Source organism: Caballeronia sp. LZ016, assembly GCF_031450805.1.
Classification (GTDB): Bacteria; Pseudomonadota; Gammaproteobacteria; order Burkholderiales; family Burkholderiaceae; genus Caballeronia.
Window position 1 is genome coordinate 1 of record NZ_JARTVY010000001.1, and the last position, 56,652, is coordinate 56,652.

The following is a 56,652-nucleotide window of genomic DNA, read 5'->3' on the forward strand; positions in this document are numbered from 1 at the left end:
GTCCATCGTCGACAACATGGCGCAGATCATCGCGAGCGACCTGGCGATGTCCCGCGCCATTCCGGCCACGCTCGCGCAGATGGATCTGATGCAGCGCGCCCTCGCGGAATCGCGGCATTATGCCTTGAACCTGGATGCCACGGAAACCGCGCGCCGCGCGCAATGGATGACCTTGCCGAGCCTCGTCAAGGTCGACGCCTTTCTCCACGATGCACAGGGCTTCTCGGGGCTCGACTCGATCTGGCTCGTCAACGACCGGGGATACTGCATTGCGTCGAGCAATGCGGCCGATCCGAACAGCTTCATCGGCTATGACATGAGCGCGCGCGCCTACGTCGGACGCGCACTGCTCGGCGGTTTCGCCGAAATGTACGGCGTCGGCAGGCTGTCGGGCGAGCCGGGCATTTTCATCGCAGCGCCGGTGTACGAGGACGGACTGCTCGTCGGCGCGGTGATCGCGAAAGTGAGCATCGACCGGTTGCGGCACTGGGTGTCGCGCGCGGGGACCTTCGTGACCGATGAGAACGGCGTCGTCGTCATGGCCCACGACGGACGTCTCGAGTATCAGGCGATGCCCGATGCGCCCGTTGCCCGCATGACGCCCGGCGAGCGCTTCGAGCATTACCGCCGCGACGCGTTTCCGCCGTTGCGCGTCGCGCCGGTCGGCGATCAGATGCGCGAGACCGCGCCGTGGCTCGCCCCGCAACTCGCGGAGGGCTTCTATACCGCCAACGGCGACGCGTCACCTTCGCTCTACGACGAGCGCACCGGGCTCAATTCGGGGCTGTCAGCGCATATCATGCATCCGCTCACGAGCTGGCCGGAAATCAGCCGCAACCACAATCGCGACCGCCTGCTCGTGTTCCTGACGATGCTCGGCGTGGTGACGCTCGCGGTGGTGATCGCGACGTCGTACTCGCGCGAGCGCCGGCTGCATCGCGCGACACGCGATCTCGCCGAGCAGTTGCAGGCCGCGAACACGCTGCTGTCCGCCGAGGCCCGCCACGACGCGCTGACGGGCGCGCTGTCGCGCCGCTATTTCCTCGATACGCTGCGTCACGAAGTGGAGCTGGCGCGTTCGGCGGGCGCGCCGCTATCGGTGGCGATCGCCGATCTCGATCACTTCAAGCAGATCAACGACCGCTACGGTCATGCTTCCGGCGACCGCGCGCTGGAGCACTTCGCGGAAGTGTGCCGCACGCAGCTTCGTCCGAGCGACGCCATCGGCCGGCTCGGCGGCGAGGAGTTCGGCATCATCCTGCCGCAGACTTCGCTCGCGGATGCGCAAGCCGTGCTCGAGCGGCTGCGCAAGCGCTTCCGTCACGAGCACTGCGCGCATCTGCCCGACGACGCGGAGCTGTCGGTGAGCATCGGCATCACCGAACTGGCGGGCGGCGACGCGCTCGAATGGATTCTTTCGCGCGCCGACCTCGCGCTCTACGAAGCGAAGTCGCGCGGGCGCGACCGCAGCGAAGTGCGCCCCGCCGATCCCGTCCCGCCGGCGCGCCATCCCGAGAATTCGCTCGCCGGCAAATAGGCGCTTCTCCTCGCCGATGAACCCGGCGCATGCGCGCAGGGGCAGGTATGATGGCCTCGGACATCGAATGCCGTTGCCGTCACCGGGAGGATTGCATGAAGGGAAATCTGGTCATCGTGTGCCGCGATCAGGACGCTGAAACGTTCGACCAACTGCTCGCCGAGTACGGGTCGTTCCAGACGCGGCTCTCGTCCACCGCGTGGTACCTGAAGATCGACATCGCGCCCGAAGTCATTCAGGAAGAGATTCTCTCGCGGCTCGGCAAGTACACGACGCACTACATCTTCGAGGCATCCACGGTCACGTACAACACGGTCGACAGCGAGGCGGCCTCGGCGCTCGAAACGCTGTTCGACTGACACGCCTTTCGCTACAGCGCACGCTCCTCGTGCTGAGGTCCGGCGCGGCGTTCCGTGACCGGCCGCGTCGCGACATCGAACGGAAAGGTCATCACGACCTGCAAGCCGCCCTCCGCATGATTGCCGATCTCGCATTCGCCGCCCGCGCGCCGCGCGAGCCGCTCGACGATGGCGAGGCCCAGACCGCTATGCCCGCTGCCGCCGCGCGCGGGATCGAGCCGCACGAACGGCCGGGCCGCCTTGATGAGATCGGCGGGCGCAATGCCGTTGCCGTGATCCGAGACGCTCAACGTCCAGCCAATCGCCCCGCGCCGCGTCTCGATGACAATCGGCGGCGCGCCATACGCATGCGCGTTGTCGAGCAGATTCGATAACAGGCGATCCAGCGTCGCCGCCGGCAGCACGAAGCTCGGCCCCGCTTCGAGCACGAGGCGAATGCACTCGGTGCCCGGCGGGAGCGCCGCAAGCGGCCGATACGCCCGATACGCCCGCGCGATGCGCTCGCAGTGCTCGTCCACCGGCGCCGGCTCGCTGCCGTCCGGGCGGTCATGCGCAAACACCAGAAATTGATCGACGATATGCGCCATCGAATCGACATCGCGCACGACGCCGTCGCGCGCTTTTTCGTCGTCCATCATCTCGGCGCGCAGACGCAGGCGGGCGAGCGGCGTCTTCAGATCGTGCGCGACGCCCGCGAGCATCACGGCGCGGTCGTTCTCGGTCTGCGAGACTTCTCGCACCATCTGGTTGAAGCCGTGCGTCAACTGACGCAGTTCGCGCGGACCGCGTTCAGGCACGGGCGGCGTCGGCTGGCCGCGCGCGAAGCGGCCGACCGCATGCGCGAGCGAGCGCAACGGCCGTTGCAGTTGCCACGCGGCTAAAAGCGCGGCAAGCACCGCCGTCGAGAAGATGATCGCGAGCCAGACCAGCATCCGGTCGCGCGAGCGCGGGGGCCGCAACGGCTGCACCGGCACGACGATCCAGCCTGCGTCCTTCACGCCATGTACCCACACGCTCGGCGGCGCGCCGGGTTCTCCGGGGCGCACGTCGGTGTCGTCGGGCAAACGGTCCTTCATGTCTTCGAGAAAGCGCGACAGCGGCCGCGGAATGTCCTCGGCCGCACGCTGAGGCACGTCGGGCGCGTTCAGCGGCACGACGCGCACGCGCGAAGGCAGCGGTTGATCCGGATTGTTCGCGATGTGCTGCCGCACGGCCTCGACGAGAAACGCGGCCTCTTCGACCGCATATCGCGTTTGGGAGTTGTCGCGCTCGACGCGGATGACCGCGAACCACGCGAGGTGCGACAGCACCAGCACGCCGATCACGAGGACGACGAGACGCCCGAACAGCGAATCAATGGGCCGGCGCATTGTGCTCGCCGTCGGGAACGAAGACGTAGCCGCGCCCCCGAACCGTCTGGATGAAGCGCGGCGCGGAAGGATCGGTCTCCAGGATGCGACGCAGACGCCACACCTGCACGTCGATGCCGCGGTCGGTGCCGTCGTATTCGGGGCCGTGCAGCAATTCGAGCAGGCGTTCGCGCGTGAGCGTGCGCATCGGGTTGTTCACGAAAATCTTCAGGAGCGCGAATTCGCTGCCCGAGAGCGTGAGCGGCTTTTCGTCGTGCTGAAGCGTGCGCGACTGGAAGTCCAGCCGGAAACGGCCGAACGAATAAGGCTCGCGCTGCTCGGGCGCGGCGGACGGAATCGTGCGGCGGCGGCGCAGCACCGCCTGCACCCGGGCGAGCAGCTCGCGCGGGTTGAACGGCTTGCCGAGGTAATCGTCCGCGCCGAGTTCCAGGCCGACGATACGGTCGACGTCGTCGGCGCGCGCGGTCAGCATGATGACGGGGATGTCGTCGCCGGATGCGCGCAGCTTCCTGAGCGCGGTAAGGCCGTCGACGCCCGGCATCATCAGATCGAGCACGATGAGATCGGGGCGTTCGCGCTCCAGGCGGCGTTCGAGCGAACCGGCGTCATGCAGCACCGACACTTCAATGCCCTGCCGGACCAGATAGTCGCGCAGAAGGTCGCGCAGTTCGGCGTCGTCGTCGACGACAAGGATTTGTGTAGTCATGTGAAGGAGTTTAGCGCGTGAGCCAGGACGGTTTGACGGTGTACGCGCCCCAAAGGGTTACGGGGTGTTACCGCGAAAGCCGCGCGTAAACCAGCGTAATACGAAACGTCATCGCGGTAACACGGCACGCGCCGCGAGCCTCTACGCTGTGTCTCACCGGAAGCGCAAGACCTCGACGAGGCCTCGCAATTCGGCTCCGACAATCAAGAAAGGGAGTCTCACGATGGGCAAGCAATATCGCATCCTCACCGCCGCCGCCACCGCGCTCGCTCTGACCTTCGGCTCGGCCTACGCCGCCACGAACGAAGCGCCCAGCGCGCCGCCGCCCGGCGGCCCGGCCATGATGGGTGGCCCCGGCGGTCCTGGCGGCCATCGCATGGAAATGCGCATGCAGAAGCAACTGGACCAGTTGCACGGACAGTTGAAGCTCAGCGCGGAGCAGGAAAAGCTCTGGCAAACCGCGCTCGACACGATGAAGCACAACCGCGACACGATGCGCGACAGTCATCGTCAGATGCATCAGCAGTTCGAGTCGATGGCCAACCAGCCGATTCTCGACCTGAACGCCATGCACGCGGCGCATCAGAAGCTGGAGCAGCAGCAGGCGCAACTGCGCGAAGAGACCGCGACCGCGTGGCTCAACTTCTATAACTCGCTCAACGATCAGCAGAAGACGACCGTCAGCACCGCGCTCAAGAAGCACTTCGCGAAGATGCGCGAGCACGAGCACAAGATGCACGAACGCTCGGGCAAGCATCGCGGCGCTCAGGACGGCGCTCGCGAAGCCGCGCCGGGCGCGGGGGCGGCTGCCGGCGCGTCGGCTGTGGCGAAGCCGTAAGCGCGTTGCCGGCCGCCAGGCGCGACCGGTTCCATTGCGCAAAAAAAAGCCGCGGGCGCTTGCGCTCCGCGGCTTCCGCATTGGCTGCGGCAACGACTCGCGCAATGTCACGCGAGGTCGAACAGCAGCACTTCGGCGTTATCGCCGGCGTCGAGCGTGACCTTCGCCACGTCTTCGATCTTCGCGGCATCGCCCGCACGGAGCGGCTCGCCGTTCACCGAGACGTTGCCGCGAGCGACATGCACATACACACGACGCCCCGCCGGCACGTCGAAGTCCGCCCGCTCCTCACCGTTGAAGAGTCCCGCGAAGATGCGGGCGTCCGCGCCGATCTTCACCGACCCGTCCACGCCTTCCGGCGATGCGATCACGCGCAGCCGGCCGCGTTTTTCATCGTCGCTGAAGCGCTTTTCCTCGTAGCCCGGCGCGCCGCCCGGCGCATCCGGAATGATCCAGATTTGCAGGAAGTGGGCCGTCTCGCTCGGCGAACCGTTGAACTCGCTATGACGCACGCCCGTGCCGGCGCTCATGCGCTGCACGTCGCCTGGACGGATCGTCGATCCGTTGCCCATGCTGTCGCGGTGGGCGAGCGCGCCTTCGAGCACATAGCTCACGATCTCCATGTCACGATGACCGTGCGTGCCGAAGCCCTGCCCGCCCGCGACGCGGTCTTCGTTGATGACGCGCAGCGCGCCGAAGTGGACATGCTCCGGATCGTGATAATCGGCGAACGAGAAGCTGTGATACGAGTCGAGCCAGCCGTGGTTTGCGTGACCTCGTTCGTTGCTGCGGCGAATCTCGAACATGATGATGGCTCCCGGTAAAGACGTTGAATTGCGATGGAGAGAATGTAAGGGCGGCGGCCGCCCGGAACAACGAGCGCGCCGGCACTACACCGTCCTGCCGGTGGATGTAATCGGACATGTCCTGACATCGCCCGCGCCCGATCCGTGTTCGGGTAAAATACCGCGCTTTTCGGCCAGCGACGTCGCTTTGGAGCTGCGGAAAGCCTGCGGGCGGTCATCGTTCACGGCTCAGCGCACAGTGAACGGGAGCGGGACGGGACGCTCGCCAATTTTGGCCACCTAGAATACGCACCGCCGGCGCTCGAGCCTGAACACGGCGGCCTCGGCGCACGGCGCTTGCGAAACGGATGCCGGCCCGGCGCGGCCCAATGCGCGCCGGTCATATGTGGCGCACCTTACGAAGGAATCACCATGTTGCAAGGCTACGGTCCGCTGATCCTCGCGGGCACCTGGCAGACCGTCAAGCTGGCGGTGCTGTCGCTCGGGTTCGCCTTCGTGATCGGTCTGATCGGCGCGGCGGCGAAGCTCTCGAAGAGCCGGATCGCCTCGGGCATCGGCACCGTCTACACGACGCTGATCCGCGGCGTGCCCGATCTGGTGCTGATGCTGCTGCTCTTCTACAGCATTCAGATCTGGCTGAATCTGCTGACCGATCAGCTCGGCTGGGATCAGATCGACATCGATCCGTTCCTGGCGGGCATTCTCGTGCTCGGCTTCATCTACGGCGCATATTTCACCGAGACGTTCCGCGGCGCGTTTCTCTCGGTGCCGCGCGGCCAGCTCGAAGCGGGCGCGGCCTACGGCATGACACCGTGGCAAACCTTCTCGCGCATCATGTTTCCGCAGATGATGCGTTTCGCGCTGCCGGGCATCGGCAATAACTGGCAGGTGATGGTGAAGGCGACGGCGCTGGTGTCGATCATCGGCCTCGCGGATGTCGTGAAGGCCGCGCAGGACGCGGGCAAGGGCACGCAGCGGTTCTTCTTCTTCACGCTGCTCGCGGGCGTGATCTATCTCGCGATCACGACGATCTCGAACTTCGTGCTGATCTGGCTCGAGCGGCGCTACTCCATCGGCGTGCGCAAAGCCGATCTTTAACCAGCCATCCCCAGCGAACACGAGCGGCGGACTTCATGATCGAAATCATCCAGGAATTCTGGAAGAACTACCTTTTCACCGACGGCTATCGCATCACCGGTCTCGCGATCACGATGTGGCTGCTGGTCGTCTCCATCGGCTTCGGCTTTTGCCTGTCGGTGCCGCTCGCCGTGGCGCGCGTCTCGAAGAACAAGCTGCTGTCACGCTCGGTGTGGCTTTATACGTACGTGTTTCGCGGCACGCCGCTCTACGTGCAGTTGCTGCTTTGCTATACCGGCCTCTACAGCCTGCAGGTCGTGCGCGATCATCAGGTGCTCGGCGAATTCTTCCGCAGCGGAATGAACTGCACGCTGCTCGCGTTCACGCTCAACACATGTGCCTATACGACGGAAATCTTCGCCGGCGCGATCAAGGCGACGCCCTACGGCGAAATCGAAGCCGCGCGCGCCTACGGCATGTCGAGCTTCACGCTTTATCGACGGGTGATTCTGCCGTCCGCGCTGCGCCGCGCGCTGCCGTACTACAGCAACGAAGTCATCCTCATGCTGCACGCGACGACCGTCGCTTTTACCGCGACCGTGCCGGACATTCTGAAGATCGCCCGTGACGTGAATTCGGCGACGTATCAGTCGTTCCAGGCATTCGGCATCGCCGCCCTGCTCTATCTCGTCATTTCGTTCGCGCTCGTGTGGCTGTTCCGCCGCGCCGAGCACCGCTGGCTCGCGTACCTGCGGCCTCAAGGCAAATAAGTCAGGCAATAGTCGCCCCAGGACCGTTCATGAATTCCCAGAAGCACAAGCTTTTCGTCGACGACATCCACAAGCAGTACGGCAGCAACGAAGTGCTGAAAGGCGTATCGCTGAAGGCGAACGCCGGCGATGTGATCAGCATCATCGGCTCGTCGGGCTCGGGCAAGAGCACGATGCTGCGTTGTATCAACTTTCTCGAGCAGCCGAACGGCGGGCGCATTTTCGTCGATGGCGCCGAGGTCCGCACGATGATGGACAAAAGCGGCGCGCTCAAGGTCGCCGATCCGAAACAGCTGCGCCAGGTCCGCTCGAAACTGTCGATGGTGTTCCAGCACTTCAATCTCTGGTCGCACATGAACGTGCTGGAGAACGTGATGGAAGCGCCCGTCAACGTGCTCGGGCTGCCGAAGAAGGAAGCCGAGGACCGCGCGCGCACGTACCTGGAGAAAGTGGGCCTCGCGCCGCGGCTGGAAAAGCAGTATCCGTCGCATCTGTCGGGCGGACAGCAACAGCGCGTGGCAATCGCGCGGGCGCTCGCCATGCACCCCGACGTCATGCTCTTCGACGAGCCCACGTCCGCGCTCGATCCCGAACTCGTCGGCGAAGTGCTGAAGGTGATGCAGACGCTCGCCGAAGAAGGCCGCACGATGGTGGTCGTCACGCACGAAATGGCGTTCGCGCGCAATGTGTCGAACCATGTGGTGTTTCTGCATCAGGGGCGTATCGAAGAAGAAGGACATCCCGACGCGGTCTTCGGTAGCCCGAAGAGCGAACGCCTGAAGCAGTTTCTCTCCGGCAGCCTCAAATAAGCAGACTAATGCAGTGAAAAAGCGCCGAAAGGCGCTTTTTTTTCGTCTATGCGCCGTCAACGCGGCCTCTTGCGTGACTAGCGCCGCGGCGTTCGCCCGTCAATAGGCGTCAAACCCGACCCTCAATCCTTATCCGGCCAGAACCCTTGTCCAGCAAGGAGTTGCGGGCTGTTTCCCAAGCTATGGGTCGCGCGGCCACTGCATCAGCATTGCATTTTCGACACACAGTTCCTTCGAACGTCAAATTCTTTTGGCGTCTGTGATGTATTTTGCTAAATTGGTAACTAAAGTACCAAAACGAAGTACCCAAAAAGTAGTTTTACTTCAAAACAAAGTGAGGAGACACCGATCGAAGGGTCGGCGTCACGTTCGCGCGCCCGACGCGTGAATCGCCATGAGCACTCTTGCCCGCGCGTGTGTCTTTCTCTGAAAACGATTTCCGGTTGGATGCGCTCGCATCGAACCGCACACGGCAGCACTTTGGGTTCTATTTCTTGACAGGGTTGGAGGAGATGATGAAGAAAGCTTTGCTCGCGGCAGCAGCACTGCTGACGTTCAGCGCGGTGGCTCACGCTCAAAGCAGCGTGACGCTGTACGGTCGCCTGGACGCGGGGCTCGAGTACATGAACGGCGTGCCGACCGGTCCCGCCGGCGCACCCGCCACCGGCACGTCGCACCGCTTCCGCGCGGAAAGCGGCGACTGGGGCACGAGCCTGTGGGGTTTGAAGGGCGTCGAAGACCTGGGCGGCGGCTATCGCGCCGTGTTCCAGTTGGAAGGCAGCTTCAACACCATGACGGGCCAGGGCCCGGGCAATAACGGCATCTTCAATCGCTGGGCGACCGTCGGTGTGGCGAACAACCAGTTCGGTACGCTGCTGTTGGGCCGTGAACTCTTCATCGCTAACGGCGTGTGGGACTTCGATCCGTTCGGGCAGTCGAACTGGTCGTCGGCATCGCTGGTTCGTGGCCGTAACTGGCCGCAGTCGAGCAACAACATTTCTTACCAGTCGCCGAAGTTCGCGGGCTTCGACTTCTACGGCCAGTACTCGCTGTCGAATGCGACGAACTGGAACGGCAACGGCACGACGCCGCAAGGCCGTGAAGCCGGCGCGTACATCACCTACACGACGCCGCTGTTCCAGATCCGCGGCATGTACGATGAAATCCGCAATCCGGCCAACGGCACGCTGGGCGGCGCGTACAACGCCATCGACGGCGGCGCGGGCGGCAACGGTGTCTACGCGTACTCGCGCGAGTACACGGCGATGTTCAACCTGTTCCTCGGCCAGTTCAAGGTCCAGGGCGCTTACCAGGCGATCCGCTCGTCGGGCATGACGGGCCAGTTGCCCGGCCAGCCGACCACGCTCGACCACGAATGGGGCGGCGTGACGTGGCAAGCAACGCCGGCGGCTGCGCTGATCGCGGCGGTCTACCACGTGAACGGCAACAACGGCGCGGGTAACGCGACCATCTATACGGTCGGCGGCTCGTACAACCTGTCGAAGCGCACGCTGCTCGATCTGCAGGTCGCGACGGTGCAGAACAGCAAGAGCGCCAACTACGGCCTGAACGCCAACAACTACGGTTCGGCGGCATCGACGGACAACCCGTTCCCCGGCCACAGCCAGACGGGCGTTTATGCAGGCATCCAGCACTCGTTCTGATCGTTCAGGCCGACGAAGCTGAATCAAGAATAGGTTTGTAGAGTTTTCACGCTGCTGCGAGAGGCGCGTATCGGTGCGGTGCCCGAAAGGGTATCGCACCGTTTTTTATTTGTGGCTGCATCTGTCAAATTGATTCAAAAGTACAGAATCAGGCGTTCTAAAAAGTAGTTTTCCTTCAGAATCCCGTGCAAAAAACGGGCCTTTGTCCGCATGGCGTTTTGCGCAAGGCGCGGGCATTCCCGTCGAACGCGTTCCGGTCGATGCACCCCGCATCGAACCGCAGCAGTGGTGAGTTCACTTTGACGGAGTTGGAGGAGATATGAAGAAGGCTTTGCTTGCAGCGGCAGCGCTGTTGACGTTCGGCGCCGCGGCGCATGCCCAAAGCAGCGTGACGCTGTATGGCCGCCTGGATGCGGGTCTCGAATACATGAACGGCGTGCCGACCGGCAATCCGGCGAACGCCACCGCGAGCCGCATCCGCGCGGAAAGCGGCGACTGGGGCACGAACCTGTGGGGCCTGAAAGGCGCTGAAGACCTGGGCGGCGGCTATCGCGCCGTGTTCCAGCTCGAAGGCAGCTTCAATTCGATGAACGGCCAGGGCCCGGCCGACAACCGCATCTTCAATCGCTGGGCGACGGTCGGTATCGCCAGCGACCGCTTGGGCACGGTGCTGCTCGGCCGCGAACTGTTCGTATCGAACGGCGTATGGGACTTCGATCCGTTCGGCCAGTCGGCGTGGTCGTCGGCATCGCTGGTGCGTGGCCGCAACTGGCCGCAATCGAGCAACAACATCTCGTATCAGTCGCCGAAGTTCGCGGGCTTCGACTTCTACGGCCAGTACGCGCTGTCGAACGCGACGAACTGGAACGGCAACGGCACGACGCCGCAGGGCCGCGAGGCCGGCGCGTACATCACGTACACGTCGCCCTACTTCCAGATTCGCGGCATGTACGATGAAATCCGCAATCCGGGCAACGGCACGCTCGGCGGCAATTACAACGGCAACAACGGTGTCTACGACTACTCCCGCGAGTACTCGGCGATGGCCAACGTCTTCCTCGGCCAGTTCAAGCTGCAAGCGGGCTATCAGGCAATCCGTTCTTCCGGCATGACGGGCCAGTTGCCCGGCCAGCCGACCACGCTCGACCACGAATGGGGCGGCGTGACGTGGCAAGCGACGCCGGCGGCGGCGCTCACGGCCGCGGTCTACCACGTGAACGGCAACAACGGCGCCGGCAACGCGACGATGTACACGCTCGGCGGCTCGTACAACCTGTCGAAGCGCACGCTGTTCGACCTGCAGATCGCGACGGTGCAGAACAGCAAGACCGCGAACTACGGCCTGAACGCCAACGGCGTCGGCACGGGTCCGTCGACGGACAATCCCTATCCTGGCCGCAGCCAGACGGGCGTGTACGCGGGCATCCAGCACTCGTTCTGAGCGGCGATTGCGGCGTGACGGTGCGGCGTCTTTCGGATGCCGTACTGTCTCTCAGCAAGCGCGCAGACGTAAAAGGGGCCGCCGATTCACATCGGCGGCCCCCTTCATTGCGTGCGGCTCAACCGACGCTAATCCCTCGCGACGCCCGATGCCCCGTGGCTCAGCCAGTCGAGCACGGCGGCCGCGTCATCGTCGCTCGAATGACGCGCCTTCGCGACCGTCTCGCTCAGCTTCGCGCCCGGCTTCGGCGCGGCACGGCGGATCGCCACGCCGACCGCGAGGATGTCGATGATGACGAGGTGCAGGATGCGCGAGATCATCGATAGTTGCGATTCGCGAATCTCGATGTGATCGGTTTCCAGCGCCACGGTCGCGCGCTTGGCGAGCGGCGTGTTGCTCGATGTGATCGCGATCACGGTCGCGCCCTGCTGCATCGCCACTTCCAGCACGCGCAGCAGTTCCGGCGCGCGGCCCGACTTCGAGACGGCGACGATGACATCGCCCTTGCCGAGCAGCGCCGCCGACGCCGCCTGCATGTAGAGATCGCCGTAAGCGATCGTCGGGATGCCGAAGCGGAAGAACTTGTAATGCGCGTCCTGCGCGACGATGTTCGAATTGCCGAGCCCATAGAACTCGATGCGACGCGCGCCGTTCAGAATGTCGATCGCGCGCTCGACGTTCTCGAAGTTCAGATGCTCGCGCAGTTGCAGGATGGCGGACACGGTGTTGTCGAGCACCTTCGCGCCGAAATCCGTGGCCGTGTCGCCGAGATGGACCTGGCTGTGGCTGACGGGAATCGTGCCCGTCAGGCCTGTCGCGAGCTTGAGCTTGAAGTCGGACAGGCCCTGGCAGCCGAGCGAGCGGCAGAAGCGGATGACGGTCGGCTGGCTCACGTCGGCCTTGCGCGCGATGTCGATGATCGGATCGTTGATGATCGAGCGCGGATGATTCAGCGCGAGGTCCGCCACGCGCCGCTCGGCGGGCGTGAGTGCGTCGCGCATCTGGCGGATGCGCTCGAACACCGCCGACGAACCGCTATTCGCGCGATTCGACAGTTGTTCCGCGAGGATGGCGGACACACCCAGAAAGGCCGGATACTCAGCGGTGATGACGTAGGTCGGAATGCCGGACAGGTACTGCTGAAAGCGGCCTTTCGCCTCGAATCGCTCGCGAAAAGGCGACGCGTGAAAGAGCTCGCCGAGTTTCAGCACCACCCCGCCGCCGATATAGATGCCGCCCAGCGCGCCCAGCGTCACCGCGATGTTGCCCGAGAACGTGCCGAGGATGCCGCAGAAGCAGTTCACCGCCTGCAGCGCGAGCGGCTCGCCGTCGTGGGCGCGACGGGTGACGTCGGCGCTGCTGAAATCGTCCGCGACCGCCACGCCGTCACGCTCCGCGAACGCGCGATAGATCAATTCCAGGCCGGGCCCCGCGCACACGCGTTCGAACGACACGTGCGGCCACTTGCGGCGCGCATAGCGCATGACCAGGTCTTCGTTTTCGTCGAACGGCGAGAACGTGGCGTGACCGCCTTCGCTGCCGAGCGCGATCCAGCGGTCGTCGGCGGGAATCAGGCCCGAGACGCCCAGACCGGTGCCGGGACCGAGCAAGCCGATCACGCTGTTCTGCCGTCGCGCGCCGCCGCCGATCTGGACACGCTGCGCATCGGTGAGGCCGGGCAGCGCCATCGCCAGCGCGGTGAAGTCGTTGACAACGAGCAGCGTATCGAAGCCCAACGCGCGGCGCGTCGCTTCGATCGAGAAGCTCCAGTCGTGATTGGTCATTTTCACGTGATCGCCATCCACCGGATTGGCGATCGCGATCGCCGCGTGATTGACGCGGCCGACCTTCGTGTCCTTCAGATACTGCTGCATCACTTCCGCGATGCCGGGGTAATCGGCGCCCGGATAAACGCGGATTTGCCCGATCTCGCCGGGCGCCGTCTCCAGCGCGAAGCGCGCGTTCGTGCCGCCGATATCGGCGAGCAGCCTCGGTCCATCGGCGTGGCTCGCGGCCTGCGCGACCTTATGCACACCAGTAGACATCGAGCTTCACTCCTTCATCGTTGGCCAGCGTCGAGATGGCGTTCTTTTGGCGGGCGGCGAGCGCCGCATTGAGTACGTCGAGCTTCTTCTGGCCGGAGATGAAGAGAAAAAGCTGGCTGATTCCCTTGAGCGCGGACATCGACAGGCTCACGCGCGCATGCGGCGCGCTGCCCGGATGCACGGCGACGAAGCGCTCGGGCGTGGAAATCGCGAGATCCCACTCGGGCGCGTCCGCGAAGATGGATGCCGTATGTCCGTCTTCGCCCATGCCCAGCACGGCGACATCGGGCAGGCGGCGGCGCGCATCGGCGTTCAGTGCCGCGACGTGCGCCGCAAGCGACGCCGAGGTATCGACGAGCGGCAGAAAGGATGCCGCCGCGCCCGCGTTCTGCAGCAGCGTGCCGCGCACGAGCTGCGCGTTGCTGGCCGAATCGGATTCGGGCACCCAGCGATCGTCGACGAGCGTGACGTCGATGTGCGCCCAGTCGAGCGGCTCTTGCGACAGCGTCTGCAAGAACGGACGCGGACTCGTGCCGCCCGATACCGCAAGCGTGGCGTGCGCGGACTGTCCCGTGGGCTGCGCGCTGGCATCGGCCGATGCGGCGCCTCGTGCCGCGAGCGACGCGGCAAGCGCATCGCTGACGGCTTTCGCCAGCGCGTCCGAGTGGGCGCGCGGGTCGTCGAAAGTGCGAAGCTCGATCACTGCTCCTCCATCCTGCTTGTCTGGTTTATCGACCCGCTTTTGCCGCGAAGCCGCGAACGGTCCGCGAAGCGGTGTGGGTGCTGACGTTCGCGCCGCGTGCCTCTTCAGGGAACCGTCGGCGCGACGCCTTTAGTTCTCTTCTTCCAGCCAGCACGTGCCGTGCTGCGCGAGCATCGCGCTCGACGCCGCCGGCCCCCACGTGCCCGCCGCATACGGCTTCGGCTTGTTCATCGACGTGGACCATGCGTTCAGGATCGGTTCGACCCAGCGCCACGCGGCGTCCTGCTCGTCGCGCCGCACGAAAAGCGCGAGGCGGCCGCGGATCACGTCCAGCAAAAGCCGCTGATACGCCTCCATTTGCCCTTCCTTGAAAAACTGGTCGAACGCGAGATCCAGATGGACGCTTGCCAGATTCATGCCCTCGCCGGGCTGCTTGGCGAGGCAGTAGAGGCGAATGGTCTCGTTCGGCTGCAGGCGGATCACGAGCCGGTTCGCGCCTGCGCGCAACGCGTTTGCCCCGAGCGCCGAGTGCGGCACCGGCCTGAAATTGACGACGATTTCCGCGACCCGGTCCGCCAGCCGCTTGCCGGTACGCAGGAAAAACGGCACGCCGGCCCATCGCCAGTTTTCGATTTCGACCTTCAGCGCAACGAAGGTTTCGGTATTGCTGTCGGGACGCACTCCCGGTTCGGTCGCATACGCAGGCACCGATGCGCCGCGAATCACGCCCGCATGGTACTGACCGCGCACCGCGACACGGCTGATATCGCGCTCGTCGATGGGCTTCAGCGCGCGCAGCACGCGCAGCTTTTCGTCGCGCACGGAGTCGGAGTCCATCGAGTGCGGCGGCTCCATCGTCACGATGGAAAGCAGTTGCAGCAAGTGGTTCTGCACCATGTCGCGCAGCGCGCCGGTGTTGTCGTAGAAGTCGCCGCGCGCTTCGACGCCGAGTTCCTCGGCGATCGTGATCTGGATGCTCTCGACCCATTCCCGCCGCCATAGCGGCTCGAAGAGCGCATTGCCGAAGCGCAGCGCGAGCAGGTTCTGCACCGGCTCCTTGCCGAGGTAATGGTCGATTCGATAAATCTGCTCTTCCTGGAAGATCTCGCCGACAGCGTCGTTGATTGCGTTCGACGATTCCAGGTCATAGCCGAGCGGCTTTTCGAGCACGATGCGCGCATTCTCGTTCAGCCCCACTTGCGCGAGCGCCCGGCAAATAGGCACGAACAGCGACGGCCCGGTCGCCAGGTAGAAGACGCGCGTGCCGTCATGCCGCGCCAGTGCGTCGCGCAGCACGACGAAGTCTTCCGCCCGGCCGAGATCGAGCTGCACGTACTGAATGCGCTCGAGAAAGCTCCGCCACGCCGATTCGTCGACGCCCTTCTTCGAGACGTGCGGCTTCACGTGCTCTTCGACCCACGCGAGATATTCGCCCGGCGCCTGTTCGCCGCGCGCGACCGCGACGATCTTGCCCGACGGCGCGAGCATGCCCGCGCGATGCGCCTCGAACAGCGCGGGAAGAATCTTGCGCATCGACAGGTCGCCGGTCCCGCCGAACAGCACGAAGATGAAATTCGAGTCGGTTTGCATGGGTCTGAGGGCCGCTTTGTGAAGTCGGTGGGACGTCGAACAAAGAGCTAGCGTAGTTCGACAAAATTTTTTTTGACACTGAATTGTAGTTTAACTACAATCCAAATCAAGAGGAAATGTGATCTGGGAAAACAATGGCTTGTCAATCAGAAGCTGCGTGTTTTCCCTAGGGCCATTGTTCTGAACGCATGTTAACGGAGTCCGGACATCGTTGCTTTCAAGCACCTTCGGGCTTTGCATGCGAACGGGCCTCGCGCCTGCACGCCTTCGCCCGCAACGTATCGCGGCGGTGCGTGCCGGCAAAAATCAAAAGCAATTACTTTGCATGGGACCGGAACAGGCGCACAACCGCCCGCTTCGGTCGAGAGGAGACAGTCGTTGCGATCCAACTCACTCATTCCTTGAGCGCCGTGCGGCCGATCATCGGTCTGCCGGCCCTGCACGCGCGTGCGCGAATCACGACGCGCGCCGCACGCTTTCCCGCCGACACCGCCGATTCCCCGGCCACCGCTGCACCCGTTGCACCTTCTTTTTCAACGCTTCTGGCGACATCAGGGGCCAATCGTTTTTTTGTTCAGGTGTCTGGAGGAGATAAACAATGAAAGTCCGTAAGCTCATGGGCGCGCTGTGCGCCGCAGGTCTTCTGTGCGGCGCGACGGCGTCGGCGGTGCAGGCTGCCGAAGCCGTGTCCGTGCTGCACTGGTGGACGTCGGGCGGCGAATCGAAGGCGGTCGGCGTGCTCAAGGACGACATGACCAAGCAGGGTTACACCTGGAAGGACTTCGCCGTCGCGGGCGGCGCAGGCGCTGCCGCGATGACCGCGCTGAAGACGCAGGTCATCTCGGGCAATGCGCCGTCGGCGGCGCAGATCAAGGGTCCGCTGATCCAGGAATGGTCGGAGCAAGGCGTGCTCGTGCCGATCGATTCCGTCGCCGGCGACTGGAAGAAGAACCTGCCGCCCGAAATCGACAAGATCATCCACGCGGACGGCCACTACGTCGCGGCGCCGTTCTCGGTGCATCGCGTGAACTGGCTGTACATCAACAAGGCCGCGCTCGACAAGGCGGGCGGCAAGGTCCCGACGACCTGGGCCGAGTTCTTCCAGGTGGCCGACAAGATGAAGGCCGCGGGCATTCAGCCGGTCGCGATGGGCGGCCAGCCGTGGCAAGACCTGACGCTGTGGGAAGACGTCGTGCTGTCGGAAGGCGCGGACTTCTACAAGAAGGCGATCGTCGATCTCGACCAGAAGACGCTGACCTCGGAAAAGATGGTCCAGGTGTTCGACACGGTCCGCAAGATTCAGGGCTACTTCGACAACGGCCGCACGGGCCGTGACTGGAACCTCGCAACGGCCATGGTCATCAACGGCAAGGCCGGCATGCAGTTCATGGGCGACTGGGCGAAGGGCGAATTCGCCGGCGCAAACAAGAAGGCCGGCACGGACTACATCTGCGCCGCGGTGCCGGGCACGGAGAAGTCGTACACGTTCAACGTGGACTCGTTCGTGTTCTTCCAGCAGAAGGGCCAGAAGAACGCCACGCCGGGCCAGCTCGCGCTCGCCAAGACCATCATGTCGCCGGAATTCCAGGAGCAGTTCAGCCTGAACAAAGGCTCGATCCCGGTTCGCCTCGGCGTGAAGATGGACAAATTCGACGACTGCGCGAAGAAGTCCTACGCTGATGAACAGACGGCGATCAAATCGGGCGGCTACGTTCCGTCGCTCGCTCACGGCATGGCTCAGGGCGACGCAACCGCTGGCGCAATGACCGACGTCGTAACGAAGTTCATGAATTCGTCGCAGGATTCCAAGAGCGCCGTCGCTGCGCTCGCGAACGCCGCCAAGACGAAGTAAGCACGCAGCCTGAAGGACGGGCGGCGCGCAGCGGATCATCGCTGCGCGCCGCCTGACCGGCGAACCGTCGCATCGAGCGCCCCTGGCGCTCCAAGCCAGCCCAATCGGAAAGCACCACCTGCCGCCACAAGCGCGCGAGTCCGTGTTCATCAGCGCGCAAGAGCGCATACCCCAAGCGCCGGCGCATCTTCCAGGAGTCGAGTTGTGACTGCCTCCCTCAGCGGTACCGCGGAAAAGACTCCGCACCAGCCTCGCCGCGCCTCGCCCACGGCGGCGCTCGCCGATCGCTGGATTCCCAAGCTGGTGCTCGCTCCCAGCATCCTGATCGCGCTCGTGTTCGTGTACGGGTTCATTCTCATCACGGGCTATCTGTCGCTGACGAACTCGCGCCTGATGCCACGCTACGAGTTCTCGGGATTCGACCGTTATCGGCAACTCTTCGACAACGACGTCTGGTGGACCTCGGCCGCCAACCTCGGCTGGTTCGGCATTCCGTTCATTGGTCTCTGCGTGGGCCTCGGCCTGTTTCTCGCAATCCTGCTCGATCAGAAAATCCGCAACGAAGGCGCATTGCGCGCAATCTTTCTCTATCCGATGGCCCTGTCGTTCATCGTGACCGGCACCGCGTGGCAATGGATTCTGAACCCCGGTCTCGGCATCGAGAAGGTGTTCCACGACTGGGGCTGGACGAGCTTCTCGTTCAACTGGCTCAACGATCCGGACAAGGCCATCTTCTGCGTTGTGATCGCGGCGGTCTGGCAATCGAGCGGCTTCGTGATGGCGCTCTTTCTCGCGGGCCTGCGCGGCGTCGACAGCGAAATCTTCAAGGCGGCGCAAGTGGACGGCGCGACGCTGCCGACCATCTATCGCAAGATCGTGATTCCGAGCATGCGCCCGGTGTTCTTCTCCGTGCTGCTGATTCTCTGCCACATCACGATCAAGACCTTCGACCTCGTCGTCGCGCTGACGGCGGGCGGGCCGGGCACCTCGTCGTCGCTGCCGGCCATCTTCATGTACACGTTCTCGTTCAACCGGGGACAACTGGGCGTGGGCGCCGCTTCGTCGATGATGATGCTCGCCACCGTCGTCGCGGTGCTCGTGCCGCTGATGTATCTCGAATCGAGGAGCACCCGCAATGCAGCCTAAGATGACGATCAGCCGCGCCGTCATTTACGCGGTGCTCATATTGTTCGCGCTTTACTTCCTGTTCCCGATCTACGTGATGCTGTCCACGTCGTTCAAGGACCTCGACCAGCTTCGCACGGGCAACCTGCTCACGCCGCCTACGCACTTCACGTTCGCGCCGTGGGTGAAGGCGTGGCAGGAAGCCTGTACCGGCGTGCGTTGCGACGGCATGCAGCCGTTCTTCATGAACTCCGTGCGCATGGTGATTCCGGCCGTGCTGATCTCGTCGATCGTCGGCGCGTTCAACGGCTACGTGCTCACGCACTGGCGCTTCCGCGGCGCGGATGCGTTCTTCACGATGCTGCTCGTCGGCTGCTTCATCCCGTTTCAGGCCATTTTGCTGCCGATGGCGCGCCTGCAGGGTTTCCTCGGCCTGTCGAACACGACGAGCGGCCTCGTGCTGGTGCACGTGATCTACGGCATTGCGTTCACGACAATGTTCTTCCGCAATTTCTACGTGAGCATTCCGGCGGAGCTCGTGAAGGCGGCGCGCATCGACGGCGCGGGATTCTTCACCATCTTCACGAAGATTCTGCTGCCCGTCTCGCTGCCCATCTTCATGGTTTGCCTCATCTGGCAGTTCACGCAGATCTGGAACGACTTCCTGTTCGGCATCGTGTTCTCGGGCGTCGATTCGATGCCGATCACGGTCGCGCTGAACAACCTCGTCAATACGTCGACGGGGGTCAAGGAATACAACGTCGACATGGCGGGCGCGATCATCGCGGCATTGCCGACGATTCTCGTCTACATGATCGCGGGGCGTTATTTCGTGCGCGGCCTGACGGCGGGCGCGGTGAAGGGTTGAGCGCGCAGCGGCGCGCGTCCCCTGCTGAACAGACAACATAGAGGATTCAAGCATGGCAAGCCTTTCCATCCGTGACGTGTACAAGACCTACCCGAACGGGGTGCCGGTTCTCAAGGGCGTCAACATCGACATCGAGGACGGTCAGTTTCTGATCCTCGTCGGCGGCTCGGGCTGCGGCAAGTCCACGCTGCTCAACATGATCGCCGGCCTGGAGACCGTGACCAAGGGCGCGATCATGATCGACGGCAAGACGGTCAACGATCTCTCGCCGAAGGACCGCGACATCGCGATGGTGTTCCAGTCGTACGCGCTCTACCCTTCCATGAGCGTGCGCGACAACATCTCGTTCGGCCTCAACATCCGCAAGGTGCCGAAGGACGAGCAGAAGAAGATCGTCGACCGCGTGTCGGAGACGCTGCAGATCGGCCATCTGCTCGACCGGAAGCCCGGCCAGTTGTCGGGCGGCCAGCGTCAGCGCGTCGCGATGGGCCGCGCGCTCGCCCGCGACCCCGTCATGTTCCTGTTCGATGAGCCGCTCTCGAACCTCGACGCGAAGCTGCGCATCGAGATGCGTTCGGAAATCAAGCTGCTGCATCAGCGTCTCGGCACGACCATCGTGTACGTGACGCACGATCAGATCGAGGCGATGACGCTCGGCGACCGCATCGCGGTGATGAAGGACGGCGTCGTGCAGCAGTTCGGCGCGCCGCAGGAAATCTACGATTCGCCGTCGAACCTGTTCGTCGCGGGCTTCATCGGCGCGCCGCCGATGAACTTCATCACCGGCAAGCTGGTCGAGTCGGGCGCGGGCGTCGGCCTGCAGATCGATACGGGCGTCACCCGGCAAGTGCTGAACCTGCCGTTCGATGCCTCCGGTCTGCGCGGCAAGGTCGGCCAGGACGTGGTGCTCGGCCTGCGTCCGGAACGTATCACCGATGCGCGCAGCGCCCACGACGTATCGGACGCGAGCCTGCAGCCGATCGACGTGCGCGTAGACGTCATCGAGCCGACCGGCCCCGACACCCTCGTGTTCGCGCAGGTGAACGGCAAGCGCATCGTGTCGCGCGTGCACCCGGCGTCGAATCCGCAGCCGATGTCGAACATGACGCTGCTTTTCGACGTATCGAAGGCCGTGCTGTTCGATCCGCAAACGGAAGAGCGTCTCGCCTGAGCGTTCGCTCCGGCTGCACCGCTTCCGAAGCCGCGCTCAACGCGCGGCTTTTTCTTTGCGCGTCGGCTCTGCATCGGCTTTGCATCGGCTTTGCGTGCCGTGCGGCACAATCACCGCTTCGACACTCGTATGAAGCTCCCCGCGCAGCCATCGTTCATGACCCAGCTTCCGACGCATCCCGCTCCCGCCTGGCCGCCTTCCGACGGCCCCGATCCGTTCATCGGCCTCGAATCCCTCGACGATCCTGCCGTCCAGGACTGGATCGACGCCCAGAACCGCCGCACCGAAGCCGCGTTCGGCGACACGCCCGAAGCGCGCGCCCTCGCCGCGCGGCTCGAAGCGGCGTACACGTCGCAGGATCGGATCGTGACCTGCTCGCGCTACGGCGACTGGGCCTACAACACGTGGCAGGACGACGCGCATCCGCTCGGCATCGTGCGCCGCACGCCGTGGAGCGCGTGGCTCGCCGGGACGCCCGACTGGGACATCGTGCTGGATGTCGACGCGCTCGATCTCAACTCGGACGCGGACGCCGACACCCGCTGGGCGCTCGCCGACTTCGACATGCTCTATCCGTCCTACGACCGCGCCCTCGTGAGTTTGTCGCCGGGCGGCTCGGACGCGTGCATCGTGCGGGAATTCGACATTGCGACGCGCCGCTTCGTCGACGATGGCTTCGTCCTACCGGATGTGGGCAAGCACGATGTCTCGTGGATCGATCGCGATACCGTCTACGTCGGCTGGGACGACAGCCGGACCAACGCGCGTCCCGCGCTGACGACGTCCGGCTTTCCGCGTCAGGCGCGGCGCTGGAAGCGCGGCACGCCGCTCGCCGATGCGCCGGTCGTGTTCGAAGGCAAGCGGCGCGACGTATCGGCGGGCGCGGACTACGATCCGCTCGAGAAGCTGCATCTCGCTTCGCGCGCGGTCACGTTCTGGGACACGCTGCACTACTGGCTCGACGAGAGCGCAAATGAATGGCGTCAGTACGACCTCCCGGCGCACGCGGAGATCGAGCATTGGGAGGGCTGGCTTTTCGTCACGCCGCGCAAGGCGTGGACGACGGGCGGGCGGCGGCACGCGGCGGGCTCGCTGCTCGTCATCCGGCGCGATGCGTTTCTCGACGGTGCGCGCGAGTTCACCGCGCTTTTCGTGCCGGGCGCGCGGCGCGTGCTCGCGGGCATCGACTTCACGAAGCACTGGCTGATCGCCTCCCAGATGGACGACGGCGCCCCGCGCGTCACGCTGTGGCGCCCGCCCGCCGATGCCGGCTCCGGCGCCGCATGGGAATCGCGCGAATTCGCGTTGCCGGACGCGAGCCAGTCCTATGTCGATTCGATCGATAGCGAACGCGACGACACGGTGCTGATCCACGTCGAGCACTTCCTGACGCCGCCGTCGCTCCATCACGCCGATCTCGCCACCGACGCGCCTTGGACGCTGCTCGCGCGCCTGCCCGCGCAATTCGACGCGACGGGGCTGTCGGCCGTGCGCCGTCACGCGATCGCGCCCGACGGCGAGCGCATTCCGTACTGGCTGATCGGCCGCGACGTCGACGCTGGACGGGCATCGCAACCGCGCCCCTGCCTGCTCTATGGCTACGGCGGCTTCGAAGTCGCGCTCGATCCGAGCTACGACGCGACAACCGGCATCGCGTGGCTGGAACGCGGCGGCCTCTACGCGGTGGCGAACATTCGCGGCGGCGGCGAGTTCGGGCCGCAATGGCATCAGGCTGCGCTGCGCGAAAACCGGCAAGTGTCCTTCGACGATTTCATCGCGGTGGCGGAGGCGCTCGTCGATAGCGGCGTCACGACCGCGAAGCAGCTCGGCATACGCGGCGCGAGCAACGGCGGGCTGCTGACCGGCGTCTGTCTGGTGCAGCGGCCGGACTGCTTCGGCGCGGTGCTTTCCGAAGTCCCGCTGCTCGATATGGCGCGCTTTCACATGCTGCTGCAGGGCGCATCGTGGATCGACGAATACGGCGATCCCGACGATGCCGCCGACCTCCGTCATCTCGTCGCGTATTCGCCGTACCAGAACGTCCGCGACGATGCGGCGTATCCGCCGGCGCTCTTCACGTCGTCGAGAAGCGATGACCGCGTGCATCCCGGCCACGCGCGCAAGATGGCGGCGAAGATGCAGGCGCAGGGTCACGAGCGCCTCTGGTATCAGGAGACGGGCGACGGCGGACACGGCGCGGGCGTCGAGCCGGAAGCGGTCGCGCAGGCCGAGGCGGCGGCGTTCGCATTTCTGGCGTCGGCGCTGGGGCCGCTGCCGCGATGAAGTAGTTGATTTTTGTCAGTCAAAACAATCGCTTGGCCGAATATGCATCGAATCCTTACGATTCGAATTCGTTCGATATGGTCGGGCGCACAGCGGGCCTATAGTTCATTCACTCCCTGCTGCATCGGCGATGCTTCTTCCGGACAAAGCGGCGAGCCAGTGAAGAACCGGTACGTGGACAGCACCGGTTCGTTCAGCCGGGAGTGATGAAGTAGTGACGTGTTCGACCCAAGCAAACCGATCGGGAAACCTTCTGACCCAGCAAGTACCGACCCGAACCAGGAGCAGACGCCTATCGCTGAAACCGCATCGACGAGTATTCACCTTTGACCCGGACGAATATTTGCCACGAAGCAGATCGACGCGCATTCATCTCTGACCCGGAAGAATGCTCGCCAGGAAACGGCTCGACTCAGGACACCTTTGACCCAGGCATGGACTGAACATTGACCGAAAGCATCACCTTTGACCTATTCGACCTCGCCATTGCGCGAGGTTTTTTTTCGCCCGCGCGGGCGCAGCGCTTCGTCTCAGACGCGGGCCGGCGCGGCGTGCGAACGCATTACGAGCGTGCGCCCGGCGAACGTGAGCACGCCGCATACGCCGATCACGATGCCCATGCCGTGCGGCGACACATCGTGGAAGAGACCGACCGCGAGGCTCGCCAGCGCGCCGAGCGCGAGCTGCATCGCGCCGAAGACGGCTGCCGCCGCACCCGCGTTGCGCGGATAGCGATGCATGAGTTCGGTCGTGCAGTTCGCCGACAGCAGGCCCACCACGCCGACGACGAAAAACAGGCTCGCGACGATCGACCACAGGCCGCCCCATCCCGTCAGCGCGACGAGCGCCACCACGAGCGCCGCCGCGACGCTGACGATCGCCGCGCCCGAAATCATCCGGATTGCGCCCACGCGCCCGACGAGCTTCGTATTCAGCACATTGCCGCCGATGATGCCGACGATGTTCAGCCCGAACAGCAGCCCATAATGCTGCGGCTTGACATGGAAGTAATCGATATAGACGAACGGCGTCGCGGTGATATACGCGAACATCGACGCGAACGCCATGCCGCCGCACAGCACGTGGCCCCAGGTGACCGGATCGGTCAGAAGATGTCCGTACGCGGCGAACGACTTGCCGAGCGCCGCGCCCGCGCGCTTCTCCTTCGGCCACGTTTCGGGCACGCGCAAGAACGCGGTCACGGCGCAGACCGCGCCGAAAAGCGTCAGCGCGACGAACACCACACGCCAGCCGCCCAGCAACAGCAATTGACCGCCGATGAGCGGCGCGAGCAGCGGGCCGATCGACGTGACGATGGACAGCATCGACAGCACGCGGGCGGCGTCGGTCGGCGCATGGGCGTCGCGGGCGATCGCGCGCGCCAGCACCGACGCCGCGCCCGCGCCGAGCGCCTGCAGGAAGCGCACGAAGACGAGCGCGTCGATCGAAAAGGCCGCCGCGCAACCGACGCTCGCCAGCGCGTAGAGCGCGATGCCGCCGAGCAGGACCGGTCGGCGGCCATAGGTATCGGAAAGCGGGCCATAGAGCAGCATGCCGAACGAGAAGCCGAACATGAAGCTCGTCAGCGTGCTTTGCGCGGCGGCCGGGCTCGTGCCGAACGCGGCGGCGAGCGACGGCAGGCTCGGCAGGTACATGTCGATGGACAGCGGGCCGCACGCTGCGAGCGCGCCGAGCAACAGGATCAGCCGGCGATCGGGCCGGCGACGGGTGGTGTCTGACATCGGATGCGCTGAAAAGGGGCTTGGGACCGGGCGCTTCGCGGCTTTCAGCGTTGAAGGCGAGCGGCCCATTGTACGCGACCCTCTTTTTCCTCGTTCGCGCTAAGCTCGGCGCATGACCGCCTTCCTTCTCATCTGGAGCCCCCGCAAGTGGCCGTGGCCCGAGTTGCCGGACCTTGCGCGCCGCGTGGCCGCAGGCGAAGCCGTCGCCGATGTCTGGGGCTGCGGCACGGCGCGCGGCCTTCTGCCGGGCGACCGCGTGTTCGTGCATCGCGTGGCGCAGGAGCCGAAGGGCGTCTTCGCGTCCGGCTACGTGACGCGCGCGCCCTACGAGGTCCCCGACGTGCACTCGAAGCGCGGCTATCGGCTGTGCATCGACTTCGTGTACGACTGGCTCGTCGATGCGCGCGAGCAGGTCGTCGTCACGCGCGACGAGCTGCGCGCGCATCCCATTTCCGTGCAGACGTGGGACGCTCAAAGCTCGGGCACGCTCATCAAGCCGATGGCCGAAGGCGCGCTCGAAAAGCTCTGGACCGCGCGCACCGGGCGGCGCGGGCGTTTCGGACCGGCCGAGGGTTGACATGTAACCCGGTCGCCACCCCGCCCGGCCCCGCCCGCTTGCAACGAGTCCGGTACAATTTCGGCAACAATCGTCGCGCCGGACGCCCAGGCATCTTCCACGGGCGAACGCCCCGTCCCGCGCGGCTCGCATCCACTTTCAGCAGGCCCTCATCCATGTCCAGGAACCAAGCTCTTTTCGAACGCGCCCAGCGAACCATTCCCGGCGGCGTGAACTCGCCGGTGCGGGCGTTTCGATCGGTCGGCGGCACGCCGCGCTTCATCGAGCGCGCGCAGGGGCCGTATTTCTGGGACGCCGAGGGCAAGCGCTATATCGACTACATCGGCTCGTGGGGCCCGATGATCGTCGGCCACGTTCACCCCGAAGTGCTCGATGCGGTGCAGCGCGTGCTCGCCGACGGCTTCTCATTCGGCGCGCCGACCGAGGCGGAAATCGAGATCGCGGAGGAAATCTGCAAGCTGGTGCCGTCGATCGAACAGGTGCGGATGGTCTCGTCCGGCACCGAAGCGACGATGAGCGCGCTGCGCCTCGCGCGCGGCTTCACGAACCGCAGCCGGATCATCAAGTTCGAGGGCTGCTATCACGGCCACGCGGACAGCCTGCTCGTGAAAGCCGGCTCGGGCCTGCTCACGTTCGGCAATCCCACCTCCGCCGGCGTGCCCGCCGACATCGCGAAGCACACGACGGTGCTCGAGTACAACAACGTCGAGCAGTTGAACGAAGCATTCGCGGCGTTCGGCGCGGAAATCGCGTCGGTCATCGTCGAGCCGGTGGCGGGCAACATGAACCTCGTGCGCGCGACGCCCGAATTCCTGAACGCGCTGCGTGAGCGCTGCAACGAGTACGGCTCGGTGCTGATCTTCGACGAAGTAATGTGCGGCTTTCGCGTCGCGCTCGGCGGCGCGCAGCAGGTCTACGGCATCAAGCCGGACCTCACGTGCCTCGGCAAGGTCATCGGCGGCGGCATGCCGGCGGCGGCCTTCGGCGGGCGGCGGGACATCATGGCGCATCTCGCGCCGCTGGGCGGCGTGTACCAGGCGGGCACGCTGTCGGGCAATCCGATCGCGGTCGCGGCCGGCCTCAAGACGCTGCAGCTGATCCAGCGCCCCGGCTTCTACGACGACCTCGCAAAACAGACGCGCAAGCTCGTCGATGGCCTCGCCGCAACCGCGCGTGAAGCGGACGTGCCCTTCTCGGCCGATTCTATCGGCGGCATGTTCGGCCTCTACTTCATGGACAAGGTGCCGGGCAGCTTCGCGGAAATCGCTGACGGGGACACGAAGCGCTTCAACGCGTTCTTCCACGCGATGCTCGATGCCGGCGTGTACTTCGCGCCGTCGGCATTCGAAGCGGGCTTCGTGTCGAGCGCCCACGACGACGCGGTGATCGACGCGACCATCGACGCCGCGCGCGGCGCCTTTGCGTCGGTCGCGGCCTGAACCCGCGTCCACGGACCGACGCGATGTTCTCGCAATCCGACTTCACCTACATGGAGCGCGCGCTCGCGCTCGCCTCCCGCGGCATGTACACGACGACGCCGAATCCGCGCGTCGGCTGCGTGCTCGTCAAGAACGGCGAAGTGATCGGCATGGGCTTCACGCAGCCGGCCGGCCAGGACCACGCGGAAGTGCGCGCGCTGAAGGACGCCCGCTCGCGGGGCAAAGACCCCCGCGGCGCGACGGCCTACGTGACGCTCGAACCCTGCAGTCATTTCGGCCGCACGCCGCCGTGCGCGCATGCGCTCATCGACGCGCGCGTCGAGAAAGTGATCGCCGCGATGGAAGATCCGAACCCGGCCGTGTCCGGACGCGGCCTCGCGATGCTGCGCGACGCGGGCATCGACGTGCGCTGCGGACTGCTCGCCAGCGAGGCGCACGAGATGAACATCGGCTTCGTCTCCCGGATGACGCGGCGGCGTCCGTGGGTGCGCATGAAGGTCGCGGCAACGCTCGACGGGCGCACCGGCTTGCCATCGGGCGAAAGCCAGTGGATCACGGGCGACGACGCACGCGCGGATGGCCACGCCTGGCGCGCTCGCGCCTGCGCAATCCTGACCGGCATCGGCACCGTGCGCGAGGACGATCCGCAACTGACCGTGCGCGCGGTCGACACGCCGCGCCAGCCGCAGCGCGTATTGATCGATAGCCGGCTCGACGTGCCGCTCGAGGCGCGCATCCTCGAGGGCGCGCCGCCGTGGATTTTCCATGCCGCCGATGCGGACCCCGCCCGCGCCGATGCGCTGCGCGAGCGCGGCGCGCAGCTCGTCGATCTGTCGAACGAACACGGCAAGGTCGATCTCCCCGCGATGCTGACCGCGCTCGCGGATCGCGGCATCAACGAATTGCATGTCGAAGCGGGGCACAAGCTGAACGGCTCGCTGCTGCGCGAAGGCTGCGTCGACGAACTGCTGATTTACCTCGCGCCGAGCCTGCTCGGCAACGCGCCCGGCATGTTCGATTTCGCGCCGCCCGCCACGCTGGATGCGCGGCCGCATCTGAAGTTTCATCGCATCGACCGGCTCGGCGACGATCTGCGCATTCTCGCGCGGTTCGCCGGGGCGCAAGCCGCCAGCGAAACGCGCTGAATTTCACCGAACAAAGGAACGCACATTTCATGTTTACAGGAATCGTCACGGCGGTGGGCCGCATCGAGAAAGTCACGCCGCTCGGATCCCAGCCGGAGGCGGGCGTCCGCCTGACGGTGGCAGCGGGCGGGCTGGATCTCTCGGACGTGGAACTCGGCGACAGCATCGCCATTCAAGGGGCGTGCATGACGGTGATCGAGAAATCGCCGGCTTCGTTCGACGTCGACGTGTCGCGTGAAAGTCTCAGCAAGACTGTCGGCCTCGGGGACACCGGCGCGGAGGTGAATCTCGAGAAGGCGCTGCGCGCGCACGACCGGCTCGGCGGGCATCTGGTTTCCGGTCACGTCGATGGGCTCGGCGTGGTATCGCGATTCGAGCGTGTGGGCGAATCGCACGAATTGCGCATCGTCGCGCCGAAGGACATCGGCAAGTATCTGGCCTACAAGGGCTCGGTGACGGTGAATGGCGTCAGCCTCACCGTCAATTCGGTCAGCGATCAGGCCGACGGCTGCGAATTCTCGATCAACCTCATCCCGCATACCGTGGAAGTCACGACGCTGAAGGCGCTGCGCGCGGGAGCGAAGGTCAATCTGGAAATCGATCTCATCGCGCGGTATGTCGAGCGGATGATGAGCGGAGCGTGACGCGGCGATTTGCTGCTCAGCGTTCGGGGTCCCAGATGTGGTCGAAGTCGAGGGAGAGTTCTTTGCTGCGGCGAATCGACAGCAGCTTCACCGTCTGTCCGCCCAGCCAGTACAGCAGGACGTAGTCATCGAAGATATGCTCGCGCAATTCGGCCCGCTGCGTTGACCCTCCCGTCGCTTCAATGAGCTTTTCGCAAGCCAGCAGCGCATCGCAGTTGTCCGGCATCGAGTCGAGAAACAGCCGACCGATAGCGGGAAAGCGTTCAAGCAGCGGTATCACCTTTGTATCGATGGAATCCAGCAGCCGGTCATAGCTGCGTGGTTGCGCCAGCCTGCTCCAATACCGCTCCATGTCCGCGAGTCGGGCCTCGAAAGCGTGCGTGAACTCGACGGCGGCGCGTGTGCGTCGATCACTCGCCATCCGAGGATCCTCCGCGTTCCCGCTTGGCCCGCAGATTCGCTCTGATGCGCGCAAGCGCCTCGCGAGCGTCCTCCGTGCGACCCGCCTCGAGATCTTCGAGTCCGGCCCGAGCATCTTCGAGAAGCTGGAGATGAACCCGCGCCCGCTCCGCCTCCTGATACTTCTCGAGCTTCTCCGTGCTGATCAGCGCGACGCTCGCGCCGTGGTTGTTCGTGATTATCTTGTTCGCGCCCTTCTGCACTTCATCGATGAGTTCGGACAGGTGCTCGCGCGCCTGTGAAAGGGAGATGACGTCCTTCGGTGTGAAAGCCATTTTCGGCTCCGTACTGTGTAATGTACGTAGCATGGTACGGTTTCCTCGCTTCGAAATGGGTAGGAATTGGTATCGTCGCGAACACGCGGCCAGCGCAACAGTCGGCCACACGGCATAAGCCGAATCCCCAAGCGCGCCGACCGCGATTTCACCGCCTGTCGATCGGCCGTGGCGTAAAATACGCCCTTTCCCAAACGCACCCATCGGGACGCACCATGTCGATCGCCTCCACCCCAGAAATCATCGCCGAGCTCAAGGCCGGCCGCATGGTGATCCTCGTCGACGAAGAAGACCGCGAGAACGAAGGCGATCTGATCGTGGCCGCCGATTTCATCACGCCCGAAGCCATCAACTTCATGGCGCGCTACGGCCGTGGCCTGATTTGCCTCACGCTCACGCAGGAACGCTGCCGGCAGCTCAATCTGCCGCTGATGACGCAGCGCAACGGCACTCAGTACGGCACCGCGTTCACGGTCAGCATCGAGGCGGCCGAAGGCGTGACCACCGGCATCTCGGCGGCCGACCGCGCGCGCACCATCGCCGCGGCCTGCGCGCCGGATGCGCGCGCCGACCACATCGTCCAGCCGGGGCACGTGTTCCCGATCATGGCGCAGCCGGGCGGCGTGCTCGTGCGCGCGGGACACACCGAAGCGGGCTGCGATCTCGCGTCGCTCGCGGGGCTGTCGCCGGCATCGGTGATCTGCGAAGTCATCCGCGACGATGGAGAAATGGCGCGTCTGCCCGATCTGATCGAGTTCGGCGAGCAGCACGGCATCAAGATCGGGACCATCGCCGATCTGATCCACTATCGCAGCCGCACCGAATCGATCATCGAAAAAGTCAGCGAGCGCACGATGCAGACCGCGCACGGACCGTTCCGCGCGGTGCTGTATCGCGACGAGCCGAGCGGTTCGCCGCATATCGCGCTGGTGCGCGGCACGCCGTGGCCCGACACCGAAACGCCGGTGCGCGTCCACGAGCCGCTTTCCGTGCTCGACCTGCTCGAAATCGACGCGTCCACGCACTCCTGGACCATCGACGCCGCCATGCGCGAAATCGCCGCCCGCGATCTGGGCGCGATCGTCATGCTGAATTGCGGCGACACGAACGATCATCTCGTCGACGCTTTCCGCGCCCTCGACGAAAACGACAAGACCGCGAAGCCGGCGCGCCGCCCGATCGACTTCAAGACCTACGGCATCGGCGCGCAGATTCTGCGCGATCTGGGCGTCGGCAAGATGCAGGTGCTCGCCACGCCGCGCAAGCTCGGTAGCATGTCGGGCTACGGGCTCGAGGTGACGGGCTTCATCCCGATGCCCGGGTCGCCCGCCACCGCCGCGGGTTCGAGCGACGCGGCTGTCCCGCATCTCAGGTCTGCATAAGACACCGCCTAAGCGCCACCCTATTCCAAACCAACGGATCTCTACATGGAAATCGGACAATATCAGCCGAATCTCGACGGCGACGGCCTGCGCATCGGCATCGTCCAGTCGCGCTTCAACGAACCGGTGTGCAACGGCCTCGCCGATGCGTGCATCGAAGAACTCGAACGCCTCGGCGTGATCGGCCAGGATGTGCTGCTCGTCACCGTGCCGGGCGCGCTGGAAATCCCGCTCGCGCTGCAGAAGCTCGCCGAATCCGGCCAGTTCGACGCGCTGATCGCGCTCGGCGCCGTGGTGCGCGGCGAGACGTACCACTTCGAACTCGTATCGAACGAGAGCGGCTCTGGCATTTCGCGCATCGTCCTGGATTTCGGCATTCCGGTGGCGAACGCCGTGCTGACGACCGAAGACGACGAGCAGGCCGTCGCCCGCATGACGGAAAAGGGCCGCGATGCGGCGCGCGTGGCGGTCGAGATGGCGAATCTGTCGGTCGCGCTCGAACAGCTCGGCGGCGACGATGAAGACGACGAAGATGAAGACGAAGACGAGGACCGCGCATGAAGAGCGCACGACGCCGCTCGCGTGAACTCGCGACGCAAGGGCTTTACCAATGGCTGCTGTCGGGTGCCCCCGGCGGCGAAATCGACGCGCAGCTGCGCAACGCGCAGGGCTTCGACAAGGCGGACCACGCCCATCTCGACGCCATCCTGCACGGCGTGATCAAGGAAGCCGACGCGCTGTCCGCGCAACTGCAGCCGTGTCTCGACCGGCCGATCGAACAATTGTCGCCGGTCGAGCGCGCGGTGCTGCTCGTCGCCGCGTTCGAGTTCAGGCACCACATCGACATTCCGTATCGTGTGGTCATCAACGAGGCGGTCGAACTGACGAAGACCTTCGGCGGCTCGGATGGCTACAAGTATGTAAACGGCGTGCTGGACAAGCTCGCCGTCGCGATGCGCCCGGCCGAAGCGCAGGCGCGCCGATGAACACCGTGTCGGAACCGCTCGTCCGGCTTGCGTCGCGCGTCGACGCAATCGAGCCGTTCTATGTGATGGAGCTGATGAAGGACGCACAGGCGCTGGAACGCGCCGGGCGCGACATCATCCACATGGGTATCGGCGAGCCGGATTTCACCGCGCCGGAGCCCGTCACGCGCGCCGCCGCCGATGCCCTGCATCGCGGCATCACGCAATACACGAATGCGCTCGGCGTCACGGCGCTGCGGGAAGCCATCGCCGCGCATTACCGCGATGCGTTCGGCGTCACCGTCGATCCGGCGCGCATCGTGGTGACGGCGGGCGCGTCGGCGGCGCTGCTGCTCGCGTGCATGGCGCTCGTCGATAACGGCGACGAAGTGCTGATGCCCGATCCCTGCTATCCGTGCAACCGGCATTTCGTGTCGGCGGCGGACGGCAAGCCGGTGCTCATTCCGAGCGGCCCGGCGGAGCGCTTCCAGTTGACGGCCGAACAGGTTCGGGCGCACTGGAGCGACAAGACGCGTGGCGTGCTGCTCGCGTCGCCGTCGAATCCCACCGGGACGTCGATCGAACCTGCCGAACTTCGGCGGATCGTCGATACGGTGCGCGAGCGCGGCGGCTTCACGATCGTCGATGAAATCTATCAAGGCCTGAGCTACGACGCGAAACCGGTGTCGGCGCTCTCCTTCGGCGATGACGTCGTCACCGTCAACAGCTTCTCGAAGTACTTCAGCATGACGGGCTGGCGGCTCGGCTGGCTGGTCGTGCCGCACGCGATGATCGGCGCGGTCGAGAAGCTCTCGCAGAATCTCTTCATCTGCGCGTCGGCGCTGGCGCAGCATGCCGCGCTCGCGTGCTTCGAGCCGGAGACCATCGCCATTTACGAAGCGCGGCGGCTCGAATTCAAGCGGCGCCGCGACTACATCGTGCCGGCGCTGCGCTCGCTGGGCTTCGGCGTGCCCGTGGTGCCCGATGGCGCGTTCTACGTCTATGCCGACACGAACGGCGTGCATCACCCCGGCGCTGGCGACAGTGAAGCCCTCACGCGCTCGATGCTGCACGACGCGGGCGTCGTGCTCGTGCCGGGTGCGGATTTCGGCGTGCATGCGCCGGAGCGCTACATCCGCCTTTCGTATGCGACGGCGTATGCAAAGCTGGAAGAGGCGGTCGCGCGGCTTGGCGATCTGTTCAGGCGCTGAACTTCCGCTGCGACCATGAAAAAGGGCACCGACGAGGTGCCCTTTTGCGTTTTGCGGATGCGGCTGCAGGATCAGGCGCCGTATTCCGCCGACGGAACGTGCTTCGCTTCGCCGACTTCGCCGTCGTCCTGCGCGTCGGCTTTCTTGGGCGCGTCCATCGTCATGTGAACGCGCTTGGCGGCATCTGTCGTCGATGCCGACGCCAGCACTTGCTTCGGCGCGGCCTGTACCGGCGCCTGAGGTCCGTTGACCGGCACATTGCGGCCGCGCGCGACATCGCGCAGACGCGAACGTTCCGCCAGCACCTTGGCGCCGTAACCGCCGTCGTCCTGCGACGTCGAGCCCACGTAGTAACGCAGACCACCGGCCACCGAGCCGCCGCGCGCGATGCAGTCCTTCAGCACCAGCGCACCGACCTTGATGTTCGCGAGCGGATCGAGCGCCGCGTGCGAGCCGCCGAAGTACTGGAACTTGTCCGAATGCACCTTCGACATGACCTGCATCAGGCCCTGAGCGCCCACGCCGCTTTCGGCATACGGATTGAAGCCGGATTCGATGGCCATCACCGACAGCAGCAGCAGCGGATCGAGACCGACTTCGCGGCCCGTATCGAACGCGGCGCGCACGAGTTCGCTGACCGGCTCCTGCGCCACGCGATACCGCCGCGCGATGAAGCTGGCGACGAGCTTTTGCTCGCGCGTCGAGACGAGCGCGCGATCGTCTCGGGCATCCGCGACGACGCGTTGCGTCGGAATCGCGTTCGCGAGCATGGCGACGGAGGGCATCGTGCGCGGGTCGAGCCCGTTCGGCGACACCGCGAGACTGATGCCGCCGGTCAACTGGCGCGTGCTTTCATCGTCGGAAGCGGCGGCGCCGAGCGACGGCGTCAACGGCTGCGGAGCAGCTGAAGGCGCAGCGTTCGCCGCGAGCGCGACCGACGTGGCCGCATCGCCCGGCTGCCGATGCACCGCCGCGAAAGGCGGCAGTGGCTGGCCCGCCAGCAGGCGTGCAGGGCCCGCCTGCACCGCGGCGGACACGAAAGGCATGATTCGTGCGGCAAAGGTGGTGCGCCACGAAGGCAGCAGCCACAGCGCGAGCGCCGTGACGACAGCCGCGCAGCCGACCAGACTGAAGATAGTGTGACTCATACGGCTTCCACGACGCAGCGCCGCGCGCAGAATCTGCGCGGCACGAGTGTCAGGACGCCATGTCAACCAAGCGTTCATCGATGCTCCCAATGTTGCATGATTTACGCTGATGATTGCCGGCAAGCCGGGAAATCGAAGCGTAAATCAGACACCGCTCGCTCTTGGCAAGGCGTAAGCGGCATCGGGGAAACGGCATGAGCCGTCAGGAAAACCGGCCCGGCAAAACGCGCCGGGATGCGCGGCACGAACAGCGTGCCCTTGGTGCGCAAGTGGCTTTCCACGCGAAAACCGGCGCGAGAAACGCCGGCAGTGATACCGACAGCCATGAATCGCCGGGCAGGTACGGCGCAGGCGACGCACAGCGTCTGAAGAAAACCTGAGGCGAAGGTAAAAAGTTTCAAAACCTGCAACTGATGCGAAGCGATTCTAGCAGGGTTTAATGATCCGTCAATGCTATAGCTTTGTGTTTCAATTACTTACAGTTATGATGAACACCGTTTAGGAGTGGCAACGCACACCTGGCGGGCAGTTTCGACGGGAATTTGCTGAATGTCTTCCAGCGCACGGACGCACACGCAGGTAAAATCGACAATCGCCAAGCGCGCAGCCGTCCCGCTCCCTCCGCTTGACCCGAGCGGCCTCGAGTCTCCAAACGACCATCGATGAAATATAAAGATCTGCGCGACTTCACCGCCCGCCTCGAAGCGCTCGGTGAACTGCGCCGCATCCGGCAGCCTGTTTCCCCCGTTCTCGAAATCACCGAAGTCTCGGACCGCGTCCTGCGCGCGGGCGGCCCGGCATTGCTGTTCGAAGCGCCGACCGGTCACACGATGCCGGTCCTCGCCAATCTGTTCGGGACCACGCGGCGCGTGGCGCTCGGCATGGGCATCGAGACGCAGACGCCCGCAGGCGCGACGGCGGAGCTCGGCAGCGACACCGCCGCCCTCGGTTCGCTGCGCGATGTCGGCCGGTTGCTGTCCGCGCTCAAGGAGCCGGAGCCGCCGCGCGGTCTGAAGGACGCCGGCAAGCTGCTGTCGCTCGCGAAAGCCGTGTGGGACATGGCCCCGAAAACGGTGAGTTCGCCGCCTTGCCAGGAAATCGTGTGGGAAGGCGACGATGTCGATCTCGCGCGCCTGCCGATCCAGACCTGCTGGCCCGGCGACGCCGGACCGCTGCTGACCTGGGGCCTCACGGTGACGCGCGGGCCGAACAAGCCGCGTCAGAACCTCGGTATCTACCGCCAGCAACTGATCGGGCGCAACAAGCTGATCATGCGATGGCTCGCTCATCGCGGCGGCGCGCTCGACTTCCACGAGTTCGCGCTCGTCAATCCGGGCAAGCCGTATCCGGTGGCCGTCGTGCTGGGCGCCGATCCCGCGACCATCCTCGGCGCGGTCACGCCTGTCCCCGATACGCTCTCCGAATATCAGTTCGCCGGCTTGCTGCGCGGCTCGCGCACCGAACTGGCAAAGTGTCTGACGCCCGGCGTCGATACCTTGCAGGTGCCGGCGCGCGCCGAAATCGTGCTGGAAGGCTTCATCTATCCGCAGGAAGGCGCGGCACCGCCCGCGCCGGAAGGTGCGCCGCCGCGTCCGTCCACGGGCGGCGCGGCGCGCTACGAGCACGCGCTCGAAGGGCCGTATGGCGATCACACCGGCTACTACAACGAGCAGGAGTGGTTTCCGGTTTTCACGGTCGAGAAGATCACGATGCGCCGCGACGCCCTGTTCCATTCGACCTACACCGGCAAGCCGCCCGACGAACCGGCCGTGCTCGGCGTCGCACTGAACGAAGTCTTCGTGCCGCTGCTGCAGAAGCAGTTCCCCGAGATCACCGACTTCTATCTGCCGCCCGAAGGCTGCAGCTATCGAATGGCGATCGTGCAGATGAAGAAAAGCTACGCCGGCCACGCGAAGCGCGTGATGCTCGGCGTGTGGAGCTTCCTGCGGCAGTTCATGTATACCAAGTTCATCGTCGTCGTGGATGAAGACGTCAACGTGCGCGACTGGAAGGAAGTCATCTGGGCGATCACCACGCGCGTCGATCCCACGCGCGACACCGTCATGGTCGACAACACGCCGATCGACTATCTCGACTTCGCCTCGCCGGTGGCGGGCCTCGGCTCGAAGATGGGACTCGACGCCACCAACAAATGGCCCGGCGAAACGCATCGCGAATGGGGCCGCCCGATCGTGATGGATGCAGCGGTCAAGCGGCGCGTCGATGCGCTGTGGACCGAAATCGGTCTCGACGACGCGGGGAAGAAGGCATGATCGCGGCGACGCTCTATCGCGGAAGCGCCATCGAGAATACGCATCGGGCGCACGTCGCGGTCGTCGATGCGAATGGCCGCGTGCTCCATTCGTTCGGCGATCCTCATCGCGTGACGCTGCCGCGCTCGGCCGCGAAGCCGGCGCAGGCGCTCGCGATCATCGAAACGGGTGCGCTTGAACGCTTCGCTTTCGACGATGCCGACCTCGCGCTGATGTGCGGCTCGCATAGCAGCGAGCCACGGCACATCGACCGCGCCCGCGCGATGCTCGCCAAGGCCGACGCGCACGAAGCCGATCTGCGCTGCGGCGGCCATCCGCCGATCTCGGACGCCGTCTACCGGGACTGGCTCCGCCGCGGCTTCACGCCGACGCCGGTTTGCAGCAACTGCTCCGGCAAGCACGCCGGCATGCTCGCCGCCGCCCGCGCGATGCAAGCTCCGCTCGCCGACTACCACTTGCCCGCGCATCCGCTGCAGGCGCATGTGAAGCAGACGGTGGCGCGCGCCGTCGATCTGCCCGCCGACGACGTGCAATGGGCCATCGACGGATGCAACCTGCCGACGCCCGCCTTCCCGCTCGACCGGCTGGCGCGGCTCTTCATGAAGATCGCCGCGGCGCGGGAAGGCTCGCCGCTCGGCCGCATCCATCGCGCGATGACGACGTATCCCGAACTCGTCTCGGGCGAAGGCCGTTTCTGCGAGCGGCTCATGCGCGCGTTCGGCGGCGCCGTTGTCGGCAAGACCGGCGCGGATGCGAGCTATGCAATCGGCGTGAAGCGTGCGCAAGGCGCGCTCGGCATCGCCGTGAAGGTGGAGGACGGCAACCTCGTCGTCATGCACGCGATCGTCGCGCACGTGCTGCATCTGCTCGACATCGGCACGCCGGAACAACGCGCGGCGCTCGACGACTTCCGTCACCCTGCGATGCGCAACACGATGGGCGTGGAAACCGGACGGCTCGACGTGACCCTGACACTGACCGGGGCACGATGATGCATTCCTGGTCGTTGATGTCCGACGGGTTTTTCCTGTCGCTGTCGCTGTGTCTGGATATCGGGATCGCGAACGTCGCGATCATTTCTCTCGCGCTGTCGCACGGCTTCAAGCCGGGGCTCGTGCTCGGCCTCGGGACGTGCGTCGGCGATCTGCTTTATGCGGGGCTCGCGCTCGCGGGCATGTCGGCGCTGCTGCAATTTTCCGCCGTGCGATGGGTCGTGTGGATCGGCGGCGGCATCGTGCTCCTGCTGCTTACCTGGAAGATGGCGCGCGAGGCGCTGAAGCCCGCGACCGCGCCGCCCGTCGAGGGCGAGGCGGACCCGCACGCGCCGCGTCAGAGCCACTTGAAGAGCTTCTTGCGCGGATGCCTGCTCGCGGTATCGTCGCCGAGCGCCATTCTATGGTTCGCAGCGGTTGGCGGCGCGCTGATCGCGAAGGCCGGCGCGACCAGCACGATGAGCGCATCTGTGTTTCTGCTGGGCTTCTTCTGCGGCGGACTCGGCTGGACCATCTTCATCTGCACGCTCGCGAGCCACGGCCGCAAGCGCGCCGGCACGCGCCTTTTGCGCGCGTGCCACGTGCTGTCGGCGGTGCTGTTCGCTTACTTCTCGTACAGCGTGATCATCGACGGCTACCGCGACCTCATCGTGCACGCGGCATCGTGACCATCGCCTGTCTCTTCAGGCGATGAACTGCGCGAGCCTCGCCAGATCGACATTACCGCCGCTCACGATCACGCCGACGCGCTTGCCTTCCACCGGCACGGTCTTCTGAAGCACCGCCGCCGCGGCGAGACAGCCGGTCGGCTCGACGACCATCTTCATGCGCTGCGCGAAGAACCGCAATGTGTCGATGAGCTGCGCGTCGCTGACGGTGACGATTCGATCCACATGTTCGCGGATGATCGGAAAGTTGTATTCGCCGACGTGCGTGGACGCGGCCCCATCGGCGATGGTGCGCGGCACGTCGATATGCACGATTTCGCCGCGCACGAGCGACTGCTGCGCGTCGTTGCCCGCTTCCGGCTCCACGCCGATGACCTTGCACGATGGCGACAGCGCCGCCGCCGCGAGCGCGCAACCGGCGATCAGCCCGCCGCCGCCGAGACACACGAAAAGGTAGTCGAGCGGACCGGTTTCCTCGATCAGTTCCTTCGCCGCCGTGCCCTGCCCCGCGATCACATGCGGATGGTCGTAAGGCGGAATCAGCGTCATGCCGCGCTCGTCCGCCAGCGCGCGGCCGATCTCCTCGCGATTCTGCGTGTACCGGTCATACGTGATGACCTCGCCGCCGTAGCCGCGCGTCGCTTCCATTTTGGCGGCGGGCGCGTCTTCCGGCATGACGATCGTCGCGCGAATGCCCGCGAGCTTCGCCGACAGCGCAATGGCCTGCGCGTGATTGCCCGATGAGTACGTGATCACGCCGGCGGCGCGCTGTGCGTCGTTGAAATGCGAGATGGCGTTGTATGCGCCACGGAACTTGAACGCGCCCATGCGCTGGAAGTTCTCGCATTTGAAAAACAGCGACGCACCCGCGATCTCGTCGGCGGTCCGCGACGTGAGAACAGGCGTGCGATGCGCGAAACCGTCGATGCGGCGGGCGGCATCGGCGACATCGTCGAAAGTCGGAGCGGGAAGTGAGGGCATCGGATGGAGCGTAATTTGAGGAAGCCACCATTCTCCGCAGTTCCGGCGCGAATCGGAATAGGCTGATCGCGTCATGCATAAAAAAACGCAAGCCCCGGACGGGACTTGCGTTTATCGGCTCGCGAGACGGCGATTATCTGTGCCAGCCGCCGTAACCGTGGCGGTAATACCCGTGCTGCCGCCAATACGGACGGCCATAAGGACGGCCGTAGTATCCGTATGGATAACCGCCGACCACGACCGCGGGCGGCGGTCCATAGACGACCGGCGGCGGCGGCGCCATATACACGGGTGCTGCGGGTGCGACATAAACCGGCGCAGGCGGCGCCTGATACACCGGATACGCCGGCACCCCGATGCCGACACCGATCGATACACCGCCCGCCTGCGCCGCACCGGCCCCGCCGAGCGCGAGCGCACCAACGACCAAAAGACCACTGAGCTTTTTCACTTTCTTTCTCCTCGCCGCTTTTGCCGGCCATCCGGCGCGCGACGTCATAGAACGAATTTAGCGAAAAAAACGGCGCGGCGCATGAGCCATGTGTTGCAGATTGCAAGTTCTCGCGAAACCGCCGGTCGGCCGGCAAACGACGGCCGAACGGACCGCGCCCGTCGGCACGCCTTGTCGGGGCGATCGTCGCGCAAGCCAATTCCCCTTTGGCCGGAAGCGGGTAACGTCTGATTACAAATAGATGAGGAGCCAAATGAAAAGCCCCGCTGGACGTACGGTTCAGCGGGGCTTTTGATGTTTTACGCTAACTCGATAATCGATCTCAGCCGACTTTCACATAAGCGAATTCCCGCGAGACATTCGGCGGGACATAGGCCGCGCCAATGACGACACGCGGCGTCAGGCGCTTCTTTTGGTCCCACCAGCGGCGGCGCTGAGCCTGACTCAAGAACCGCAGATGCTTTCGATAAGAGAAAATGCTCATGCGACCTCCGAACGTAGCGAATAAAAACCTTGGGGAAAAGCATGCATTCACGATCCGCGATGCGTTTTCCATTGGAAACCGTCTTTCTCTAAGTATTTCGCGCCCTGTTCGTCCATCAATGTACGCAAGGAAACCAAAACCCGCGATCGACGTGTGCTGAACCACATTTCAGCAGTAACCGTGCCGATTACTTAATCGCTTTCTATTTCTCGGGCGGGTCTGTGTCGATTGCGGTCATCGTATCGTGGCATTTTTCGCTTTTCGAGACAGTATCGCTTTGACAACATCAGGGTTTTCCGATGCTGCGAGCGCCCCGGCCGCGTGCTTGCAGTCGGCTTTCACCGAGTCGTGGCACAATCGCTGCCGCCTGTTCGACAACGCTCCCCAAGCGGCGCGCAAGCCATGTTAAGGTGACGTCCGGCGCCCCACCGGCATTGGCGGTGGGCGGGGAACGCAAGCCGCCGCCCGGCGAAGACTTCGGCGTGACATCAGCTCAGAGAACGAACAATGATCAAGGTCAGCCTTCACGACTCGCACGGCCTCATACGCCGCAACGCCCGCGTCATCGGGCTTTGCGCGCCCCGCTAGCGGCATCGCCCTTTCGCTTCTTTCCGGCCAGCTTTCGCTTTTCCGACCCCGGCGCGGCGTGTATGCCGCGCATGTTTCCAAGAGGACCCGAGATGTTCGGCGATATCGCCCGTTTTCTGCTCAACACCGTTTTCACCCTCTTCGGCGCGGCGCTGCTGCTGCGCGCCTGGATGCAGGTCGTCCGCATGCCGCCCTACAACCCGGTATCGAATGCCGTGATGCAGGCAACGAACTGGATCGTGCTGCCGCTGCGCAAGATACTGCCGGGCGGGAAGATCGACTGGGCGAGCATCGTCGCGGCGTTTATCGCGGCGGCAGTCTATGTAACGCTGATGGTGGTGCTGGCCGGCGTCGATCCGACGCTCATGCTGCCGATGCTGCTGCTCGTCGCCGTGCTGACCGTCGTCAAATGGGCGCTGAACCTCATCATCTGGATGACGATCCTGATGGCGCTGCTCTCGTGGCTCAATCCGCAATCGCCGGCGATGCCGCTGCTCTATCAGATCACTGCGCCGTTTCTGGATCCGCTGCGGCGCATCCTGCCGCGTCTGGGCGGCATCGACGTGTCGCCGATTTTGCTCTTCGTGATCGTGCAGGTGCTGTTGATGGTGGTGACGCGCCTCGCCGTCTCGATGACCCTCTTCGGCATCTGAAGCTCGTCGGATGCGCCGCCGCAATTGCGCGGCGGCGCTTCTTGCGCTTACAATAGCCGACTCACGCGGGCGTCGTATAATGGCTATTACCGTAGCTTCCCAAGCTACTGACGTGGGTTCGATTCCCATCGCCCGCTCCAGCATCACAGCGAAAGCCGCCTTCCTTCATCGAGGCGGCTTTTTAGTTCCCGCTTTCCGCGCAGCGCTTCCCCGCATCTTGCCTATTCTCGCCATGAATCACGATCCTGAGGACGACGTCAACGCCGCCGGTGAACCGGCAGACAGCCATGCATCGACGCTGCATCATCGCCGCATCCGCAGCTTCGTGACGCGTGCAGGCCGCGTCTCGCCAGGGCAGCAGCGTGCGATCGACGAACTCGGTCCACGCTTCGTCGTGCCATATACGCCCGAACTCGCCGACTGGGACGCCGTTTTCGGCCGGAAGGCGCCGCGCGTGCTCGAAATCGGCTTCGGCATGGGCGCGACGACGGCGGAAATCGCCGTGGCGCGTCCCGGCGACGATTTCATCGGCGTGGAAGTGCATGAGCCGGGCGTCGGCGCGTTGCTGAAGCTCATCGGCGAGCAGCAGCTCGGCAATATCCGCATCCTTCAGCACGACGCCGTCGAAGTGCTCGAACACATGATCGCGCCCGCGAGCCTCGACGGCGTGCACATCTATTTTCCCGATCCGTGGCACAAGGCGCGTCACCACAAGCGTCGCCTGATTCAGCCGAAGTTCGTTTCGCAACTCGTGTCGCGGGTGAAGCGGGGCGGCTATCTGCATCTCGCGACCGACTGGCAGAACTACGCCGAGCAGATGCTGGAAGTGCTGTCGGCAGAACCGGCGCTCGAAAATACCGCCGACGGTTATGCGCCGCGCCCCGATTATCGCCCGGTGACGAAATTCGAACGCCGCGGCTTGCGGCTCGGACACGGCGTATGGGACCTGGTGTTCCGGCGCAAATAAGCGCTCCGCACAAACGAAAACGCCACGGCAAGCCGTGGCGTTTTCGCATGCGTGGAAGTGCGGCGAATCAGTCCGCCCAGCTCAACCCGCCGCTATAGCCGACGATCAGAATGAGCAGCCCGAAACCGATCCGATACCACGCGAACGCCGTAAAGTCGTGCGACGCGACGTAGCGCAGCAGCCAGCGCACGCAGACGAACGCGCTCACGAACGCGGACACGAGCCCGATCGCGAACAAGCCGAGATCGTTGACGGACAGCGCGCGCCAGTATTTCGCCATCTCATAGAGCGTCGCGCCGAAGATGATCGGTATCGCGAGGAAAAACGAAAACTCCGTTGCCGCGCGCCGGTCGAGGCCGAACAGCATCCCGCCGATAATCGTCGCGCCGGAACGCGACGTGCCCGGAATCAGCGCGAAGCATTGCGCGAGGCCGACCTTGAAGGCGTCGGCATAGGTGAGGTCGTCGACGGAATGCACGCGCGGCGGCACGCCGCGATCCCGCTGACGCGCTTCCGCCCACAAGATGACGATGCCGCCGATGATCAGCGCCACCGACACCGGCACCGGCGAGAACAACACCGCCTTGATCTTCTTTTCGAAGAGCAGCCCGAGCACGATGGCCGGAATCGTCGCGATGATGACGTTCACCGCGAAGCGCCGCGCGTCAGGGCGCGTCGGCAATCCGCCCACGATGGAGCCGATCTTCGCGCGATATTCCCAGCAGATCGCGAGAATCGCGCCGAACTGGATGACGACATCGAACGTTTTCGCCTGGGCGTCGGTGAAATTCAGAAGACTGCCCGCGACGATCAGGTGCCCCGTGCTCGAGACTGGCAGAAATTCGGTGAGGCCTTCGACAACGCCCAGAACGAGCGCCTTCAACATGAGAATCCAGTCCATCCGTCAGCCCTTTGTTAGCTGTTTTCGCTGTTGGCGTGGAGCATTGCGCGCAAAGATTTCGGCTTACTTCTCGACAATCTGAACGCGTATGCCGTTTGAAAGGACTGTGATTGTACCGGGTTCGTAAGAAACACCGGCAAACTGCAATTCTTCGGGCTTGAACGTGTAGATCGGATAGCGGTCGAGCAACTGCGCGGCGAGCAGCGCGCCGGCGGCCGCAATTTGTTGGTTGTACTGCGCGGCGTCGCCGGTCAGCTGCGAATCGTCAACTGTCGGCGACATCAGGATGACCGAGCGGCTCGGGGCATCGTAGGCGAGTTGCGTCGATACCGTGAACGCGCCGTTCACCGGATTCGGCATGAAGGGCGTGGAAAGCCGCGCATCCACGCGCACCGTCACGCGATTGCGATCCGCCGCCATGCCGACGACGGGATTGCTCAGTACGACGTCGAAGATTTGCCGCGCGGTGCGCTCGAGCGGAAACTTGCGCGCGACCGCTTCCTGCACCTGCTTTTGTGAAAACGTGTAGTGATCCGGAATAAACGGAAAGATGGATGCAGCCCGCGCCGCCGATGCGAACGCGCACACCGGCAAGGCGGCAAGCCCGGCCAGCATGATCCGGCGCCGACGCGGCGCGACGGGATGAGTCATGCGGGGTTTCCTCGATTCGATGTTGGAACGGTGCTTTGACAGGCGAACTTCACTGCGGTTGCGTCTCGATCTCGAGCCTGCCGAGCCATGCGATCGCGTACTCGCGCGTGTCGCCGCACATCTCGGCCGAGGGCTGCAGCCCGCCGCAGCAAGCGGGCCGGCGCGGATCGCCGAAGATCCTGCAGCGCAGATCGTCGTCGAGCTGGACGCACGGCTCCCCCGCGCGCTTGCCGTGGGGCATGCCGGGAATCGCGCTCGTGATGGAAGGCGCGATGCAGCACGCGCCGCATCCTTCGCGGCAGGCATGAGGTGAGGAAGGCTCGGGAGGCATGGCGAAGTGGCAGACGAACGGCGAAAGCCGCATTGTCCCATGCCCGCGCCGGCTGCGACGTTATCACGCAACGCCGGTTCCTCTGCGCTCGCTAAACTCGGCGCAACGCACAGGCTTGCCATGACACTCGTCGACACTCTCTTCCGCCCGGACCTGCTCGCCCGCTACGACGCGCACGGCCCGCGCTACACGTCCTACCCTACCGCCGTCCAGTTCACGGATTCCTTCGACCCCGCGCATTACTTCGACGCAGCCGCACGCGGCGGCGCATCGGCGGACTTGTCGCTGTACTTCCACATACCGTTTTGCGACACCGTCTGCTTCTACTGCGGATGCAACAAGGTCGCGACGAAGAACCGCGCGCACGCTCGCCCGTATCTGGATCGCATGAAGCGCGAACTGGCGATGCAGGCCGCCTGCTTCGATACCGCCCGTCCGGTCACGCAGCTTCACTGGGGCGGCGGCACGCCCACCTTCCTGTCGCACGACGAAATGGCCGAACTGATGGCCGCCACCGCCGCGCATTTCAATCTGGTCGAGGACGAGCGCGCCGAGTATTCGATCGAAGTCGATCCCCGCGAGGCGTCGCCGGAAACCATCGGGCTGCTGCGGGCGCTCGGCTTCAATCGGCTGAGCCTCGGCGTCCAGGATTTCGATGAACGCGTGCAGCAGGCCGTCAACCGCATCCAGCCCCGCGCGATGACCGAAGACGTGATGCGCGCGGCGCGCGAGCACGGCTTCCGGTCGGTGAGCGCCGATCTCATCTACGGCTTGCCGCATCAGAGCGTCGAGAGCTTCACCCGCACGCTCGATGCCATCATCGCGCTCGCGCCGGATCGCGTGTCGGTGTTCGGCTACGCGCACATGCCGTCGCTCTTCAAGATGCAGCGTCAGATCGACGAAGCCGCCCTGCCCTCCCCCGCCATGCGGCTCGCGATTCTGAAGCGCGTGATCGAGCGCATGAGCGATGCGGGCTACGTCTACATCGGCATGGATCACTTCGCGCTGCCCGGCGACGAACTCGCGCGCGCGTACGAAGCCGGCACGCTTCAGCGCAACTTTCAGGGCTACAGCACGCACGCGGACTGCGATCTGATCGGCATCGGGGCATCGTCGATCGGCAAGGTCGGCCACGTCTATGCGCAGAACGCCCGCGAGTTGCCCGACTACGCCGCCGCCATCGACGCCGGCCAGTTCGCCATCCGGCGCGGCGTCCGGCTTTCCGCCGACGACCTCCTGCGCCGCGACGTCATCATGCGGCTGATGTGCGGCGGCACGCTGCGTTTCCCGGAGATCGAGGCGGCCCACGGCATCGCGTTCGCGGAAACATTCGCCGACGAACTCGCGCGCCTCGCGCCGATGGCCGGCGACGGTCTCATCGACATCACCGGCGACGCGATTCGCGTGCTCCCCGCGGGACGGATGCTCGTGCGCAACGTCGCATCGGTGTTCGACCGCTATCTGGGACAAGCGAGCCTTCAACGCTTCTCGCGCACCATCTGAGTCCGGCAGGCTGCGACGCCACTACGCCGTCGCACGAGTATTTCTTACTTCGCTGGCTTAGAATGACAGCCACCTTCGGCGCCCGGTCGCAGCCCCGGCTGATGATCGCGCCCGCCCTTACACCGCCGATGCGCGCCGAAAGCGCCGCATCGGACGCCGTCCGGCATGCGTGAAGCGAAGCCTGCCGCCGGCATGCTACTGCCCGACGCCATGCCAACCACATCGCCGCAGTTCGCCCCGCTCGCCCTCCTCGCCGCCGACCTGAGATGCGGCCGCACGACCAGCCGCGCGCTGATCGAAACGGCGCTCGAACGTATCGCCGATCCGAACGGTCAGGGCTCGACCGTCTTCACGCACGTCGATGCCGACCACGCCCGCTCCGCCGCCGACGCCCACGATGCGCTGCGCCGCGCCGGCACGGTGCTGTCGCCGCTCGCGGGCATTCCGGTGTCGGTGAAGGACCTGTTCGATATCGAAGGCCAGGTGACGCGCGCCGGGTCCCGCGTGCTCGCGAACGCCGCGCCCGCGAAAGCCGATGCCGTCACCGTCGCGCGGCTGCGGCGCGCCGGCGCGGTGATCGTCGGGCGCACCAACATGAGTGAATTCGCGTTCTCGGGACTCGGGCTCAATCCGCACTACGGCACGCCGCGCTCGCCGTATCGGGCCGACGTGCCGGGCGATGCGCGCATCGCGGGCGGATCGTCGGCGGGTGCGGCGGCCTCGGTGGCCGACGGCATGGCGGCCGTCGCGCTCGGCACCGATACCGGCGGCTCCATCCGCATTCCCGCCGCGCTGTGCGGCCTGACCGGCTTTAAGCCGACGGCGAGCCGCATCCCGAAGCAGGGCGGCATTCCGTTGTCGAAGACGCTCGATTCGTTCGGGCCGATCGGCGTATCGGTCGCGTGCTGCGCGCTCGTCGACCGCATTCTCGCGGGCCGCGAGCCGGATGTGCCCGCCACGCGCCCGCTCGACGGCGTGCGCCTCGGCGTGCTCACCAACTACGTGACGGAGGGCATCGAAGCGCCGGTCGCTCAGGCGGTGCAGGCCGCCGTCAATCATCTGGCGGCGGCAGGCGCGCTCGTCGATGACGTGCGCTTCGCCCCGCTCGACCGCCTGCCCGAACTGAACCGTTTCGGGCTCGTGTCGATCGAAGCGTATGCGTGGCATCGCAAGCTGATCGCCGGGCATTCCGCCGACTACGACCCGCGCGTGCTCGCCCGTCTGATGCGCGCCGAGACGGCGAGCGCCGCCGATTACATCGAGCTCTGCGAGGCCCGCGCCGCGATGATCGAGGCCGCGCGCACCACGCTCTGGCAGCGTTTCGACGCGATTCTCTGCCCGACCGTGCCGGTTCTGCCGCCGCGCATCGCGGATCTGGAGGGTGAAGACGAGCTTTTCAATCGGACCAACGCGCTCATTCTGCGCAATCCGACCACCTTCAATTTTCTCGATGCGTGCGCGTTGTCGCTGCCGTGCCATCCGCGTGGCGGCGCGCCGGTCGGCCTCATGCTCGCGGGCGCGCCGAACAGCGACGACACGCTGCTGTCGATCGGACGCGCGGTCGAGGCCGTACTGGAAACGACGCGCTGACCGCGCTGTCGCGTCTCGCTCGCGCCCTCGGGGCGTCGCGTTAGAATTCCTGCGCGAATCCCCGGGGAATGGGGTACTTCTTTCTCGAATCGTTGCGCAATAATGAACAACCATCTACATCACTTCACGATGCACGAGGATGACCGCGTGCTGCGACGCGAGCGCCGGCTTCTTTCGCTGCTCGGCTTCGTGTGCCTCGGGCTCGTCGGCGGTGCGCTGTACCTGCAGTTCTTCCACGGTGAGGACCCCTGCCCGCTGTGCATCATCCAGCGCTATTTCTTCCTGCTCGTCGCCGTGTTCGCGTTTCTCGGCGCGGGCCTCAACGGCTGGCGCGGCATTGCCGTGCTCGAAACGCTGGTGGCGATATCCGCGCTCGGCGGCATCGTGACGGCCGTCCGGCATGTCTACATCCAGGCGCATCCGGGCTTCAGCTGCGGCTTCGATGCGCTGCAGCCCGTCGTCGACGCCCTGCCGCCCGCGCGCTGGCTGCCGCAAGTGTTCAAGGTCGCGGGGCTGTGCGAAACGCCGTATCCGCCGATTCTCGGCCTGAGCCTGCCGCAATGGTCGCTCGTGGCGTTCGTCATCATCTTCGTGCTCGTGCTCGCGAGCCTGTTTTCCAAGCGCAAACTGCGCGCCGCCGCCGCGCGCTGATCCGCCTATACCGCGCGGGGGATTCGTCGCCCGCGCGCGTCGCCAGCTCCCCGCCTCGCATTTCGCTTCCCCGCATCAGCGCTTCCGCATAACCTAGATACCGTCCCGAAAATATTTTTGGGATATTGCGGTGCTATGGTCGAGGCTGGATGGCGATCTACGTGCGCGCAGTTCGTTTGGCCGAGCTTTCGCCGGCGACGGAAACCGCGTAACGCGCGCCCGGTCCGCAATGTCCCTGCTCGCTCATGACAACGCAAACCATCCGCTTCTACTGGCGCGGCGCCGTCCGCGAAATCGGCGACGCGCCCGCCACGCGCACGGTCCTCCAGCATCTGCGCGAAACCGAGCTTTGCACCGGCACGAAGGAAGGCTGTGCCGAAGGCGATTGCGGCGCGTGCACGGTCGTCGTCGGCGAGATCGATCCGGCCGGCGAACTCGTGCTCAAGGCCGTCAACGCGTGCATCCAGTTCTTGCCGACGCTCGATTCACGCGCGCTCTTCACCGTCGAAGACCTGCGTGGCGCCGATGGCGCGCTGCATCCGGTGCAGCAGGCGCTCGTCGATTGCCACGGCTCGCAGTGCGGCTTCTGCACGCCGGGCTTCGTGATGTCGCTGTGGGCGCTCTATCAGGCGCATCCCGTCGATGCCGGCCCGCCCTCGCGCGACGAAATCGCCACCGCGATCTCGGGCAATTTATGCCGCTGCACGGGGTATCGGCCGATCGTGGATGCCGCCGAGCGCATGTTCGGCTATCCGCGTCCGGCATTCGATCGCGAAGCGGTCAAGCACACGCTGGCTCAGATCCGCCGCACGGAGACGTTCGAATACGGCACGTACCGGGCGCCCGTCACGCGCGCCGAATTTGCGCGGCTGCGCGCAGCGAATCCGGGCGCGCGGCTGCTGGCAGGCAGCACGGACATCGGCCTGTGGGTCACGAAGCAATTCCGCGATCTGGGCGATATCCTGTTCATCGGCAACGTCGACGAGCTGAAGCGCATCGAGCGCGACCCGCAGCATCTGACGATCGGCGCGGCGGCATCGCTCGAAGACGCGTATGCGGCGCTGACCGTCGATCATCCCGAACTCGCGGAACTGTGGACGCGCTTCGCCTCGCGGCCCATCCGCAACGCGGGCACGCTCGGCGGCAACGTCGCGAACGGCTCGCCCATCGGCGATTCGATGCCCGCGCTCATCGCGCTCGACGCCGAAGTCGTCCTGCAACACGGCGACTCGACGCGCACGCTCCCGCTCGATGCGTTCTACCTCGCGTATCAGAAGACCGCGCTCGCGGCGGGCGAATTCGTCGCGGCGATCCGCGTGCCGCGCCCGAGCACCGATCTGCGGTTTCGCACCTACAAGGTGTCGAAGCGATACGACCAGGACATTTCCGCCGTCTGTGCGGCCTTTGCGATCCGCCTCGACGATGCGAAGCGCGTGACGGACGCGCGTATCGCGTTCGGCGGGATGGCGGCGACACCGAAGCGCGCGCCGCAGGCGGAAGCCGCGCTGATCGGCCACGACTGGACCGACGTCAGCGTGCGCGCCGCGATGACCGCGCTCGACAGCGACTTCCAGCCGCTCACCGACATGCGCGCATCGAGCGCGTATCGCGCGAAGGTGGCGCGCAACGTGCTGTGGCGCTTTTATCTGGAGACGCGTGCCGACGCGCCGCTCGCGCTCGCCGAAGTCAACGCGTTCGCTTACGGCGCGCACGCATCGGTTTCCGAGGGGCAGCCATGAACAAGGCAAGCGAGCCGGTCGCATTCGACGTCGCCGCGCAACAGGCCGCGGGCGCCGCGCTGCCGCACGAGTCGGCGGCGCTGCACGTGAGCGGCGAAGCCATTTACACCGACGACATCGCCGAGTTGCGCGGCACGCTGCACGCGGCGCTCGGCTTGTCGCGACACGCACATGCGCGCATCGTTTCGCTCGACCTCGACGCCGTGCGCGCCGCGCCGGGCGTGATCGCCGTGCTGACCGCCGCCGACATCCCCGGCGAGAACAACTGCGGCCCGGTGCTCCACGACGATCCGATCCTTGCGACCGGCGAAGTGCAGTATCTCGGCCAGCCGGTTTTCGCGGTCATCGCCGAAACACACGATCTCGCGCGCCGCGCCGCCGCGCTCGCCCGCAGCGGCGACGTCGTGCGCTACGAGCCGCTGGAAGCCGTGCTGACGCCGCGCGAAGCCAGGGCGCGCCATCAGTTCGTCTTGCCGCCGCTGCGCCTCACGCGCGGCGATCCGCAAGCGCGCATCGCGCAGGCGAAGCATCGCATCGCCGGGGAATTCGAAGTCGGCGGGCAGGAGCAGTTCTATCTCGAAGGACAAGTGGCGTATGCCGTGCCGAAGGAATCGGACGGCATGCTCGTCTACAGTTCGACGCAGCATCCGAGCGAAATGCAGCAGGTCGTCGCGCACATGCTCGACTGGCCGTCGCACGCCGTCGTGTGCGAATGCCGGCGCATGGGCGGCGGATTCGGCGGAAAAGAATCGCAATCGGCGGTGTTCGCCTGCGTCGCGTCTCTGGCGGCGCATGTGCTCAAGCGCCCCGTCAAGCTGCGCGCCGATCGCGACGACGACTTCATGATCACCGGCAAGCGCCACGACGCGGTCTACGAATACGAAGCGGGCTTCGACGACGATGGCCGCATCACCGGCGCGCGCGTCGAGATCGCGCTGAGAGCGGGATACTCGGCGGACCTGTCGGGCGCGGTGGCAACGCGCGCGGTCTGCCACTTCGACAACGCGTACTACCTGAGCGATGTCGATATCCGCGCGTACTGCTGCAAGACCCACACGCAGTCCAACACGGCGTTTCGCGGCTTCGGCGGGCCTCAGGGCGCGCTCGTGATGGAAGTAATGCTCGATGAAATCGCGCATCGCCTGAAGCGCGATCCGCTCGACGTGCGGCGCGCGAATTTCTACGGCATCGGCGAGCGCGACGTGACGCCGTACGGCCAGCCCGTCGCGGACAACGTGATCGCGCCGCTGACCGATGCGCTGATCGCCTCGAGCGATTACGCCGCGCGCCGCGCCGCGATTGCTGCGTTCAATGCGGCGAGCGGCGTGCTCAAGCGCGGCATCGCGTTCACGCCGGTCAAATTCGGCATCTCGTTCAATGTGCCGTTCCTGAATCAGGCGGGCGCGCTCGTGCACGTCTACAAGGACGGCTCCGTGCTCGTGAACCACGGCGGCACCGAAATGGGCCAGGGGTTGAACACGAAGGTCGCGCAGGTCGTGGCGAGCGTGTTCGGCATCGGCATCGCGCGGGTGCGCGTGACGGCCACCGATACGTCGAAAGTTGCGAATACTTCGGCGACGGCGGCATCGACCGGCAGCGATCTGAACGGCAAGGCTGCGGAAGACGCCGCGCTCACAATCCGCATGCGGCTCGCCGAACTCGCGGCGAAGCAGCTCGGCGGCGCGGCGGCGGACGTGCGTTTCGGCGGCGGCGTGGTCGCATCGAACGGCGGACAGATGCCCTTCGAACAGCTCGTCGCGGCTGCCTATCTCGCGCGCGTGCAACTGTGGTCCGACGGCTTCTACGCGACGCCGAAAGTCCATTGGGACGCGAAGACGCTCACCGGCCATCCGTTCTATTACTTCGCGTACGGCGCGGCGGTATCGGAAGTCGTCGTCGATACGCTCACCGGCGAATGGAAGCTCTTGCGCGCCGATCTGCTCCACGACGCGGGGCGCTCGATCAACCCGGCCATCGACATCGGGCAAGTGGAAGGCGGCTTCATCCAGGGCATGGGCTGGCTCACGACCGAGGAATTGTGGTGGAACCGCGATGGCCGCTTGATGACCCACGCGCCGTCCACATACAAGATTCCCGCCGTCAACGATACCCCCGCCGCGTTCAACGTCGCCCTGTACCGCAACGACAACGCCGAGCCGACGATCTTCCGCTCGAAGGCGGTCGGCGAGCCGCCGCTGTTGCTGTCGTTTTCGGTGCTGCTCGCGATCCGCGCGGCGATTGCGGCGTCCGCGCCCGATGCGCCGAACGCGCCGAAACTGCGCGCGCCCGCGACGCCGGAAGCGATCCTCGACGCGCTCGATTCGCTCGCCGCCGAAGCGCAAGGCGAGCGCCCGGTAAACTAGCGCCTGCGACGACGCAAACACGATCCTTTCCGGAGCTCCATCGATGCAAGTTTGGCTGACCGACCTGCAACACCTGCTCGCGCACGGCGACGCCGTCGTGCTCGTGACGGTCGCGCGTGTCGAAGGCTCCGCGCCGCGCGAGCCGGGCACGAAGATGATCGTCACGCGCGAGGACGCCCGCCATACCATCGGCGGCGGCCATCTCGAATGGAAGGCGATCGAAACCGCCCGGCAAGTGCTGAAGGACGGCATGCACATGCAGCGCATGCGCCGGCTCGAGCGTTTCGCGCTCGGCCCGAGCCTCGGCCAGTGCTGCGGCGGCGCCGTGGTGCTCGCGTTCGAGCGGCTCGACGTATCGGACCTGAACTGGGTGACATCGCTTGCGAAACGCACCGCGCAACGTCTGTCGACGGTGCGCAGCGTTTCCTTCGCGCCGCTGCCCGATGCGGTCATGCTCTCCGATCCCGAGCCGGGCGCGCAGGACACCGACTGCCTGCTGTGGGACGGCGCGGGTTTCGATGAAAGCGGCGCATTGCTCACCGAAACCATCGCGCCGCGCGACTTCAACTTGGTGCTGTTCGGTGCGGGTCATGTGGGCGCGGCGCTCGTGCGCGTGCTCGCGACGCTGCCCTGCCGCGTCACGTGGGTCGATGAACGCGACGCCGCTTTCCCCGCTGCGCCATTCGTTCCCGCGAACGTGAAGATCGAGCCGAACGACGCGCCCGACGAAGCTGTCGACAACGCGCCGCCCGGCACGTATTTCATCGTGATGACGCACAACCATGCGGTCGATCTCGTGCTGGCCGAGCGCATTCTCGCGCGCGGCGACTTCGCGTTCTTCGGCATGATCGGCTCGCACACGAAGCGCAGGCAGTTCGAGCATCGGCTGGCGGCGCGCGGCATCGACCCCGCGCGCATCGGACGGATGGTGTGTCCGATCGGCATCGGCGGCATCGTCGATAAAGCGCCCGAAGTGATCGCCGTCGCAGCGGCAGCCCAACTGCTGCAGGCGGTCGAAGCCAACATGGCGCATGCGTCGTCGCAGTCGTCCCAGTCCCCGCAGCAAACCGTATAAACCCAAGCCCCAAGAAGAAAGCCCCATGAATCCCACACTCGCCGACAAGATCGCGCACGCGCCCAAGGCGGAACTGCATATCCATATCGAAGGATCGCTCGAGCCCGAGCTGATCTTCGAACTGGCCAAACGCAACAACGTGAAGCTCGCGTACGGCTCCATCGAAGCCTTGCGCGCCGCGTATGCGTTCACGGACCTGCAATCGTTCCTCGACATCTACTACGCCGGCGCGAGCGTGCTGCTCACCGAGCAGGACTTCTACGACATGACGATGGCCTATGTCGAGCGCGCGCTCGAGGACCACGTCGCGCATGCGGAAATCTTCTTCGATCCGCAGACGCACACGGAGCGCGGCGTATCGATCGAAACGGTCGTCGCGGGAATCGAAGGCGCGCTCGCCGAAGCCGAGACGCGCGGCCTGAGTTCGCGCCTCATCCTGTGCTTCCTGCGCCATCTGTCCGAAGAAGACGCGCTCGCCACGTTCGAGGAAGCGCTGCCGCTCTTCGACAAGTACGCGCACCGGCTGATCGGCGTCGGGCTGGATTCGTCGGAGCGCGGGCATCCGCCGTCGAAATTCGAGCGCGTGTTCGCGAAGGCGCGCGCACGCGGGCTGAAGCTCGTCGCGCATGCGGGCGAGGAAGGCCCGCCGTCGTATGTCTATGAAGCGCTCGATCTGCTGAAAGTCGATCGCGTCGATCACGGCGTGCGCAGCATCGAGGATGCGCAGCTCGTCGCGCGTCTCGCCGACGAACGCATTGCGCTCACCGTTTGCCCGCTGTCGAACATCAAGCTCTGCGTGTTTGACGACATGACGAAGCACACGCTGAAGGACCTGCTCGATCAGCGCGTTCGCGTGATGATCAATTCCGACGATCCGGCCTACTTCGGCGGCTACGTCAACGCGAACTACTTCGCCATCGTCGATGCGCTCAAGCTCTCGGACAAAGAGGTCTACACGCTCTTGCGCAACAGTCTCGAAGCGTCGTTCGTAAGCGCGGAGGAACGCGACGGCATGATCGCGCGCCTCGACGCACACTGGAAGCAGTAACCGCCTCAATCCGCACTACACAGAAACAAGAAACACGATGGAAACCACTGCAACAACTCAACGCGACACCACCGCGCTCGAGCGCTTCTTCGGCATTCGCGCGGCGGGATCGCGCACGAAGACGGAAGTCGTCGCGGGCATCACGACGTTTCTCACCGCGATGTACATCATCGTGGTCAATCCCGGCATTCTGTCGCAGGCGGGCGTGCCGTTTCCCGCCGCGCTCACGGCCACCGTCATCGTCAGTTTTCTCGGCAGCTGCGCGATGGGCCTCTATGCGCGCAATCCGGTGCTCGTCGCGCCCGGCATGGGCATGAACGCGCTCTTCGCGTTCGTGATGGTTCACGGCGGCAAGATGCCGTGGCAGACCGCGCTCGGCTGCGTGTTCTGGGCCGGCGTCATCTTCGCGATCCTCGCGATGTTCAACGCGCGCAAGCTCGTCGTCGATGCGATTCCCGCCAACCTGCGCCATGCGGTGTCGTGCGGCATCGGGCTTTTCATCAGCCTGATCGGGCTCGTGAACGCGAAGTTCGTCGTCGGCGATCCGGTGACCATCGTGCATTCGGCGTCGCTCAATCCGGTCGTCGTCACGTTCCTCGTCGGCCTCGCCGTCACGACGATTCTCGTCGCCCGCAAAGTCACCGGCGCGCTGATGCTCGGCATCGTATTCACGACGATCATCGCGATTCCGATCGGCCGCGTCTGGGGCGACGGCACCGCGTACTGGCCCGCCGCCATCGCCACGAAAACGCTCGTCAACTGGAACGGCCTCTTCTCCGCGCCGGACTTCTCGGGCATCGGGCAACTGGACCTCTTCGGCGCGCTCAAGGTGGTCTACTGGCCGTTCATCTTCGTGATGCTGTTCACGTCGTTCTTCGATGCGCTCTCCACGTTCATGGCCATCTCCGAGGCCGGCAAGCTGTACGACGAGAAAGGCAATCCGCGCAACATCCGCCAGTCGATGACGGTCGACGCCTTCTCGGCGCTCGTTTCCGCGCCGCTCGGCACGAGTCCGGCAAACGCGTACATCGAATCGGCGGCGGGCATCTCGGCGGGCGGGCGCACGGGCCTCGTCGCAGTCGTCGCAGGCCTGTGTTTCCTGCCTTTCCTCTTTCTCTCGCCGCTCTTGTCGCTCGTTCCGGCGATCGCCACGGCGCCCGCGCTGGTGCTCGTCGGCGTGTTCATGATGGAAGCGATCACGAAGATCGAGTGGCATCGCTTCGATGAAGCCATTCCCGCGTTCCTCGCGATGATCCTGATCCCGCTCACGTACTCGATCACGGATGGCGTCGCCTACGGCTTCATCGCGTTCGTCGTGCTGAAGTCGGCGACGGGCCGCGCGAGGGAAATCAAGCCGGCGATGTGGATCATCGCGGCATTCTCGGTTCTGCTGCTGACGCAGCTGTAGACATTATTAGAAACTGGAGACGTTGCACCATGACTCAGACCGCCTACCGCGCGCAGTTGCTGACCTTTCGCGATGACCCCGCGCATGCCGCCGACGGCGCGGTGCACGAGGCCGATGGCCTGCTGATCGTCGAGAACGGCAAGGTGAGCGCGGCGGGCGCGTATGCGTCGCTGCGCGACAGGCTGAACGCCGACGCGTTTCTCCACACGATGCGAGACAAGCTGATCGTGCCGGGCTTCATCGACTCGCACATCCACTATCCGCAGACGGACATGATCGCGTCGCCGGCATCGGGCTTGTTGCCGTGGCTCAACACATACACGTTTCCGGTGGAACGCGGCTTCGAGAACGCCGCTGTCGCACGCGAAACGGCGAGCTTTTTCCTCGACGAACTGCTCGCGTGCGGCACGACGACGGCCTTCGTCTACTGCACCGTCCACAAGCAATCCGCCGATGCGTTCTTCGCCGAAAGCGATGCGCGCAATCTGCGCATGGTCGCGGGCAAGGTGCTGATGGATCGCAACTGCCCCGAGTTCCTGCGCGACACCGCGCAATCCGGCTATGACGACAGCGCCGAACTGATCGCGCGCTGGCATGGACATGGACGCCAGCATTACGCGTTGACGCCGCGCTTCGCGCCGACATCCACGGAAGCGCAGCTCGAAGCGTGCGGCGCGCTCGCGCAAAAGCACAACGACGTGTTCATTCAGAGCCACGTCGCCGAGAACACGGACGAGATCAAGTGGGTCGAGAGCCTCTTCCCGGGGCATCGCAGCTATCTCGACATTTACGATCACTACAACTTGCTGCGGCGGCGCGCGGTGTACGGACACTGCATCCATCTGGACGATACGGACCGTCAGCGCATGGCCGAAACCGGTGCGGTGGCGTCGCACTGCCCGACATCGAACCTCTTTCTCGGCAGCGGCCTGTTCGATTTCGAGAAAGCGGGCGCATCGAAGATGCCGGTGGCGCTGGCGACGGATGTCGGCGGCGGCACGTCGTTTTCGATGCTGCAGACGATGAACGAAGCGCACAAGGTCGCGCGGCTGACGGGACATCATCTGACCGCGACGCGCATGTTCTGGCTCGCGACGACGGGCGCGGCGCGCGTGCTCGACCTCGACGACACCATCGGCACGCTCGCGGCGGGCAGCGAAGCGGATTTCGTCGTGCTCGATCCATCCGCGACGCCGCTGCTTGCGCGGCGCACGGCGCGCGTCCAATCGCTCGAGGAACTGCTGTTCGCGTTCGCGCTGCTAGGCGACGATCGCGCGGTGTTCGAGACCTATGCGGCGGGCAAACGCGTGCATTCGCGCGACAAGCGCAAGACG

Annotated in this window: 53 protein-coding genes and 1 tRNA gene (1 of these 54 only partly in view); 38 read left to right on the top strand and 16 right to left on the bottom strand. The window is 65.2% G+C overall.

Annotated features, from left to right (window positions below; translation table 11 throughout):
- On the top strand, positions 1-1,537 hold a 1,537-nt coding region (locus P9220_RS00005; RefSeq protein WP_309762991.1), incomplete at its 5' end, for a diguanylate cyclase.
- A gap of 95 nt (positions 1,538-1,632) precedes the next feature.
- Entirely contained in the window at positions 1,633-1,896 is a 264-nt protein-coding gene (locus P9220_RS00010; protein ID WP_040051887.1) for a hypothetical protein, read from the top strand.
- Positions 1,897-1,907: 11 nt separating this feature from the next.
- Here the strand turns inward: P9220_RS00010 and P9220_RS00015 are convergent, their stop codons facing one another.
- Positions 1,908-3,266, bottom strand: a complete 1,359-nt coding sequence (locus P9220_RS00015) for an ATP-binding protein (protein ID WP_309762992.1) — start codon at positions 3,264-3,266, stop codon at positions 1,908-1,910.
- Positions 3,250-3,972 (bottom strand): response regulator, encoded by a 723-nt coding sequence (locus P9220_RS00020; protein WP_309762993.1) that lies wholly within the window; start codon positions 3,970-3,972, stop codon positions 3,250-3,252. Before P9220_RS00020 ends, P9220_RS00015 begins: the two co-directional genes overlap by 17 nt.
- 223 nt (positions 3,973-4,195) lie before the next feature.
- On the opposite strand from P9220_RS00020, the gene P9220_RS00025 reads away from it, so the two are divergent.
- A complete protein-coding gene (locus P9220_RS00025) occupies positions 4,196-4,810 on the top strand; it encodes a periplasmic heavy metal sensor (protein WP_309762994.1) in 615 nt (204 codons plus the stop codon).
- A 107-nt stretch (positions 4,811-4,917) separates the two neighbouring features.
- Here P9220_RS00025 and P9220_RS00030 read toward each other — a convergent pair whose 3' ends face one another.
- Positions 4,918-5,616, bottom strand: a complete 699-nt coding sequence (locus P9220_RS00030; protein WP_309762995.1) for a pirin family protein — start codon at positions 5,614-5,616, stop codon at positions 4,918-4,920.
- A 411-nt stretch (positions 5,617-6,027) separates the two neighbouring features.
- On the opposite strand from P9220_RS00030, the gene P9220_RS00035 reads away from it, so the two are divergent.
- From P9220_RS00035 to P9220_RS00055, 5 genes are all read left to right on the top strand, one after another.
- Positions 6,028-6,714, top strand: a complete 687-nt coding sequence (locus P9220_RS00035; RefSeq protein WP_309762996.1) for a histidine ABC transporter permease HisQ — start codon at positions 6,028-6,030, stop codon at positions 6,712-6,714.
- 35 nt (positions 6,715-6,749) lie between these two features.
- Positions 6,750-7,463 carry an ABC transporter permease gene (locus P9220_RS00040; protein WP_309762997.1) on the top strand — a complete coding sequence of 238 codons (714 nt, stop codon included), beginning with the start codon at positions 6,750-6,752 and terminating at the stop codon, positions 7,461-7,463.
- A gap of 29 nt (positions 7,464-7,492) precedes the next feature.
- Positions 7,493-8,272 (top strand): ATP-binding cassette domain-containing protein, encoded by a 780-nt coding sequence (locus tag P9220_RS00045; RefSeq protein WP_309762998.1) that lies wholly within the window; start codon positions 7,493-7,495, stop codon positions 8,270-8,272.
- A gap of 515 nt (positions 8,273-8,787) precedes the next feature.
- Complete coding sequence (locus P9220_RS00050) at positions 8,788-9,936, top strand: porin (RefSeq protein ID WP_309765316.1); 1,149 nt, start codon at positions 8,788-8,790, stop codon at positions 9,934-9,936.
- A gap of 319 nt (positions 9,937-10,255) precedes the next feature.
- On the top strand, positions 10,256-11,377 hold the full coding sequence (locus P9220_RS00055; RefSeq protein ID WP_309762999.1) for a porin: 1,122 nt from the start codon (positions 10,256-10,258) through the stop codon (positions 11,375-11,377).
- A gap of 128 nt (positions 11,378-11,505) precedes the next feature.
- Here the strand turns inward: P9220_RS00055 and P9220_RS00060 are convergent, their stop codons facing one another.
- From P9220_RS00060 to zwf, 3 genes are all read right to left on the bottom strand, one after another.
- Positions 11,506-13,422 (bottom strand): bifunctional transcriptional regulator/glucokinase, encoded by a 1,917-nt coding sequence (locus tag P9220_RS00060; RefSeq protein ID WP_309763000.1) that lies wholly within the window; start codon positions 13,420-13,422, stop codon positions 11,506-11,508.
- Entirely contained in the window at positions 13,403-14,125 is a 723-nt protein-coding gene (gene pgl / locus P9220_RS00065) for a 6-phosphogluconolactonase (RefSeq protein ID WP_309763001.1), read from the bottom strand. The genes P9220_RS00060 and pgl overlap by 20 nt, the downstream gene beginning before the upstream one ends.
- A 129-nt stretch (positions 14,126-14,254) precedes the next feature.
- On the bottom strand, positions 14,255-15,715 hold the full coding sequence (gene zwf, locus P9220_RS00070) for a glucose-6-phosphate dehydrogenase (protein ID WP_309763002.1): 1,461 nt from the start codon (positions 15,713-15,715) through the stop codon (positions 14,255-14,257).
- Between the two features lie 293 nt (positions 15,716-16,008).
- Between zwf and P9220_RS00075 the strand changes: the two genes are divergently transcribed.
- From P9220_RS00075 to P9220_RS00100, 6 genes are all read left to right on the top strand, one after another.
- Positions 16,009-16,317 (top strand): hypothetical protein, encoded by a 309-nt coding sequence (locus P9220_RS00075; protein WP_309763003.1) that lies wholly within the window; start codon positions 16,009-16,011, stop codon positions 16,315-16,317.
- Entirely contained in the window at positions 16,314-17,567 is a 1,254-nt protein-coding gene (locus P9220_RS00080) for an ABC transporter substrate-binding protein (RefSeq protein WP_309763004.1), read from the top strand. Before P9220_RS00075 ends, P9220_RS00080 begins: the two co-directional genes overlap by 4 nt.
- Before the next feature lie 204 nt (positions 17,568-17,771).
- Positions 17,772-18,713: a sugar ABC transporter permease gene (locus tag P9220_RS00085; protein WP_309763005.1), complete on the top strand. Its 942-nt coding sequence runs from the start codon at positions 17,772-17,774 to the stop codon at positions 18,711-18,713.
- Positions 18,703-19,560 (top strand): carbohydrate ABC transporter permease, encoded by an 858-nt coding sequence (locus P9220_RS00090; protein WP_035960679.1) that lies wholly within the window; start codon positions 18,703-18,705, stop codon positions 19,558-19,560. The genes P9220_RS00085 and P9220_RS00090 overlap by 11 nt, the downstream gene beginning before the upstream one ends.
- Positions 19,561-19,612: 52 nt before the next feature.
- Complete coding sequence (locus P9220_RS00095; protein WP_309763006.1) at positions 19,613-20,731, top strand: sn-glycerol-3-phosphate ABC transporter ATP-binding protein UgpC; 1,119 nt, start codon at positions 19,613-19,615, stop codon at positions 20,729-20,731.
- A 156-nt stretch (positions 20,732-20,887) separates the two neighbouring features.
- On the top strand, positions 20,888-23,014 hold the full coding sequence (locus P9220_RS00100; RefSeq protein WP_309763007.1) for a prolyl oligopeptidase family serine peptidase: 2,127 nt from the start codon (positions 20,888-20,890) through the stop codon (positions 23,012-23,014).
- A gap of 530 nt (positions 23,015-23,544) precedes the next feature.
- On the opposite strand, the gene P9220_RS00105 is transcribed toward P9220_RS00100, so the two are convergent.
- On the bottom strand, positions 23,545-24,756 hold the full coding sequence (locus P9220_RS00105; RefSeq protein ID WP_309763008.1) for a Bcr/CflA family multidrug efflux MFS transporter: 1,212 nt from the start codon (positions 24,754-24,756) through the stop codon (positions 23,545-23,547).
- A gap of 112 nt (positions 24,757-24,868) precedes the next feature.
- Here P9220_RS00105 and P9220_RS00110 point away from each other — a divergent pair, with 112 nt between their 5' ends.
- The 4 genes from P9220_RS00110 (at position 24,869) to P9220_RS00125 (ending at position 28,561) form a co-directional block, all read left to right on the top strand.
- Entirely contained in the window at positions 24,869-25,333 is a 465-nt protein-coding gene (locus tag P9220_RS00110) for a hypothetical protein (RefSeq protein ID WP_309763009.1), read from the top strand.
- A 155-nt stretch (positions 25,334-25,488) separates the two neighbouring features.
- Positions 25,489-26,772 (top strand): glutamate-1-semialdehyde 2,1-aminomutase, encoded by a 1,284-nt coding sequence (gene hemL / locus P9220_RS00115; RefSeq protein WP_309763010.1) that lies wholly within the window; start codon positions 25,489-25,491, stop codon positions 26,770-26,772.
- A gap of 23 nt (positions 26,773-26,795) precedes the next feature.
- A complete protein-coding gene (gene ribD, locus P9220_RS00120; RefSeq protein WP_309763011.1) occupies positions 26,796-27,917 on the top strand; it encodes a bifunctional diaminohydroxyphosphoribosylaminopyrimidine deaminase/5-amino-6-(5-phosphoribosylamino)uracil reductase RibD in 1,122 nt (373 codons plus the stop codon).
- A 29-nt stretch (positions 27,918-27,946) separates the two neighbouring features.
- Positions 27,947-28,561 carry a riboflavin synthase gene (locus tag P9220_RS00125; protein ID WP_309763012.1) on the top strand — a complete coding sequence of 205 codons (615 nt, stop codon included), beginning with the start codon at positions 27,947-27,949 and terminating at the stop codon, positions 28,559-28,561.
- Positions 28,562-28,577: 16 nt separating this feature from the next.
- Here P9220_RS00125 and P9220_RS00130 read toward each other — a convergent pair whose 3' ends face one another.
- Positions 28,578-28,913, bottom strand: a complete 336-nt coding sequence (locus P9220_RS00130) for a hypothetical protein (protein WP_404989521.1) — start codon at positions 28,911-28,913, stop codon at positions 28,578-28,580.
- A gap of 58 nt (positions 28,914-28,971) precedes the next feature.
- Positions 28,972-29,295: a type II toxin-antitoxin system Phd/YefM family antitoxin gene (locus P9220_RS00135; protein ID WP_309763014.1), complete on the bottom strand. Its 324-nt coding sequence runs from the start codon at positions 29,293-29,295 to the stop codon at positions 28,972-28,974.
- Positions 29,296-29,510: 215 nt separating this feature from the next.
- On the opposite strand from P9220_RS00135, the gene ribBA reads away from it, so the two are divergent.
- Genes ribBA through P9220_RS00155 form a run of 4 tightly spaced genes read left to right on the top strand, consistent with a single transcriptional unit; the run spans position 29,511 to position 32,853 of the window.
- Positions 29,511-30,677: a bifunctional 3,4-dihydroxy-2-butanone-4-phosphate synthase/GTP cyclohydrolase II gene (gene ribBA / locus P9220_RS00140; RefSeq protein ID WP_309763015.1), complete on the top strand. Its 1,167-nt coding sequence runs from the start codon at positions 29,511-29,513 to the stop codon at positions 30,675-30,677.
- 45 nt (positions 30,678-30,722) lie between these two features.
- Positions 30,723-31,238, top strand: a complete 516-nt coding sequence (gene ribH, locus P9220_RS00145; protein WP_309763016.1) for a 6,7-dimethyl-8-ribityllumazine synthase — start codon at positions 30,723-30,725, stop codon at positions 31,236-31,238.
- Positions 31,235-31,663, top strand: a complete 429-nt coding sequence (nusB, locus tag P9220_RS00150) for a transcription antitermination factor NusB (RefSeq protein WP_309763017.1) — start codon at positions 31,235-31,237, stop codon at positions 31,661-31,663. Before ribH ends, nusB begins: the two co-directional genes overlap by 4 nt.
- Complete coding sequence (locus P9220_RS00155; protein ID WP_309763018.1) at positions 31,660-32,853, top strand: pyridoxal phosphate-dependent aminotransferase; 1,194 nt, start codon at positions 31,660-31,662, stop codon at positions 32,851-32,853. Before nusB ends, P9220_RS00155 begins: the two co-directional genes overlap by 4 nt.
- A gap of 71 nt (positions 32,854-32,924) precedes the next feature.
- On the opposite strand, the gene P9220_RS00160 is transcribed toward P9220_RS00155, so the two are convergent.
- Positions 32,925-34,079: a transglycosylase SLT domain-containing protein gene (locus tag P9220_RS00160; RefSeq protein ID WP_309763019.1), complete on the bottom strand. Its 1,155-nt coding sequence runs from the start codon at positions 34,077-34,079 to the stop codon at positions 32,925-32,927.
- 116 nt (positions 34,080-34,195) lie between these two features.
- Between P9220_RS00160 and P9220_RS00165 the strand changes: the two genes are divergently transcribed.
- The 4 genes from P9220_RS00165 (at position 34,196) to P9220_RS00180 (ending at position 37,934) form a co-directional block, all read left to right on the top strand.
- Entirely contained in the window at positions 34,196-34,381 is a 186-nt protein-coding gene (locus tag P9220_RS00165; RefSeq protein ID WP_309763020.1) for a hypothetical protein, read from the top strand.
- Between the two features lie 282 nt (positions 34,382-34,663).
- Positions 34,664-36,274 carry a UbiD family decarboxylase gene (locus P9220_RS00170; protein ID WP_309763021.1) on the top strand — a complete coding sequence of 537 codons (1,611 nt, stop codon included), beginning with the start codon at positions 34,664-34,666 and terminating at the stop codon, positions 36,272-36,274.
- On the top strand, positions 36,271-37,266 hold the full coding sequence (locus P9220_RS00175) for an asparaginase (protein ID WP_309763022.1): 996 nt from the start codon (positions 36,271-36,273) through the stop codon (positions 37,264-37,266). The genes P9220_RS00170 and P9220_RS00175 overlap by 4 nt, the downstream gene beginning before the upstream one ends.
- Positions 37,266-37,934 (top strand): LysE family transporter, encoded by a 669-nt coding sequence (locus P9220_RS00180; RefSeq protein WP_309765317.1) that lies wholly within the window; start codon positions 37,266-37,268, stop codon positions 37,932-37,934. The genes P9220_RS00175 and P9220_RS00180 overlap by 1 nt, the downstream gene beginning before the upstream one ends.
- A gap of 15 nt (positions 37,935-37,949) precedes the next feature.
- On the opposite strand, the gene P9220_RS00185 is transcribed toward P9220_RS00180, so the two are convergent.
- From P9220_RS00185 to P9220_RS00195, 3 genes are all read right to left on the bottom strand, one after another.
- Complete coding sequence (locus P9220_RS00185) at positions 37,950-38,915, bottom strand: threo-3-hydroxy-L-aspartate ammonia-lyase (RefSeq protein WP_309763023.1); 966 nt, start codon at positions 38,913-38,915, stop codon at positions 37,950-37,952.
- A 133-nt stretch (positions 38,916-39,048) separates the two neighbouring features.
- Complete coding sequence (locus P9220_RS00190) at positions 39,049-39,366, bottom strand: hypothetical protein (protein WP_309763024.1); 318 nt, start codon at positions 39,364-39,366, stop codon at positions 39,049-39,051.
- A 322-nt stretch (positions 39,367-39,688) separates the two neighbouring features.
- Positions 39,689-39,850, bottom strand: a complete 162-nt coding sequence (locus P9220_RS00195) for a hypothetical protein (RefSeq protein WP_250450752.1) — start codon at positions 39,848-39,850, stop codon at positions 39,689-39,691.
- A gap of 680 nt (positions 39,851-40,530) precedes the next feature.
- Here P9220_RS00195 and P9220_RS00200 point away from each other — a divergent pair.
- The 3 genes from P9220_RS00200 (at position 40,531) to trmB (ending at position 42,058) form a co-directional block, all read left to right on the top strand.
- Positions 40,531-41,091 carry a YggT family protein gene (locus P9220_RS00200; protein WP_309763025.1) on the top strand — a complete coding sequence of 187 codons (561 nt, stop codon included), beginning with the start codon at positions 40,531-40,533 and terminating at the stop codon, positions 41,089-41,091.
- Between the two features lie 65 nt (positions 41,092-41,156).
- Positions 41,157-41,231: transfer RNA gene (locus P9220_RS00205), tRNA-Gly, on the top strand.
- Between the two features lie 92 nt (positions 41,232-41,323).
- The gene (trmB, locus tag P9220_RS00210) at positions 41,324-42,058 is read left to right on the top strand and encodes a tRNA (guanosine(46)-N7)-methyltransferase TrmB (protein WP_309763026.1); all 735 of its coding nucleotides are present in this window, start codon (positions 41,324-41,326) and stop codon (positions 42,056-42,058) included.
- Positions 42,059-42,125: 67 nt separating this feature from the next.
- Here the strand turns inward: trmB and P9220_RS00215 are convergent, their stop codons facing one another.
- From P9220_RS00215 to P9220_RS00225, 3 genes are all read right to left on the bottom strand, one after another.
- The gene (locus P9220_RS00215; protein ID WP_309763027.1) at positions 42,126-42,959 is read right to left on the bottom strand and encodes an undecaprenyl-diphosphate phosphatase; all 834 of its coding nucleotides are present in this window, start codon (positions 42,957-42,959) and stop codon (positions 42,126-42,128) included.
- 63 nt (positions 42,960-43,022) lie between these two features.
- Positions 43,023-43,610, bottom strand: a complete 588-nt coding sequence (locus P9220_RS00220) for a DUF1439 domain-containing protein (protein WP_309763028.1) — start codon at positions 43,608-43,610, stop codon at positions 43,023-43,025.
- Positions 43,611-43,659: 49 nt separating this feature from the next.
- Positions 43,660-43,941 (bottom strand): YkgJ family cysteine cluster protein, encoded by a 282-nt coding sequence (locus P9220_RS00225; protein ID WP_309765318.1) that lies wholly within the window; start codon positions 43,939-43,941, stop codon positions 43,660-43,662.
- 120 nt (positions 43,942-44,061) lie between these two features.
- Between P9220_RS00225 and hemN the strand changes: the two genes are divergently transcribed.
- The 9 genes from hemN to guaD all read left to right on the top strand — a co-directional run.
- Positions 44,062-45,444: an oxygen-independent coproporphyrinogen III oxidase gene (gene hemN / locus P9220_RS00230; RefSeq protein WP_309763029.1), complete on the top strand. Its 1,383-nt coding sequence runs from the start codon at positions 44,062-44,064 to the stop codon at positions 45,442-45,444.
- Between the two features lie 210 nt (positions 45,445-45,654).
- On the top strand, positions 45,655-47,034 hold the full coding sequence (locus P9220_RS00235; RefSeq protein WP_309763030.1) for an amidase: 1,380 nt from the start codon (positions 45,655-45,657) through the stop codon (positions 47,032-47,034).
- Between the two features lie 129 nt (positions 47,035-47,163).
- Complete coding sequence (locus P9220_RS00240; protein WP_309765319.1) at positions 47,164-47,685, top strand: disulfide bond formation protein B; 522 nt, start codon at positions 47,164-47,166, stop codon at positions 47,683-47,685.
- Between the two features lie 245 nt (positions 47,686-47,930).
- Positions 47,931-49,424: a xanthine dehydrogenase small subunit gene (gene xdhA / locus P9220_RS00245; RefSeq protein ID WP_309763031.1), complete on the top strand. Its 1,494-nt coding sequence runs from the start codon at positions 47,931-47,933 to the stop codon at positions 49,422-49,424.
- Positions 49,421-51,787: a xanthine dehydrogenase molybdopterin binding subunit gene (xdhB, locus tag P9220_RS00250; RefSeq protein WP_309763032.1), complete on the top strand. Its 2,367-nt coding sequence runs from the start codon at positions 49,421-49,423 to the stop codon at positions 51,785-51,787. The genes xdhA and xdhB overlap by 4 nt, the downstream gene beginning before the upstream one ends.
- A 43-nt stretch (positions 51,788-51,830) precedes the next feature.
- Entirely contained in the window at positions 51,831-52,862 is a 1,032-nt protein-coding gene (gene xdhC, locus P9220_RS00255; protein ID WP_309763033.1) for a xanthine dehydrogenase accessory protein XdhC, read from the top strand.
- Positions 52,863-52,887: 25 nt separating this feature from the next.
- Positions 52,888-53,910: an adenosine deaminase gene (locus tag P9220_RS00260; RefSeq protein ID WP_309763034.1), complete on the top strand. Its 1,023-nt coding sequence runs from the start codon at positions 52,888-52,890 to the stop codon at positions 53,908-53,910.
- 37 nt (positions 53,911-53,947) lie between these two features.
- Positions 53,948-55,318, top strand: coding sequence for an NCS2 family permease (locus P9220_RS00265; RefSeq protein ID WP_309763035.1), 1,371 nt, complete (start codon positions 53,948-53,950; stop codon positions 55,316-55,318).
- A gap of 29 nt (positions 55,319-55,347) precedes the next feature.
- Positions 55,348-56,652: the 5' portion of a guanine deaminase gene (guaD, locus tag P9220_RS00270; RefSeq protein ID WP_309763036.1), read on the top strand. It continues 24 nt past the right edge of the window; 1,305 of the gene's 1,329 nt are visible here — the first part of the coding sequence; the start codon lies at positions 55,348-55,350; its stop codon lies off the right edge, out of view.

Excerpts from the sequence above, each read along its gene's own strand:
- P9220_RS00010 (WP_040051887.1), top strand. The coding sequence starts at position 1,633 with ATGAAGGGAAATCTGGTCATCGTGTGCCGCGATCAGGACGCTGAAACG.
- P9220_RS00015 (WP_309762992.1), bottom strand. The coding sequence starts at position 3,266 with ATGCGCCGGCCCATTGATTCGCTGTTCGGGCGTCTCGTCGTCCTCGTG.
- P9220_RS00020 (WP_309762993.1), bottom strand. The coding sequence starts at position 3,972 with ATGACTACACAAATCCTTGTCGTCGACGACGACGCCGAACTGCGCGAC.
- P9220_RS00025 (WP_309762994.1), top strand. The coding sequence starts at position 4,196 with ATGGGCAAGCAATATCGCATCCTCACCGCCGCCGCCACCGCGCTCGCT.
- P9220_RS00030 (WP_309762995.1), bottom strand. The coding sequence starts at position 5,616 with ATGTTCGAGATTCGCCGCAGCAACGAACGAGGTCACGCAAACCACGGC.
- P9220_RS00035 (WP_309762996.1), top strand. The coding sequence starts at position 6,028 with ATGTTGCAAGGCTACGGTCCGCTGATCCTCGCGGGCACCTGGCAGACC.
- P9220_RS00040 (WP_309762997.1), top strand. The coding sequence starts at position 6,750 with ATGATCGAAATCATCCAGGAATTCTGGAAGAACTACCTTTTCACCGAC.
- P9220_RS00045 (WP_309762998.1), top strand. The coding sequence starts at position 7,493 with ATGAATTCCCAGAAGCACAAGCTTTTCGTCGACGACATCCACAAGCAG.
- P9220_RS00050 (WP_309765316.1), top strand. The coding sequence starts at position 8,788 with ATGAAGAAAGCTTTGCTCGCGGCAGCAGCACTGCTGACGTTCAGCGCG.
- P9220_RS00055 (WP_309762999.1), top strand. The coding sequence starts at position 10,256 with ATGAAGAAGGCTTTGCTTGCAGCGGCAGCGCTGTTGACGTTCGGCGCC.
- P9220_RS00060 (WP_309763000.1), bottom strand. The coding sequence starts at position 13,422 with ATGTCTACTGGTGTGCATAAGGTCGCGCAGGCCGCGAGCCACGCCGAT.
- zwf (WP_309763002.1), bottom strand. The coding sequence starts at position 15,715 with ATGCAAACCGACTCGAATTTCATCTTCGTGCTGTTCGGCGGGACCGGC.
- P9220_RS00080 (WP_309763004.1), top strand. The coding sequence starts at position 16,314 with ATGAAAGTCCGTAAGCTCATGGGCGCGCTGTGCGCCGCAGGTCTTCTG.
- P9220_RS00090 (WP_035960679.1), top strand. The coding sequence starts at position 18,703 with ATGCAGCCTAAGATGACGATCAGCCGCGCCGTCATTTACGCGGTGCTC.
- P9220_RS00095 (WP_309763006.1), top strand. The coding sequence starts at position 19,613 with ATGGCAAGCCTTTCCATCCGTGACGTGTACAAGACCTACCCGAACGGG.
- P9220_RS00100 (WP_309763007.1), top strand. The coding sequence starts at position 20,888 with ATGACCCAGCTTCCGACGCATCCCGCTCCCGCCTGGCCGCCTTCCGAC.
- P9220_RS00105 (WP_309763008.1), bottom strand. The coding sequence starts at position 24,756 with ATGTCAGACACCACCCGTCGCCGGCCCGATCGCCGGCTGATCCTGTTG.
- P9220_RS00110 (WP_309763009.1), top strand. The coding sequence starts at position 24,869 with ATGACCGCCTTCCTTCTCATCTGGAGCCCCCGCAAGTGGCCGTGGCCC.
- hemL (WP_309763010.1), top strand. The coding sequence starts at position 25,489 with ATGTCCAGGAACCAAGCTCTTTTCGAACGCGCCCAGCGAACCATTCCC.
- ribD (WP_309763011.1), top strand. The coding sequence starts at position 26,796 with ATGTTCTCGCAATCCGACTTCACCTACATGGAGCGCGCGCTCGCGCTC.
- P9220_RS00125 (WP_309763012.1), top strand. The coding sequence starts at position 27,947 with ATGTTTACAGGAATCGTCACGGCGGTGGGCCGCATCGAGAAAGTCACG.
- P9220_RS00130 (WP_404989521.1), bottom strand. The coding sequence starts at position 28,913 with ATGGAGCGGTATTGGAGCAGGCTGGCGCAACCACGCAGCTATGACCGG.
- P9220_RS00135 (WP_309763014.1), bottom strand. The coding sequence starts at position 29,295 with ATGGCTTTCACACCGAAGGACGTCATCTCCCTTTCACAGGCGCGCGAG.
- ribBA (WP_309763015.1), top strand. The coding sequence starts at position 29,511 with ATGTCGATCGCCTCCACCCCAGAAATCATCGCCGAGCTCAAGGCCGGC.
- ribH (WP_309763016.1), top strand. The coding sequence starts at position 30,723 with ATGGAAATCGGACAATATCAGCCGAATCTCGACGGCGACGGCCTGCGC.
- nusB (WP_309763017.1), top strand. The coding sequence starts at position 31,235 with ATGAAGAGCGCACGACGCCGCTCGCGTGAACTCGCGACGCAAGGGCTT.
- P9220_RS00155 (WP_309763018.1), top strand. The coding sequence starts at position 31,660 with ATGAACACCGTGTCGGAACCGCTCGTCCGGCTTGCGTCGCGCGTCGAC.
- P9220_RS00160 (WP_309763019.1), bottom strand. The coding sequence starts at position 34,079 with ATGAACGCTTGGTTGACATGGCGTCCTGACACTCGTGCCGCGCAGATT.
- P9220_RS00165 (WP_309763020.1), top strand. The coding sequence starts at position 34,196 with ATGAGCCGTCAGGAAAACCGGCCCGGCAAAACGCGCCGGGATGCGCGG.
- P9220_RS00170 (WP_309763021.1), top strand. The coding sequence starts at position 34,664 with ATGAAATATAAAGATCTGCGCGACTTCACCGCCCGCCTCGAAGCGCTC.
- P9220_RS00175 (WP_309763022.1), top strand. The coding sequence starts at position 36,271 with ATGATCGCGGCGACGCTCTATCGCGGAAGCGCCATCGAGAATACGCAT.
- P9220_RS00180 (WP_309765317.1), top strand. The coding sequence starts at position 37,266 with ATGCATTCCTGGTCGTTGATGTCCGACGGGTTTTTCCTGTCGCTGTCG.
- P9220_RS00185 (WP_309763023.1), bottom strand. The coding sequence starts at position 38,915 with ATGCCCTCACTTCCCGCTCCGACTTTCGACGATGTCGCCGATGCCGCC.
- P9220_RS00195 (WP_250450752.1), bottom strand. The coding sequence starts at position 39,850 with ATGAGCATTTTCTCTTATCGAAAGCATCTGCGGTTCTTGAGTCAGGCT.
- P9220_RS00200 (WP_309763025.1), top strand. The coding sequence starts at position 40,531 with ATGTTCGGCGATATCGCCCGTTTTCTGCTCAACACCGTTTTCACCCTC.
- trmB (WP_309763026.1), top strand. The coding sequence starts at position 41,324 with ATGAATCACGATCCTGAGGACGACGTCAACGCCGCCGGTGAACCGGCA.
- P9220_RS00215 (WP_309763027.1), bottom strand. The coding sequence starts at position 42,959 with ATGGACTGGATTCTCATGTTGAAGGCGCTCGTTCTGGGCGTTGTCGAA.
- P9220_RS00220 (WP_309763028.1), bottom strand. The coding sequence starts at position 43,610 with ATGACTCATCCCGTCGCGCCGCGTCGGCGCCGGATCATGCTGGCCGGG.
- P9220_RS00225 (WP_309765318.1), bottom strand. The coding sequence starts at position 43,941 with ATGCCTCCCGAGCCTTCCTCACCTCATGCCTGCCGCGAAGGATGCGGC.
- hemN (WP_309763029.1), top strand. The coding sequence starts at position 44,062 with ATGACACTCGTCGACACTCTCTTCCGCCCGGACCTGCTCGCCCGCTAC.
- P9220_RS00235 (WP_309763030.1), top strand. The coding sequence starts at position 45,655 with ATGCCAACCACATCGCCGCAGTTCGCCCCGCTCGCCCTCCTCGCCGCC.
- P9220_RS00240 (WP_309765319.1), top strand. The coding sequence starts at position 47,164 with ATGCACGAGGATGACCGCGTGCTGCGACGCGAGCGCCGGCTTCTTTCG.
- xdhA (WP_309763031.1), top strand. The coding sequence starts at position 47,931 with ATGACAACGCAAACCATCCGCTTCTACTGGCGCGGCGCCGTCCGCGAA.
- xdhB (WP_309763032.1), top strand. The coding sequence starts at position 49,421 with ATGAACAAGGCAAGCGAGCCGGTCGCATTCGACGTCGCCGCGCAACAG.
- xdhC (WP_309763033.1), top strand. The coding sequence starts at position 51,831 with ATGCAAGTTTGGCTGACCGACCTGCAACACCTGCTCGCGCACGGCGAC.
- P9220_RS00260 (WP_309763034.1), top strand. The coding sequence starts at position 52,888 with ATGAATCCCACACTCGCCGACAAGATCGCGCACGCGCCCAAGGCGGAA.
- P9220_RS00265 (WP_309763035.1), top strand. The coding sequence starts at position 53,948 with ATGGAAACCACTGCAACAACTCAACGCGACACCACCGCGCTCGAGCGC.